Origin of the sequence: Rhodococcus sp. 05-2254-2, assembly GCF_002259095.1 — a bacterium.
Lineage (GTDB): Bacteria > Actinomycetota > Actinomycetes > Mycobacteriales > Mycobacteriaceae > Rhodococcoides.
The window spans coordinates 55,799-112,116 of the sequence record NZ_NOZJ01000008.1 but is presented as its reverse complement, the minus strand read 5'-3'; the positions used below and the strand labels follow the sequence as shown (position 1 = coordinate 112,116).

Below are 56,318 nucleotides of genomic sequence, written 5' to 3'. Positions count from 1 at the left end.
ACCGACCAACTCCGGCCAGCCGCCGTCGGTCATGCCGAGAATGCGAGGCAGCATCCCTGAATCTGCCAACAGCAATGCCATCGCCGCCGCCCCGATCAGGTGCGGCACCGTGACGGTCAACCCCGCAGCGACCAACGCGGCGCGTCCACCTGACAAGGCCGTCAGTGCCGCCGCAAGCCCGATCACCGTGGCCAACGCCGTCGACACGACGGCAATCGACAGCGTCAGCACCACCGAGCGCCACAGGTCATCGCCCAACGCGGAGTATGCGTCGACCGATAGTGCGGGGGTTCCGACCAACGGCATCAGACCCAGGCTCTGCAGCACCACGGTGCCGAGACCGCCGCCGACGACGAGAACAACCAAGACGACGGCGGGGAGCACCGCCGCCGTCCCGCGAAAGCTCTTCGTGGACGCGCTCACTGACCGGCGAGCACGCTTCGACGCCAACCCTCGTCGACCGGCGAGACCCAATCGGCCGAGAGTTCGGGATGCGCGTTGGCCGACAGCTCCTCGTAGGAGGGCAGAACAGTCGAGCTCGGCAACGCTTCGAACCGGGCGCGGGCGTCATCGGGCAGTCGGTCGATATCGAGCACGGTGAACTGCCCCCACACGTCCGGCGTCGCCTTCTCGAGTTGTTGCTCGGGCGACAAAGCAAGATTGGCGACCACCTGTGCCGCAGCCGACTTCCCCGACGTCGACGGAATGGCAAGGAAACTCGCATTCCCGACGGTTCCCTCGTCGAGAGTCAGGACGCGGGTCTCCGGTGGGAAGGTGCCGTCGGCGACGAGTTTCGGGAGGGTTGCGGGGCCGTACGTCATGGTCATGTCGACCTGGCCACCGGCGTAGAGGGCGTCGAGCTCGGAGGAGGACTGCGGATACGTCGTTCCCTCGCGCCACAGTGACGGGGCGAGCTCGTTCAACTGATCGAACAACGCCGGGGCAAGGCGGTCGTAGGAGTCCTGGTCGAATTGAGCGGGAACCTCGTCGACGCCGCCGGAGGCATTGATCAAGGCTTCACGCACGAACACCGAGCCGATGAAGTCCGGGGGAGCGGGGTAGGTGAAGCGGCCCGGGTTCGCGCGAGCCCAGTCGAGCACGCCGTCGAATGTCGTCGGCGGATCAGGGATGGCTGCCGCGTTGTAGACGAGGGTGAATTGAGCTTTGTGCCAGGGTGATTCGCAGTTCTCTACTGGGGTACCGAAGTCGTCTAGCAACAGCGGATCCTCAGGATCGGTCAGTTCCATGTTCGGCAAATTCTGCGTCCAACCGCACAGCCACGCGCCTGCCTGCTTACCGGTGCCGAAGTTCGCGCCGTTGACCCACACCAGGTCCACTTCGCCGTCGGTGACCCCGGCCTGCCGCTCGGACAGGATGCGGTTGACGGCGTCGGTGGTCGATTCCACCGGTACGCGGCGCAGCGTGACACCTTCGGCAGCGGCCGCGGGGGTGAGCACGTCGTCGACGTAGGCATTGCCCTGCTCGTCGCCGCCGTACATCCACAGCGACACGGTCTGCCCCTGTGCCTGCTGTTCGATCTGGCTCCACGACTGCTCCTCGGCAAGCGGAGCTTCGGAGTCCGGGGCAGCGCAGGAGGTCAGCAGCAGCCCTGCGCTCGCCGCAATCGTCACTGCGCACCGTACTGAACGAATCACCATGGGCCCTCCAGATCACCGAAGCAGCCGTCGTCGACGCTGCCCTCACCACCGTAATCGGTCGAATGAGACAACCGCTGAACACGCGGGCACACGGGTCTTGTGCACAATGGATCCTGACCGCCGGACGAGAGGCACATACCGTGACGCAGGACCGCCCGACGCGTAGTCGCCGCGGCACGACCCTGAAATTGCTCGCGGCTGCCGTGGTCGTCATCGCTCTGGTGATCGTGCTCGGCACCGTCGACCTACCCGATCCGTCGTTCATCCGTGACCGAGTCGCATCGGCCGGGCCGTGGGGCATCGCGCTGTTCGTGGTGCTCTATGCCGTCCTGTCGGCCACTCCGTTCCCCGCCAGCACGTTGACCATCGCGTCGGGACTGCTGTTCGGGTTGGCGGTGGGCGCAACCGTCGTGGTGTTCGCCGCCACGATGGGGGCGTATCTCGGGTACTGGGGAGCTCGGGCCCTGGGACGCGGCCAGGTGGCCCGCACCGAATGGGACAGGCTCCGCCGGCTCGACGCCATGCTCGGACGGCGCGGATTGCTGTCGGTGTTGCTCGTGCGACTGGTGCCGCTGCCGTTCTCCTTGGTGAACTACGCGGCCGGAGTCAGCGCGGTGGGTCAGCGTGATTACGTGGTGGGGACGATGGTCGGCATCGTGCCCGCGACCGTCGCCTACACCGCCCTCGGGGCCTACGGAACGTCTCCACTCTCGTGGCCGTTCGCCATCGCATTGCTCGCGGTGCTGGCTATCGCGGCCGGTTCGGCGCTGTTGGCACGCCGTCTGGGACTCACCGGCGCTGCCGAATGATCGACAGCTTCCTGCGTCGCCACCTCGAAAGCCCGCTCGATCGCTGTGCCCGCGCCCTCGACCGCCCCGCGATCACACCCGACCGGATCACCGCCGCCGGGCTGGTGCTTGGCCTCGGTAGTGCACTGGCAGCCGGCCTGCAGTTCTGGTTGCTCGCTTTGTTCTTGTGGATCGTCTCCCGGATCGCCGACGGCCTGGACGGGCCTCTGGCGCGCAGGCGGGCGACAACAGCCGGGGCAGGCGGATTCTTCGACATCACCGCCGATTTTGTGGTCTACGGCACGACGGTGGTGGGCGTCGCGGTGGGTGCCTCGGCCGGATACGACGCCCCGTGGTGGCCGTTCCTGCTTGTGCTGCTGGCGTATTACATCAACGGCACCGCGTTTCTTGCGTTCTCCTCGATCGCCGAGCGCACCGGTCGCACCATCGACGACGGCCGTTCGCTGTCGTTCCTCGGAGGGTTGGCCGAGGGAGCCGAAACCATTGCAGTACACAGTCTGTGGCTGCTGGTGCCCGGCATCTCGTGGCAGATTGCGGTGGTCTGGGCGGCCGTGGTCGCGGTGAGCTCCACCCAACGGATCATCGCCGGGTATCGCGCTCTTTCCTGACGATCCACCTGCCGCGCACCTTCGCCAGTGCGGCCGTCGCTCGGGAGATCACCGGAGAACCCAACTGCACCTTCACGTCTGCTATCGCCGCGTTCCACGGCCCGTCGTTGTACGTCGGATACGGGTGCGTGGCTCCGGCGAGATCGCGGGTACGCAGCCCCTGCTCGATGGCGATGATCAGCTCCCCGATCGTCTCGCCCGCTCTCGGTCCCACCACACAGGCCCCGACGATGCGACGCTTGGCATCGAGCACCAGCGTCGTCGATCCGTTCGTCGCTTTCTCGGTGACGGCTCTGTCGACGTGATGGTGGTCCAAAGTCTGCAGCCGTAGTCCGCGACTGCAAGCGGTCCGCACATCGATTCCGGCCGAGGCGATCTCGGGATCGGTGAACGTCACCCGCGGAGTTCCCGTCGTACTCACTTTTCGGTTCAGACCGAGTGCCGCATTGCTCGCAGCCAGACTGCCGTGCACACCGGCAGTGTGCGTGAACTGCGGATGACCGGTGAGATCTCCGGCCGCCCAGATGCGGGGATTGGTGGTCCGCAGATGCTCGTCGACCTGAACGAATCCGTTGTCGTCCAATTCCACACCGGCCGTGTCCAAGCCGAGCGACGCGGTTCGCGGAGTCCGTCCGGTGGCGATGAGCACTCGATCGAATTGAATCTCGACACCCGTATCGGTCACGGCCGAACTTTTGTCGATGCGTACGACGGTGGTGGAGGTCAGGACGCGCACGCCCTCGTCGGTCAACGCGTGCGTCAGGATCGACGACGCCTCGGGGTGCTCGCGAGGCAGGATCGTGGCCGACCGCCCAACCAGAGTCACGTCCGACCCGAGACGCGAGAACGCTTGCGCCATTTCGCAACCCACCGACCCGGCTCCGACGATCAGCAGTCGCTCCGGCAAGTCCTCGAGATCCCACAGGGTGTCGCTGGTCAGGTAGTCCACGTTGTCGATGCCGTCGATCGCGGGCACCGTGGGATGCGCGCCGGTGGTCACGATCGCCTGACCGAAATGCAGAACCCGTGTACCGATTTTCACCGTGTTCGGACCCGTGAAAACAGCGTCCCCGCGGATCACCTGGACCCCCGCCTCGGTGAGTGCCTCGGGTGAATCGATCGGCGCGATCTCGGCGATCGAGCCGTGTACGTGCTGCATCACGCGTGCGAAGTCCACAATCGGTGGCTGGGTGACGATGCCGAAGCGGGACGCGGATCGAACCGTCTGTGCCGCCGAGGCCGCCGCGAGGAGCGCCTTGGACGGAACGCATCCGGTCCATAGGCAGTCGCCGCCGGTCCGTTCGCGCTCGATCAGCACGACGCGAACGCCGAAGCCGGCTGCGGTCTTCGCCGCCACGATGCCGGCGGTGCCGCCGCCCACCACGACCACGTCGGCACGGTTCTCGGGCACACTCGAAGACGAACGACGGATTCCCATACTTCCCACTATGCCCGCGCCCCGGAGAGACCCGACATGAGACGACCGACGAAATACACGATGTCGGCCCGCCTGTACGACGTGATTTCTTTCGAGTGGCCGGTGTATCGAGCCGGTCGGGAGGCAGCATTCGAGCTGCTGAATCTGCCTGCAGGCAGCCATGTTCTGGACCTCGGCTGCGGGACGGGACTGAACTTCGCCGGGTTGCAGCGGATGATCGGACCGACCGGCTCGATCACCGGAGTCGACGCCAGCTCACAGATGCTCGAACAGGCCAGGCGGCGAGCCGACCGAGCCGGGTGGGACAACGTCACGCTGGTCGCTGCTGACGCCACGGCCCTCACCAGCGCGGATCTGGGCGAGGCTGAGTTCGATGCTGCGCTGAGTACGTATGCGCTGTCGCTGATGACGCCGTGGCAGGCGGCTCTCGACTCGATGATCGCGCACACTCGCGAGGGCGGCGTCGTGGCCGTCGTCGACATGCAGCGGCCCGTGGGACGGGCGGCGGTGTGGACCCCGCTGGCGAAGCTTGCATGCCGACTCGGAGGGTCGGACATCGAGGCTCATCCGTGGACGGCGATGACGCCACTGCTGCGTGATCTGTCGACTCGCGCCGTTCGCGGCGGCCACATCCAGGTCCGCGTCGGGACTGTCGGCACGCGCCACGCCGAGCCGAATTGACGGAGGTCGCACGCCTGTCGTTGCTGTCAGTGGAGCGCCGGGCTGCTGTCACCGAGCGGGAATGCCTCGGCGACGAAGTTCTCGAAGCTACGCGGGGCTCTGCCGGTGATGCGTTCGACCACATCGGTGACGCGATCCTCGGAGCCTGCTGCGATGGCCGCGTCCAGGGCTGCCAGGATCGGCGCATATTCGCGGGGGAGGCCGCCGTCGATGTGTCGCTGTGCCAACTCGTCGACGGAGATCGATCTGTGTCGCAGAGGTTTTCCGGTGTGGGCGGCGATGATTCGGGCCGCGTCGGAGTAACTGAGCGCCTCGGGTCCGGTGATGATGTGATCGGTGTCGTGCGACTGAACGTCGAGCAGTGCGTGCACGGCGACGGCGGCGATGTCGCCCGCATCGACGAAGCCGATCCGCCCGTCCCCGGTTGCAGACACGATCTCGCCCGCAGTGACTCCTGCTGCGAGAGAGCTGCTGCCGCGGAAGTTCTGCATGAACCAGCTCGGTCGAAGGACTGCCCATTCGGGTATCTCGGTCGCCACCGCGTCGTGGATCTCGCCGAGCCCGGTCCCACCTCGTTCGAGTGCGGACGAACTCAGCGCGACGACGCGTCGAACACCCTGTTGCAGAGCGTGTTCCAGGAACGGTCGAACTAGAGGTAGCGGATCGGCCACACCGACGGGCGCTACGAGATAGACCGCTCGGACGCCGTCCAATGCGGCTGTGTGGGTACCACGATCGAGCCAGTCGAACCTGATCTGGTCTGCGGACGTGGGTGTGCGAGACGCCGCTCGATACTGCGCCCCTCGTTCGTGGAGAAGCGTGGTCACCCGGCTTCCGGTCGTTCCCGTCGCGCCGAGAACCAGGACGTCGCTCATGCGCGGTCACCCGCGAAAGCCGCCGTGACGTCGTCGACCGAACCGAGGGCTTCCGCGGCGGCGAGTGGACTCCAATAGTCCTTGTACTTGGTGATTTCGCCGTCGCGCACGGTGATGACAGCGATGTATGCGAGTTCGTACGGCTTACCTGTCGAAGGAACGACGCCGGCAGCCTCGAACTCGACCACGACTACCTCCGCGTCGGCGGTTTCATGGATCGTCGGCGACGTGATGTTCCGTATGTCGAGGATTTCGGGATACCCACGCATGTACTCGTGAATTGCAGCGCGACCCTCCACGCGGCGCGGGTATCCCGGAGCGGCGAACGGAAACACGATGACGCCGTCGACCGCCCACAGGTCGGCGAACGCAGTCATGTCATGTGCAAGCAAGTGCTGCAACGCAGTGTGGACGACGTCGGTGGGTGTCATGGATCTCCTCAAATGGACGATACGGTTACGTCTCGTCCAAAAGTACACCGGACGGTACCGTACCGTCCATTTGTTAGAGTTCGCCGTATGAGTCCACGGAAGCCGACGGGTGCTGCTGTGTTTCAGCCCGACAAGACACGTGCGATCACGGAAGCGGTGCTCGACGAATTCGCCGAACTCGGGTTCGGGCGACTTTCGATGGAAGGCGTCGCCAAGCGCGCGGGTGTCGGTAAGAGTGCGCTGTACCGGCGCTGGCCGTCCAAAGTCGACATGGTCGTGTCGGTGTTGTCCGAGTTCAGCGTCGACATTTCCCGGATTCCCGATACCGGATCGCTGTACGGAGACCTGCGCGCGACGCTCGACAACCTGATGGAGTGGATAGCAGATCCGAGATTCGCCCGGATATTTCCCGATCTGGTCGCAGAATCGGCGCGGACTCCGAGGCTCGCAGAGTTGCACAAGGAACTGATCGGAAAGCCACGGCGGGAGCGTGCGGTCAGAGTGTTCGAGCGAGCGATCGACCGCGGGGAGATGGCGGCCGGGTTCGATCTCGAGCTGGCGCTCGATCTTCTTGCCGGACCGGTTTATTGGCGCTTTACGGTGCGTGGCGTCGAGGTGGATTCGGCGTACCTCGACGCCGTCACCACCGCGCTGATCGGAGCATTGAGCAAAGCATGATCCTGAGCTCGCCCGCGTTGCCACCAGTGCACACTCTTCCCGCTATCGACGCGGAGGAATATCTATGGCAGACACAGCCGATACACCGGAGCGTTTCGTGGTGCACGAATCCGGTGCGCAACGTCGAGGAGACGACCGACTGGGTGGGTCATTCACCCGAATACCTGCAGCGTTTCCGAAACGGTCTGGAGGCGTTAAGACGGACAGGTACTGCGATCCTGTACGACTAGGCGGCACCGTCCGGTGAGTTTTCGCTCGGGCCGGGGTCCAACCGATCATGACGACACAGACGGTTTCCGTTCCCGGTGCGACCCTGACCTATGACGTGATCGGTGAGCTCGAGCCCGGGGTCACCCCGTTGTTGCTCATCGGCTCACCGATGGATGCGAGCGGGTTCGGTACGTTGGCATCGCACTTCCGCGACCGGGTGGTCGTCACCTACGACCCGAGAAATGTCGGACGTAGTCGACGAGACGACGCGACCGCGGCGGTCACCGTCGGCGAACATGCCGACGACCTGCATGCAGTGCTCACCGCCGTCGGCCACGGTCCTGTCGATGTCTTCGCCTCCAGCGGGGGCGCGGTCAATGCGCTGGTGCTCGTGAGCAGATACCCGTCCGACGTTCGGACGTTGGTTGCCCACGAACCGCCCGCCGGAGGCACTCTGCCGGACCGCGAGAACATCGCGACAGTGTGCGCACACATGGTGGCCACGTACGACGCTCACGGCCTCGGCTCGGCCATGGCCGAATTCATGTCGCTGTTGATGCATGCAGGCCCTATCGACGACGCGTTCTTCGCTCGCCCGGCACCGGACCCGGCGCAGTTCGGCCTACCGACCGAGGACGACGGAACCCGCGACGATGCCCTGATGTCCAACATGCGCGGGGGAGGCGTCGATTTCGCGCCGGATGTCGATGCATTGCGTGCTGCTCCCACCACAGTGGTGATCGGAGTAGGTGAAGAATCCGGCGGCCCAGAGGACGGTCACATCGCGGCTCGCGCAGCGTATTCGACTGCAGCGCTCCTCGGATCGGAGCCGATCGTCTTTCCCGGCGGCCACTCGGGATTCCTCGGCGGCGAATTCGGTCAGACCGGAAAACCGACCGAATTTGCCGAGAGTCTGCGAAGAGTATTGAGCTGAAGAAGATTCCGTCCTACAGAACCAGGAGCAATCATGGGCCTCATCACATTGGAGTTGTTCGCCACCCTCGACCTCGTCGCACAATCACCAGGAAGCCCCGAGGAAGATCCCGAGAACTTCCCCTTCGGTGGTTGGCAGGCTCCTCTGCTCGACGAGGTCTCCGGAGCGCAAGTCGACGCCGCATACGAGGGCACGGATGCGCTCCTGCTCGGCCGACGCACCTACGACATCTTCGCCGCCTACTGGCCGAACCAAAAAGGCTCGTTCGCAACGCTGTTCAACGCCATACCGAAATACGTGGCCTCGCGCGGCACACCCGATCTGCGGTGGGACGGTTCGACCCAACTCGGACCGAGTCTGGTGGATGCGGTGCGTGAGATCCGAGATCGGCACGACAACATCAAGGTCGTCGGAAGCCTCGATCTGGTGCAGACCCTGTTGCGCGAGAGGCTTTTCGATCGACTCGATCTGTGGGTGCATCCCATCCTTCTCGGAGTGGGAAAGAGAGTGTTCGCCGACGGCACCGTGCCCAGCAACCTGACGTTGCTCGGGCCACCGGCCGTCGACGGTAAAGGCACCGTGTACCTGCGTTACGGCCTAGATGCCGGAACCCCGGAAGTCGGCAACATGGACGACCTGCAGGGCGGCTGATCTGGCCGAGAAGTTCACTTCTTCTGGCGTCGGCTACCTCCGTGCCAGTCCTGTTGCACGCCCGCTTCGTCTTCCTGCACGCCGAGGGCCTTGAGTTGCGGAAGCTCACGCAGACTGCGCTTCATCTCGGCGAAGCCGGGGAAGCGAGCGAGTCCGATCACGTTGTCCCACAGCGGCACTGCCTCCTCGTCGCTGGGCAGTCTGCTGATCACCGGCCCGAAGAACGCGACGCCGTCCGGCGGCTCGAAGGCAATGATGGGCGTGCCGACGTCCTTGCCGGTGAGTGAGAGGGCGTGATCGGTTTCGGCCTGGATCTCCTCGTCGAGAGACGAATCATCCAGTGCTGCAGTGTGATGGGTGGGCAGCCCGAGTTCTTCGAGGATCGGCCCCAGGAATTCTGCGGTGCCGCGATGGCCGTGGCTCGTAGCGTCGTCGGGCACCACCTCGGTGTCGAAGATGTGCTTGCCGAGGGCCTCGTACAGAGGCCCGACAGCGTCCGACCCGTGCTCACGACGAATATCGGCAGCAGCCCGCAGCACTCGTAGACCTGCGGTGTGGCCGGCCTCGTACTCGGGCGGGAAGTGGGCGTCGTAGTCGATGTGCGAGTTGAGCAGTCGCAGCGAGATGAAACGCCAGTCGACGGTGTAGTCGCGCTGAGCCTGGACCTTGCGAACCCATTTGCTGGTCATCCAGGCGAACGGGCACACCGGATCGAAATAGAACTCGATATCTGCCATCGGGGCACTCTCCTTATGGGACGTAGGTATTCAGTGTTCACCCAACAGTGCCGAACGTTGTTCGGTGACGACGGCGCGGATGGCGTCGACCACCGCCGACACCTCCGGCCGTCGCAGTGTTTCGGTACGGGTCACGAGCCAGTAGGTCAGTTTCACCGCGATGGCGTTGGGCAGGACTCGTCGGAGGTCGGGGTGGCGGTCGGCCATGAAGCATGGCAACAGCCCGATGCCCGCAGATGCGCGGGTGGCCTCGACGTGGACGAAGACGTTGGTGGAGGTGACCGATTCGCGCATGGTCGGGGTGAAGTTGGGGGCCAGATCGAGATCGTCGACGTGCAGCATCGAATCGATGAAGTAGATGAACGGGTGTGCAGAGAGATCGGCCGGCACCTGCGGAGTTCCGTGGTCCTCCAGATAGTCCTCGGAGGCATAGAGGCCGAGTAGATAGTCCCCTAGCCGGATGGCCTCGGCGCGATGCACTTGCGGTTGCCCGACGACGATCTCGATGTCCAGACCCGATCGTTGCTGCGAGGCGCGCCTGGTGACCGCCACGATTTCCACGGACACGCGCGGATGAGCGCGCTGCACCCGCGCCGCGGCCGGAGCCGCGATGTAGGCGCTGAATCCGTCGGTCGCCGAAATTCGTACGACGCCTTCCAACGCGCCGACATCGCTCGAGACGAGGGTGCGCAGCGCATCCTCGACGGCCTCCGCCGCGGCCAGCGCGCCGCGGCCCAGCTGCGTCAGCTCCCAGCCACCGGCACCACGGGTTAGAACCCGGCCGCCGAGCGTGTCCTCGAGTGCGGCGATGCGTCGGGAAATGGTCGTGTGGTTGATGCCCAGGTCGTCGGCGGCGGAGCTGTAGCGACCGGTGCGACTGACAGCGAGCAGCACCAGCAGGTCATCTGCACTGGGGATCTTCGCGCCACCGAGTGTCATGTGTGCAGTTTTGCAGATCCGACCTGCGTTCATGGCTCTTGCGCCCACAAACATCTGCACCAATACTCAGAGCAACCCGCAGTTGTGTGGTCCATCACATGCATGAACGTGACGTGCTGAGTAACACAGGAGAAAACATGAGCGTCGATCAGCCGCTGACAGAACGACCAGAACCGGATCCCGATGCCACGCCCACAGGCCTGAAGAAGGTCGTCGGGGCGTCGATGGCAGGCACCATCGTCGAGTGGTACGAGTTCTTCCTCTACGGCACCGCCGCAACGCTGGTGTTCAGCAAGATCTTCTTCGCTGCCGGAACCAGTGAGCTCGACGCGATCCTCGCGGCCTTCGTCACCTACGCCGTCGGATTCGTCGCACGTCCGTTGGGCGGCATCGTCTTCGGTCACTACGGCGACAAGTACGGCCGAAAGAAGTTGCTGCAGTTCAGCCTCGTCCTCGTCGGCGGAGCCACGTTCCTCATGGGCTGCCTACCGACCTTCGAGGCGATCGGCTACTGGGCACCGGGACTGCTGGTGACCCTGCGATTCATCCAGGGCTTCGCCGTCGGCGGCGAATGGGGCGGCGCGGTTCTCCTCGTCGCAGAACACAGCCCCAACAAGTCCCGCGGATTCTGGGCCAGCTGGCCGCAGGCCGGCGTGCCCGCAGGCAACCTGCTCGCCACCGTCGCGCTGCTCGTCCTGACGACCACACTGTCCGACGAAGCCTTCCTCAGCTGGGGCTGGCGCGTCGCGTTCTGGCTCTCCGCCGTCATCGTCTTCGTCGGCTACTACATCCGCACCAAGGTCTCCGACGCCCCGATCTTCCTCGAGGCTCACAAGCAGGCAGAGGTCATCAAGGCCGCGTCGTACGGCGTCTTCGAGGTCGTGAAGCGTTACCCGCGTGGCGTGTTCACCGCGATGGGACTGCGCTTCGGTGAGAACGTCATGTACTACCTCGTCGTCACCTTCTCCATCACGTACCTGTCGGTCGAGGTGGGTACCGACACCTCCACGATCCTGTGGTGGATGCTCATCGCCCACGCGATCCACTTCTGCACGATTCCGTTGGTGGGCAAGCTCGCCGACCGCGTCGGACGTCGCCCGGTCTACTTCGCCGGAGCCGTCACCGCGGCAACGTGGGGCTTCTTCGCCTTCCCGATGATGAACAGCGGCCACAACGTCGTCATCATGCTGGCCATCATCATCGGCCTGATGTTCCACGCCTTCATGTACGCCACGCAGCCGGCCATCATGGCCGAGATGTTCCCGACGCGGATGCGGTACTCCGGTGTGTCCCTCGGCTACCAGGTCACCTCGATCGTCGCCGGTTCGCTGGCCCCGATCATCGCGGTCAAGCTGCTCGACGTCTACGGCTCGTCCGTCCCGATCGCGGTGTACTTGGCCGTGGCCTGCGCGATCACTGTCGTGGCCGTCGTCGTCGCTCGGGAGACCAAGGGACTGGCGCTCGAAAGTATCGACATCGCCGACGCCAAGAACCTGGCCACTGAGGCCGAGCTGGCGAAGGCCGGCCTGCTCGACAAGACTGCACAGCGATGAACGACCTGAACGGACGCTCCGCCCTCGTCACCGGGGGAGCGTCCGGCATCGGGGCCGCGTGTGCACGCGAGCTCGCCGGGCGCGGTGCCCGCGTCACCGTCGCCGATGTGAACGACGTCGCTGCAAAGGAATTGGCGTCGGAGATCGGCGGAGACGTCTGGTCGGTGGATCTGCTCGACACCACCGCGTTGGACGACCTCCGGCTGGACGTCGACATCCTCGTCAACAATGCGGGTATCCAAACCGTCGCACCGATCGTCGACTTCGACCCGGGCGCATTCCGCAGAATCCAGACGCTGATGGTGGAGGCACCGTTCCTGTTGGTTCGAGCTGCGTTGCCGCACATGTACTCTCGCGGCTTCGGTCGGGTGGTGAACCTGTCCTCGGTGCACGGACTGCGTGCCTCGGAATTCAAGGTCGCCTACGTCACCGCCAAACATGCACTCGAAGGACTGTCGAAAGTGACGGCCCTCGAAGGTGCCGCCCACGGTGTGACGAGCAACTGCGTCAACCCGGGATACGTCCGAACGCCTCTGGTGGAAACACAGATCGCAGACCAGGCCAAGGCGCACGGCATCCCCGAGAACGAGGTACTCGAGAAAGTCCTGCTGACCGAGGCGGCCATCAAGCGACTCGTCGAACCGGCCGAAGTCGCCTCACTGGTGGGCTGGTTGACCTCCGAAAACGCCGGCATGGTCACTGGAGCGTCATACACCATGGACGGTGGTTGGTCGGCTCGATAGTTCGGCCCCGCACGCTTCGCGCCCCCACTCTGGGATCAATGTGGGTTCCAGTCGCTCAGATAGCAACAAAGTCGCATTCATTCGGATCGGGTCGTCGCCCGCCACCGGATGAATGTGGCTTTCTTGCACTCAGACGGACTCGAACGCCCATTGATCCGGAGTTGGATGGGCACGAACCTCACCGGACGACAGAGCGGGCAGGTGAACCACCTCGCCTCGAACAGCAAAAAGCCCCCGTGACATGTCACGGGGGCTTCTCTGGCGGAGGATAGGGGATTTGAACCCCTGAGGGCGTTAACCCAACCCGCGTTCCAGGCGAGCGCCATAGGCCACTAGGCGAATCCTCCGTGGGGGAGCTTACCCGGTTACCCCCACCATCTCCCAAATCGGGAGGCGCGAAGGGTGGTGATGTGTTGTCGGACGGGAGGCGGCTACACTTCCTAACGGATCCCGCGCGGCGCGCATCCTGTGAACTCCCCCAGGGCCGGAAGGCAGCAAGGGTCAATGGGCTCTGCCGGGTGCGCGGGGTCCCCTTTATTTCAGTGACATCGACACTGTCCGGGGAACCCGTCACCGAGAGGCCGCTCCGCATGCCAGCGCAAACCCAGTTGGGTCTGATGAACCATGAGGAGCTTGCCTCCGAGCACGAGCGGCAGAGCGCGAAGTACACGCAGCTCAAAGCCGAGAAGCTCACTCTCGATCTCACTCGCGGCAAGCCGTCGCCCGAGCAGCTCGACCTGGCTGCTGACCTGCTGACGCTTCCGGGTGCGGATTACAAGGACGGCAACGGCACCGACTGCCGCAACTACGGCGGCCTCGCGGGCCTGCCGGAACTGCGTGCCATCTTCGGCGAACTGCTCGGCATCCCGGTGAAGAACTTGCTCGCCGGCAACAACGCCAGCCTCGAGATCATGCAGGATCTGGTGGTCTGGGCGCTGCTGCATGGGCTGCCCGATTCCCCTCGCGCCTGGTCGGCCGAGCCGAACGTGCGCTTCCTCTGCCCTTCGCCCGGCTACGACAGGCACTTCGCGATCACCGAGAGCTTCGGCATCGAGATGATCCCGGTTCCGATGGGACCCGACGGCCCGGACGTGCACGAGATCGCCAACCTGGTGGCGTCGGATCCGCAGATCAAGGGCATGTGGGTGGTGCCGAACTACGCGAACCCCACCGGTGCCGTCTATTCGGAGGACGTCGTTCGCGCGCTGGCCACCATGCCTGCGGCCGCACCCGATTTCCGACTGTTCTGGGACAACGCCTACGCGGTGCATCCATTGACCGAGGAATTCGCGCCGTCGTACGACGTGTTGGGCATGGCCGCCGAGGCCGGGTTCCCCAACCGCCCGTTCGTGTTCGCGTCGACCTCGAAGATCACGTTCGCCGGTGCGGGGGTCAGCTTCCTCGGCAGTTCCGAGGAGAACCTCGCCTGGTACCAGAAGCATTTCGGCAAGAAGAGCATCGGCCCGGACAAGTTGAACCAGCTGCGGCACCTGCGCTTCTTCGGCGACGCCGCCGGTGTGCGGGCCCACATGGCCAAGCATCGCGAGATCCTGGCCCCCAAGTTCGCTCTGGTGCAGCAGATCCTCGAGGACCGTCTCGGTGCGTCGAAGATCGCATCCTGGACCGAACCCAAGGGCGGCTACTTCATCAGCCTCGACGTACTCGAGGGCACGGCCGCGCGGTCGATCGCGCTGGCCAAAGAAGCCGGAATCGCTCTGACGGCCGCCGGCTCGGCCTTCCCGTACGGAAAAGATCCGGAAGACAAGAACATTCGCCTCGCCCCGAGCTTCCCGTCACTCGGTGAGTTGGAGAAATCGATGGACGGCGTCGCGACCTGCGTTCTGCTGGCCGCGACCGAGAAGCTGCTCGAAGGCTGACGCACGTGAGCGGAACCTCGTAGCAGGCTACGAGGTTCCGCTCACATGCGGCGAAGCCGCTCAGTGCCCGACGACTACCGCACCTTCGGGAGCCGAAGGCAACGGTCCGTTCTTCAGCAGCGTGGCCGACAGCACCGCGCCGAGCAGGAAGATTCCCGACGCCCACCAGAACGTGGTGGTGTAGCTGGCGATCTCCGCGTTGGCCTGCAGCAGTGCCGCGTCGGTGGCCGTCGCCATGTTCGAGCTGACGTAGCTGGTCGCTGCATTGGCGGCCACGGTGCTCAGCAGCGCCGTGCCGATCGAGCCGCCCACCTGCTGCATCGTGTTCACCGTTGCCGATGCGACACCGGAATCGTCAGGGTCGACGCCCGAGATCGCGCCCTGCATGGCCGGGGCCATGGTGGCACCGAGGCCGAGGCCCATGATGACCAGGCCGGGCAGGATGTGCGTGACGTAGCTGCTGTCGACGTCGATCTGCGTCAGCAGTGCCATGCCGATCGAGGCCACGACCAGGCCGGTCGTCATCAGGATGCGGGGTCCGAAGCGGGGCAGGATCAGCGCCGTGGACAGCGTCGCCGTGAGGATCAGCGACGCGATCATCGGCATGAACGCGAACCCGGTGGTGATGGGTGTGTACTTCAGCGTGTTCTGCAGGTAGTACGTCAGGAACAGGAACACCGCGAACATGCCTGCGCCGGTGACGAATACCGCGAGGAACGATCCCGCACGAGTGCGGTTCAGCACGATCCGCAACGGCAACAACGGATGCTCGACGCGCATCTGGATGGTCACGAACACTGCGAGCAGTACGACACCGGCGGCCAGGAATCCGAGGGTGACCGAGTTGCCCCAGCCGTCGGACTCGGCGTGAGCGAAGCCGTAGACGATGGAGAACAGTGCGGCCGAGACGGCGAGGGTGCCGGGGATGTCGAGCTTGGGGCGGACGTCGACCTTGTGCTTGGCCAGGAACAGGAACCCGCCGACGAAGGCGAGTGCGGCGAAGATCAGGTTGACGTACAGGCTCCAGCGCCAGTTGGCCCATTCGGTGAGCATGCCGCCCAGCAGCAGGCCGAGAGCGCCGCCGCCGCCGGCGATGGCACCGAAGATGCCGAATGCCTTGGCGCGTTCCTTGGTATCGGTGAAGGTGGTGGCCAACAGGGACAGGGCCGCGGGGGCGAGCAGAGCGCCGAAGACGCCCTGACCGGCGCGAGCCGCGACCAGCATGCCGAAGTTGACGGCCGCGCCGCCCACAGCCGACATCAGCGCGAAACCGACGAGCCCGATGAGGAAGGTGTTGCGTCGTCCGAAGAGGTCGCTCAGTCGTCCACCGAGCAGCAGCAGGCTGCCGAACGCGAGTGCGTACGAGGTGACGACCCAGGAGCGGTCGGCGTTGTCGAAGCCCAGGTCGAGCTGGGCGGCGGGGAGTGCGATGTTCACGATGGTCGCGTCGAGCACGACCATGAGCTGAGCCAGCCCGAGCGTCGCGAGAATCAGCCAACGATTCCGATGCGCACGTTCGTCGACCGGCGTCGTGGACGACGTCGAGTCGCCCACGTTCTCCGATGAAAGGGTGGTCATAGTGTCCTCGGTTCGACTATGCGGAGGTGTACCCTCCGGTTGTAGAGATAAGGTAGCAGCTAAGTGGAGGTATGTCCTCCGCTTATCGGGTGAAACGGACATCGAATGAGTGTGAGAGCGGACACAACGGCATCGAAGCCACTACGGGCGGATGCTGAACGCAATCGACGTCGCATCGTCGACGCGGCCCGCGAACTGTTCGCCTCACACGGCATCGACATCACGCTCGACGACGTCGCGGCGCACGCCAAGGTGGGCGTCGGCACCGTCTATCGGCGGTTCTCGTGCAAGGAAGAACTGATCGACGGCGTGTTCGAGCAGCGTCTCGAAGACATGCTCGCGACCGCCGAACGGGCGCTCGAAGCCGAGGATCCGTGGGACGGGTTGGTGCAGTTCCTCGGCGATGTGTGCGCGGGAATGGCACTCGATCGCGGTCTCGGAGACGTCGTACTCGGATCCGATCAGGGCTGCCGAGGGATCGCTCAGGTTCGCTCGCGCATCGATCCGTTCTTCGAGAAGATCGTCGAACGAGCACTGGCATCCGGTCAGCTGCGGCCCGACGTCGCCGTCAACGACTTCTATCCGGTGCTCGGCATGATCGGCGCGAGCGTCGAATTCTCCAGCACCGTCGACGCGTCGAACTGGCGACGCTATTTCACCGTGTTGCTCGACGGTCTGCGCGGCGACGGCGTTCCAAGGTCGACGCTGCCGGGGCGGCCCTTCACCAGCGACGAGGTCGATGCGGCCAAGACAGCGATGCATCGTCGTCGACGCTGATCGTGAGGACACCGAACTAGCCCTATGCGTTGTGTGACGCATCACGTAAGGTGCGTCACGATAAGTGCTACACGGGGTAGCGCTCACTTGAAGTCAAGTGATCGACGTTGGGGGTTATCAGGTGCGTTGCAAGCGCGTGTTCGGGTCGGCTGTTGCGGTAGCAGCAGTATTCATGGGGGTGACGGCACCCGCGGTGTCAGCGGCACCCTCGACGGGATCGACCGTCGAATCCGATTTCTACATTCCACCGAGCCCGCTCCCCGCAGGCTCCCCGGGTGACGTGATCCGGTCCGAGCCCTCGCATCTCGCGCTGTCGGTTCCCGGGATCGGTGGCCCGCTGCCCGGTGCTGCAACCCGAATCATGTACCGCAGCAACGATTCCAACGGCGAGGCCAATGCCGTCACGGGAACCTACATCGATCCCGCCGCGGCGTGGACCGGGCCCGGCCCGCGTCCGCTCGTCGTCCTCGCCCCGGGAACTCAGGGTCAGGGCGATCAGTGCGCGCCGTCGAAGATGCTCAACAACGTCATCACTTACACCCCGCCGCTCGGCTTCATGGTCGAGTACGAGGTGCTCGCGGCATATTCGCTGCTCTCGCAGGGCTACGGCGTGGTCATCACCGACTACGAGGGCCTCGGTACTCCGGGTGCGCACACGTACGTCAACCGCGCCTCGGAAGCTCACGCAGTGCTCGACGCGGCCCGCGCCGCACAGAACCTGCAGGGCACCAAGATCTCCGCCGACGGCCCGGTGGCCGCGTACGGCTACTCGCAGGGCGGCGGAGCAGCCGCTGCTGCAGCGGAACTCGCCGATGAGTACGCACCCGAGATGAACCTCGTCGGCACCTACGCCGGCGCACCTCCCGCGGATCTGAAGGCGACCCTCGAGCAGGTCGACGGCACCATTCTCACCGGAGTCATCGGATACACCCTCAACGGTCTGCTCAACTCCGACCCCGGTCTGCAGCCCATCATCGACGAGAACATCAACGACGCGGGCAAGGCCATGCTGAACCTGGTCGCGAATCAGTGTGTGGGAGAGACAATTCTGAACGTCGGGCTGCACCGCACCAACGAGTACACCAAGACCGGTGAGCCGCTCTCGGTGGTGCTGGACAGGCTGCCCGTCGCTCAGGAGATCCTGGCCAAGAACAAGATCGGTGAGCGGACGCCGAATGCTCCGGTGCTGATTCAGTCCGGTACGTCCGACGACATCGTTCCCCACGGACAGGCCGTCGGACTGGCCGGTGACTGGTGCGGCAAGGGTGCCACCGTGCAGCTGAGCGCCGCGCAGGTTCCGGCCATCGTGCCGGGTTCGGGTGCCGGACACCTGATTCCGGATATCCTCGGCCTCGGCGAGGCGCAGAACTGGATCAAGGACCGGTTCTACGGGGTGCCCGCGCCGTCCAACTGCTGATCTTCTCGGTACGGCCCGCGTGAGTCAGCGCGGGCCGTACATGATCACCGCGACGCCGATCAGTGCGATCGACGCTCCGGTGATGTCCCACCGATCAGGTCGGAAACCGTCGACCACCATTGCCCAGAGCAACGATCCCGCGACGAACACCCCGCCGTACGCCGCCAGAATCCGACCGAAGTTCGCGTCGGGTTGCAGCGTCGCCACGAAGCCGTAGGCACCGAGAGCGATCACCCCGGCTCCGGCCCACAGCCATCCGCGATGCTCTCGAATCCCTTGCCACACCAACCATGCTCCGCCGATCTCGAACAGAGCGGCGACGCCGAACAGCACTATCGACTTCAACACAGTCATGGCGTTCAGCGTCGCACAGCGCCATGGGAGGTGTAGAAACAAGTGTTCGGGGGTAAGGCCTACAGGCCCAGCAGGGCCGAACGGTAGGGGTTGAGTACTTCATGCGGGACAGTTACGCCGAGACATTGGATTCGCTGGCGTCGAATTTGTCCGAAATGTCGCGAATTGCCGAGAAGGCGATGGCGGACGCGACTCGATCGTTGTTGACGGCGGACATCGTTCTCGCCGAGCAGACGATCGAATACCGCGAAGAGATCGACATGCTGGCAGTCGAATGGGAGCACGGAGCCTTCGGCTTCCTGGCCCTGCAGGCCCCCGTTGCCCACGATCTACGACGCGTCGTCTCGGGCATCAACATCGTCGCCGATCTGCAACGCATGGGTGGCCTGGCCGTACACATCGCCGAACTGGTTCGCCGTCGCCACCCCGCGCACGTACTGCCGCCCGAGGTCGAGGGCGTGTTCGAGCAGATGGGTCGCGTTGCCGTCGCGCAGGCAGAGTCCACGCAACGCGTCCTGGAGACCCGTGATGCCGAACTCGCCGCCGACCTGCGAATTCAGGATCAGGAGATGGACGCGCTGCACCGCAGCCTGTTCATGTTGACCTCCGCACCCGACTGGCCGCACGGCGTGCCTGCCGCAGTGGACATCACGCTGCTCGGGCGCTTCTACGAGCGATACTCCGACCACACCGTCGAGGTCGCCAAACGAGTCATCTTCCTGGTGACCGGCGATCGCCCCACCGACGAGTCATAGCCTGCGCGAACGGCTCGAAGATGGCAGGATCGGCACGATGAAACGTGATGTCTCTGCGTACCTCGATGTCGACGTGACCGAGGCCAGCACCCTCGAGTTCCAGATCGCAATTGCACCGCATCCAGGAACCGATGTGTGGGAAGCACTCTCGTTCACACTCGACGGTCAGCCGATCGAGGCGCAGGAGATCAGCGGTGCTCACGGCACCCGCATCCACAAGATTCACGCCGGCGTCGGCAAGCTCGAGGCGTCGTACTCGGCGACCATCTACGGCAACACCGAGCCCGCTCCGGTCTCCGACTACGACCTCTCGCTGTACCTGCGGCCCAGCCGCTACGCCGAAGCCGACAAGTTCTTCGGCTTCGCGGCAACGGAATTCGGCTCGTACCCGCCGTCGGAGAAATTGCTTGCCGAGGTGTCCTCGTGGGTCGGCGCGCGGCTGAGCTACGTACCGGGCAGCAGCGACCCCATCGACGGCGCAGTCGACACCCTCCTCGCCGGTGCCGGCGTCTGCCGCGATTACACCCACCTCGTGGTGGCGCTGCTGCGCGCCGTCAACGTCCCTGCTCGCCTGGTCGCGGTGTACGCGCCGGGTTGCGATCCGATGGACTTCCACGCGGTCGCCGAAGCATTCGTCGAAGGCCAGTGGCGAGTGGTGGACGCGACCTGCCTCGCCCCGCGATCGACCCTGGTGCGCATCGCCACCGGACGCGACGCATCCGACACCGCCTTCCTCGACAACCACGGCGGATCGATCATCCTCAACAGCGCCGTCGTGGGAGCCGTCGTCGACGGACCGCTGCCCTTCGACGACATCACTCAACTGGTGTCGATCACCTGACATGTCTCGTGTGAGGTAACCGCGTCGGCTGTTCCCTAGGGCTCTCTCGCACGAGGGTTCGCCCGAAGATAGGGAACTCGCCTGATGTGTGGACGGTGCGGCGGAGCCAGAGTGGGTCCATGTACTCCACCTACGAAGTTCTGGCCGATCACGAACGCCGTGTTGCGGATTCGCTGCGAGCGTACGACCGTCGGGTGCGCAGGCGTGCACAGAACGACGGCCGGCCACGAGCGCGGCGTAGTTTGTTGGCGTGGCTCGCACTCTGATCGGACGGGACGCCGAACTTGCAGCGCTCGAACAGGTCGTCGCGGACGCTGCCAGAGGCGTACCTGCCGCGGCCGTCGTGTCCGGCGACGCCGGTGTAGGCAAAACGCGACTGCTGGCAGAATTGCGGCGCAATGCGGAAGCACGCGCAACTCGGGTACTGGTCGGGCGGTGCTTGGACCTCGGTGAGGTCGGCATTCCGTATCTCGCGTTCACCGAATTGTTCGGTCCACTCCCGCACACCACACGGACCGAGCTGTTCGATGCTGCCCTGGTTGCGCTGGCTGCAGCCGGGGCCGACCGCCCGGCGGTCCTCATCGTCGAGGATGCGCACTGGGCGGACACCTCCACCCGTGAGCTCATGACATTTCTGCTGTCGAGACTCGCGAAAACTCGTGTTGCACTGCTGATCTCGTATCGTAGTGATGATCTGCATCGCAAACACCCACTCCGACAGTCGCTCTCCGAGTGGACACGTCTGAGCTACGTCCGTCGAGTCGACCTGCCGGCTCTCGATGCCGAATCGTCGTACCGCCTCCTCGACTCGCTCCCCGCGGCAACGGATGTGGCATCCCGGGACGTCATCGTGGAGCGATCGGGTGGCAATCCGTTTTTCATCGAGGAACTCGTATCTGCCGGCCAGCGTCCGGGATCGTCGATTCCGCCCGGCCTTGCCGAGCTACTGCTGGTCCGGCTCGACGCCTTGTCGCCCACGGCGAAGTCGGTAGCCGAAACGATGGCGGTGGGTGGCCCCCGCGTCGCGCACGAGGTTTTGGCAGAGGTGACCGGTCTGGACGAGGACCGACTCGAAGACGTGATCCGCGAGATCGTCGACGCCCGGCTCGTGGAGACCGCCGACTTCTACTACGTCTTTCGGCACGCGCTCCTGGCCGAGGCCATCTACGACGACGTCCTGCCCGGCCGTCGTGCGAGGTTGCACGCTTCTTTCGTCGACACGCTCACCGAACACCGGCATCGTGGCGCTGCCGCGGACCTGGCTCGACACGCAGGATTGGCCCACGATCTGCCGAAGGCGTTCAGAGCCCACGTCGATGCGGGCCGCGAGGCGATGACGCTGGCGGCACCTGCTGAAGCCATGGCTCACCTCGCCGCCGCACTGGAAATGCGACAGCCGCAATGGGAGCCGACGGAAACGGCACTGGTGTTGGAGTACGCGGTGGCGTCGACGACAGCAGGGCAAGACCTGCGGGCGCTCTCTGTGGTCCGTGCCGAACTGGAACGGGGTGGGGATGCGTTGTCGATCCCCGATCGACTCGACTTGTTGCACGCAGAGGCGACTTCGGCTCTGGCGATCGAACGTGAGGATTCGGCCCTGGTGGCCGTCGAGCAAGCGTTGATCATCGCGGACGCGGAGGAATTCGCCCCATGGAGGGTGCACTTGACCGCTCTCGGTGCCCGGATAACCGATTCGTTGGGCAGGGAAGATCAGTCGCTCGCCTGGGCCGAGGAGTCTGTGCGTATCGCAGAGTCCCTCGGCGATCCGGGGCGGTCGGCAGATGCGCGAATTACGCTGGCACGCTTGCACGGACGCCATAATGACCCCGCGGCGTCGCGCAGGCTCCTCGTTCGTACCGCCGCACTCGCGCGAGAAAGCGGTGACATCGGGGATCTACTGCGCAGCAAGTTCAATCTCGGAATGGTCGAATTCGACGACGGCAATTTCCTGTCGGCCCAGGAATCGTTCGAGGAGGCAGTCGAGATCGCTCGTTCCACGGGCCGCCAATGGACGCCCTACGGAGTCGGGGCGCGGGTCCAGCTTGCGAACGTGCGGTACTACTCGGGTGATTGGACACTGGCCCTTGCCGACTTGGCTCGGATCGAATCGGCCGCACCACCTTTGGGTTCGGCCGAGCAGCTGTGCGCAGGATTTCAGATTCGAGCCGCGATCGGGGACGAGGAGCTCGCGGCCGACATCGAACGCGTGCGCCCCTACGAGTCTCAGGATGGCTTCATCACGATTCTGAGGAGCGCAGCTGTTGCCTATACCGCGTTGTGCAACGGGCGGTTCAGCGAAGTGATCACCTGCATAGAAGACGCTGTCGCCACCGTGGGTGCGCAATGGCACAACCCATGGTTCGGCGGGCGCATCAGACTGTCGGTGCTGGGGATGGAAGCGGCGCGCCGCGGGTCTGCCGTCATCGGTGCGCAGGCCGCATTGGACATCGGATCACGCCTGCACTCCGAGATCGAACGCACAGCGAGTTCCAGCCCGTCCTACGGCTGGGAGTCGACCGCCTGGATGCGGCGAGGCGAGGCCGAGTTGGGTCACCTGCGGCTCAATTGCGGATACGGGGACGCCGCCTCCGTAGTGGCGGCATGGCGTGCGGCCGTGGACGCGTTCGCAATTCAGCCGTTCGAGCGCGCCCGGGCGCTGCAGTCGCTCTCCGAAGCCCTCGAGGCGGCGGGTGACCGGTCGGCATCCGCACACGCGGCCGACGAGGCCATCGCGATCTACGACCGACTCGGGGCCACCGTGCGACTCGGCGATACGCGTCGCCCCGCAGGCGCGGACCTGCTGACTCGACGCGAGTGGGACGTTCTGGAACTGCTCGGCGAGGGATGCACCAACAAGCAGATCGCCGAGCGACTCGTGATCAGCGTCAAGACCGTCAGCGTGCACGTGTCGAATGTGCTGACCAAACTCGGAGCCCAGAACCGCACGGAGGCAGCGCGATTCGCGAAAGGGAAGTCGAGTGAATAGGGCGGGGCGGCGGGGCTCCGGGCTGCGAGAACGAATCGGTTTGAGCAACGCTCGTCGGCGTGGGCACGTGGCCGGTGTGGTGTAACGGGCAGATTCGCACGCGCCCGACGAACGAATCGATGCTCTTTTCGGGGTCGTCTACGCGAGGCGTCGAACCGACACTCTCTATTTCGGCGGATGTGAGTGGAGCAAGGCGTTGTACAGCCGCACTATCGCCTTGCGTACTTCGGCAGGATCGATGTAGAGGTTTTTCTCTTTCAACGCGTCCTCGAGCGCCTTGCCATCGGAAATGTTGTCGGGCACCAGGACGTGCCACTTGTATCCGCGTGGGCGCGGGCGGATGCCGGCCTCCGCGAGATACGAATTGATGTCGTCGTTTTCTTGCTGTAAATCGGCTTCGGTGAAGGGTTCGTACCAGACTTCCTCGGGCACCTTGCCAGGGTGGCCGCGTGTCACTCTTACCGGCCCGTGCGCGGTCGCGGGATGCATTGTTCGATAACATCTTCGAGGTCCTGCGATCCATGCCGTAAGTGCACCGTGCCCGTTGGGTATCACGCTGACGTACCGACCCGCCGGCAGCACGTCAGGAATCTCGTCCTCAGCGGCGGACGACGGAAAGTCACCCCAGTACTGCGCCATGTTGTACCTCTCTGCGGGTCGCCCGAAATCTACTATCAATGATCGACCCGTTGGTTACGGGTTCGGCGATCTTTTCGGAACGAAATGCGGGGAGTCGACCGTGATAGAGGCAACGACGTCGGCATTGGCAGGGTCGGCAAATGCATCCGGTGTTGTCGATCGCACGGTGCGCGTCGCTGACTCGGCTGTCAGGTCGATCTTCGACGCCGTACCGTCGGAGTCGATGCGGCGCAACATAGTTGTGCGGTCGACGCACCACCGCGTGCCGTCGACCGCCGTAGCGCGGTCTGCTCGAACAAACCGGATGTCGTCGGGTCCGTCGACGGGAGTGAGGCGTCGGGTAACTCTGTTCAACAATCGAACTCGCTGCTCGTCCGGGTAAGTTCTGATCACTCCATGGCGTCGGTTGCTGTTCATCGACGACCGTGTCCTACCCAGGAGATACAGCTGTCCCTCGTGGACTGTGGTGGTCCAGCTGCCTTCTGTGGTGTATCGCTCGATGTTCAGCTCACCCTCGGGAGAAATGGTGCACAGGTGGATATCGTGCTCGGAGGTGATCCAGAAGCCGTCGTCGATCGCGTGTATCCGACGCGACCAGCGGTCGACCGAAGGTTCGATGGTCAGCGGCAGCAGGTAGCGAGTGACGACCGGAACTGCGCCCGCCGTATCGACCTGCAGAAGAACCGGGTCCGACGAGTGCATGACCCAGATCGAATTTCCCCTGATCGTCACAGCTCCAGCTACGAACGGTCTGAGCGAAGAGGGGTTGTCGTCGAGATCGATGTCGATCAGTACACCCGACGCAACGAAGCCGCCGTCTTCGGTGTCCTTGGACGGCCACCATTCGTGTGCGACGGGAATGGCATCGATCTCAGTGAGCTGGTTGGTTCCATCGATGGTGGTCCAGCCGTTTTCTGTCGGTCGAACTTGTTGGTCGACGAGATGCATCGAGCGGATGCGACCGTGGACGCGGGGTGGCGCGTCCACGCCGAAGTCGGTGAGCATCGCGTTGAACGTTCCGGTCAGAGTGACCTCGCCATCGGTGGGCTCGTCGGTCCACCACTGGGCGCTCCAGCCGTCGCCGTAGACGAAATGAAGCCAGAGTAGACGCCCATCGCGGTGCATGCTGGGTGCTCGGCCGTAGGCGGGTCTGGCTATGGCAGTGCGTGTTTCGTCGCACGGGCTAGGTGCATCCGCTAGCGAGTAGTGCTCGAGGGCGACGTCCGCGAGATCACCGACCGATGCGCGGGAAAAGATCCATCCTGAATGACCCACCCTGCAACAAACACTCGAAGGGTGCGTGGAGACGAAGCGTTCATGCATTCCCCGACGCAGTAGGGGAGTCCGCACGACGAGGCGTGGCGGGCGTCGGGTCACCGTGTTCTGAACACTACATGCGTTGGTGGAAACGAAGTATCCACTCGAAAGGCTGCGGTTGTTGCTACGCGTACTTTCTCCCCGTCTGGCACGGAGTGAAGTCGGCACCGAATGCGTCGAACAGTGTCCGTCCCACTGCACCATTTCCCGAGTCCAGATCGTCATCCATGGTGGAGGTGCATGGCAAGATCGAGGCCATGTCTCGCACACTGCACCTCGTCGGCGATCCTGAGGCCGATGCACTGCTCGCCGAGGATCCGTTCGCACTGCTGATCGGCATGCTGCTCGACCAGCAGGTACCGATGGAATCGGCGTTCGCAGGACCGAAGAAGCTCGTCGATCGTCTCGGCGACCTGAACGTCGACACCGTCGCCGACACCGATCCCGACGAGTTCGCTGCCCTGTGCGCGCAGACCCCGGCCGTCCACCGGTTCCCGGGTTCGATGGCCAAGCGCATCCAGGGACTCGCGGCATTCCTGGTCGAGAACTACGACGGCAAGCCGCAGGAGATCTGGACTCGGGACGATCCCGACGGTGCCGAAGTACTGAAGCGTCTCAAGGCCCTCCCCGGCTACGGCGATCAGAAGGCCCGCATCTTCCTCGCTCTGCTCGGCAAGCAGATGGGCGTCACGCCCGACGGTTGGCGCAAGGCCGCCGGAGCGTACGGAGACGACGGTGCGCGTCGATCCATCGCCGACGTGGTGGACGAGAAATCGCTGCTCGAGGTACGTGAATTCAAGAAGGCAGCGAAAGCCGCAGCCAAGAACAAATAAGTCTGTCGGTGCCCGTCGATACAGTGGCCAGAACTTTCACCGGGGGGCGGAATGACCGACAGTATCGAGACCTACGAGGGCTGGCTGGCGACTCTCGACGAGGACGCACTGACCGATCTGCTGCACCGTCGGCCGGACGTGGCGACCGACCCGCCACCGCGCTCGTTCGGCTTGCTCGCGCAGTTGCTCGGTGCACCGTCTCGGGTGTCGATGCTGCCGCGTCGACTCGACAGCGGCGCGCTCGCTCTCCTCGAATTGTTCGCGCTCATGGGAGATCTGAGCCGCGCCGAGATCGGGCACTGGGCGAGTGAGGGCCCGATCAACGAGACGCCGCACATCGATGCCGCTCTCGCCACACTGACGGCCTACGGGTTGATCTGGCCGCACTCCTCACCCGGCGCAGGCACCGTCGAATACTCACCCATCGATCTGTCCGGGGTGTTCTCGCATCCGTTCGGACTTGCCCGCAGGCAACGAAAGCTGTTCCTGCACTGCGCCGTCGAGCAGGATCGGTCGGCCGTGCTGTCGATTCTCGGAATCGACCCGGCGCTCGAGCGAGGGGCGCGCGCCGACGCCGTTGCAGCCGCGATGACGCCCGAGCGCATCCGTGAACTGTTCGACGGTGGGCCGGAGGAGATGCGAGCGATGTTGTCTCGCTTCGTCGATGGCAAGCCGGTGTCACTGATCTTCGACATTCCGTCGAGCGCGGGGACCCCTGCCTTCGAGCGGGGATTGTTGTATCGACTCGACGGGCACCGCGTCGAGATGCCGCTGGAGGTGAGCATCGCCCTGCGCGGGGTCGGGTGGCGTCTGCCCATCGAAGTCACGCCGCCGACCTTCGAGACCCGCGCGCTCTCGCACGACGACGTGCGGCGCACTCGTTCCATCGCACTGCTGCAGTTCTGCGAACACACGCAGGCATTGCTGACGGCCATCGACGCCGACGGCCTGACGACGATGAAGACCGGCGGCGTCAGTGCCAAGGAACTTCGGTCGCTGACGAGCAGGTTGGGATTCGCCGACGAACACGACACCGCGTTGATGTTGATGCTGGCACGCGAAGCCGGGCTGCTGGCCGAACGCGGAAAGACCGGCGTCGCGTTGACCTCGGCCTACGAGACATGGTCGACGAGTGCCCGAGCCGAACAGGCGGCGACGCTGGTGACCGCGTGGTGGAGTTCGCCCATCACTCCCACCCACCGCGTGCCCCGTGCGTCGCAGAAGACCGTTCCCGTGCTCAAGAAGATGCTCGACGACCCCGCGGCAGCGGACCTGCGCGCGACGGCGCTGACAGCTCTGCTCCGATACGAGGACGTCGACTCGCCGGTGACGGTTCTGCAGGATGCCGAGGAGTTCGCCCGGTACCTGGACTGGCACATCCCGGTCGTCCCGACGGGCGCCGGGCCCGGCCACGTGCACGCGCTGTGGTTGGAGGCGAGTCGGCTCGGGATACTGGCCGACGGTGCGCCGACCGATCTGTGCCGCACCCTCACCGAGTTCCCCGCGGGTCGAGACGGTGACCCGAGCGAAATCCGTGCGGCTCTGGCCGCACAGTTGCAGGACATGGCCGAGTGGGTTCCGTTCTCCGTTCGGCTGTTGCCCGATTCCACGGCGGTGGTGACCGGACCACCCAGTACCGAGGTGGCGTCGATTCTCGGCGCGGCCGCGCAGCCCGAGTCGAGGGACGTCGCATCGGTCTGGCGGTTCACCCCCGCGACCATCCGAGGGTTCTTCGACACCGGTGGCACCGGCGACGAGTTGATCGATGCGTTGACCGCGATGGCCGACACCGACGTACCCCAGGCTCTGAGCTACACGATCCGGGACTGCTGGCGTACCTACGGCGCCCTGGCCGTGCGCAGAATTCCCTGCGCCATCCTCTCCGAGGACGTCGTCCTGCTGACGAACATCGAGACCGACGAGTCCCTGGCAGTGCTGCAGTTCCAGCGCCTCGCTCCCACCGTTCTGGTCAGTTCGGCCACGCCGATCGACACCATCGCAGTGCTCCGCAGGCACGGATACTCCCCGGTGCGGCACTCCGACACCGGGCAACTCCAACTCGACAGCGCACCCCGGATCCGCGCGGGGGACACCCGGCCGACGCATCGTGCCGTCCACCAGGCACGGCACCGACGCGAACCACGCGAGCTCGCGCGGCTCCTGCTGGCCGGCAGCAGCGGAACCGTCGACGAGGCACGAGTGCGGTCTGCGCTGGATTCGCACAGCCGACTGCTGCCGCGAGAGCTGGATCTGTTGACCGACGCCGCAGCGCGCGGCACACCCGTCACGATCGACTATCAGAACTCCAGGGGAGCCATCGTGCGGCATGCGATCTCGGATGCGTTGCAGGACGGCCATTGGCTGTACGCGCTGTCGGAATCGACCGGAAGCCGCGAGAGCTTCGCCGTCATGAACATCAGAGCGGTATCCGCCGCCGCACAATGACCGGCGATGCAACTGTGTCCGTGGTCGCCGGTACCCTTTCGGGCGTGGCCCTCTACCGGAAGTACCGTCCTGCGACGTTCGCCGAGGTCGTCGGTCAGGAGCACGTCACCGAGCCGATCAGCGTGGCGTTGGACAGCAACAGAATCAACCACGCCTACCTCTTCTCCGGGCCGCGCGGCTGCGGAAAGACTTCCTCGGCGCGGATCCTCGCCCGATCGCTGAACTGCGCCGAAGGTCCCACGTCGACGCCCTGCGGCGTGTGCAACTCCTGCGTCGCCCTCGCCCCCGGCGGACCCGGCAACTTCGACGTCGTCGAGATGGACGCGGCCAGCCACGGTGGCGTCGACGATGCCCGTGATCTGCGAGACAAGGCCGTGTACGCCCCGGCCGAATCGCGCTACGTCATCTTCATCATCGACGAGGCACACATGGTGACCCCGGCGGGCTTCAACGCGTTGCTCAAGGTCGTCGAGGAACCGCCCGAGCACCTCGTCTTCATCTTCGCGACCACCGAACCCGAGAAGGTTCTCCCCACCATCCGCTCGCGTACCCACCACTACCCGTTCCGGCTGCTCGCGCCGTCGACGATGCGCGTTCTGCTGGAAAAGATCTGCGGTCAGGAACAGGTCCCGGTCGAAGACGCGGTCTACCCGTTGGTCATCCGCGCCGGCGGCGGCTCGCCCCGTGACTCGCTCAGCGTCATGGATCAGCTCCTCGCCGGAGCCGGGCCGGAAGGCGTCACGTACCCGCGAGCACTGTCGCTGCTCGGCGTCACCGACGTCGCGCTCATCGACGAGGCGGTCGACGCATTGGCTGCGGGCGACGGCGGCGCACTGTTCGGCACCGTCGACAAGGTGATGGACGCCGGCCACGACCCACGCCGGTTCGCCATCGACCTCCTCGATCGCATGCGAGACCTGATCCTGATGAAGGCCGTGCCCGACGCCGGAGAACGCGGTCTGGTCGACGTGCCGGGCGACGTACTCGAGCGACTGCGTGACGAGGCCGATCTGCTCGGCTCGGCGACGCTGACTCGCTACGCCGAGATCGTGCACTCGGGACTCGGCGAGATGCGCGGTGCCACCGCCCCGCGTCTGCTGCTCGAAGTGATGTGCGCCCGCATGCTGCTGCCCTCGGCCTCCGACGCGGAATCGGCGGTGCTGCAGCGACTCGAACGCGTCGAACGTCGCTTGGACGTCACCCTTCCGGCGGGGGAGCAGGCAGCCGTCGCCCAGGCAGTTGCGGATCCGACGCGACCGCAACTGCAGCCCACCGAGGAGCCCGCCCCCTCGGGTCCGGCACCGGTGAGCAAATTCCAGCGACCGTCACAGCGCCCCCCGGCCGCAGAGGCAACAGCGCCCGCATCGGCACCGGCTCCGGTGGCGGCCGCACCCGCTGTCTCAGTCCCGGTGCCGACACCTGAGCCGGCACCGACGCCCGAGCCCGAGCCGGTTCCGACACCCGCACCAACACCGGAGCCCGAGCCGACACCTGAGCCAGCTCCGGCACCCGAGCCCGCACCAACACCCGAGCCCACACCAACACCCGAGCCTGCGCCGGCGTCAGTATCCGAGCCCGAGTCCGTCCCGGAATCCGTTCCCGTGCAACAGGATTCGGCCCCGGTTGCCCCGGCTGCGCCGACCGCCCCGACGTCACACGAGGACTTTCCGCCGGAGCCCGAGGACGATTACGGTCCCGAACCTGATCCCGTGTTCGAGTCGGAACCGGAACCCGTGGCGGCCCCTGCCTCCGCGTCGAACGAACCCGACGCAGCTGCGGTTCGAGCGGTGTGGTCCGAGGTGCGTACGAAAGTGCGGGAGCGGAGCCGGACCGTCGAGGTGATGCTGTCCGGAGCCTCGGTGCGCGTGGTCGAGAACGGCACCATCACGCTCGGGCACGACTCGGCACCGTTGGCCAAGCGTCTGGAGGAACCCCGCAACGCCGACGTCATTCGCGACGCTCTGCGTGACGTGTTCGGCGTCGAATGGTCGGTGGTATGTCTGGTCGGTGCCGCGGCACCACCGGAACAGTCATCAGCAAAAAAAGATGAACCGGCAGCGAAACCCGCGTCGCTGCCGAAGTTCTCGAGGCCGAGCCAGGCAGGGGCTCCCCGTCCCACGTCGGACGGGTTCGGATCAGCGGGCGACGGATCCTCGGCCGGCATCGGGGCGGACGACATTCCGATGCCGGAAGCCCCGGACTATCCGGACGAGCCCGAGCCGGTAGGGCCACCGCCGCCGGAGACCCCGGAGGACGAGGAAGAGTTGCTCAAGGCTGCCGCCGAGCCTGCCGATCCCACGGTTCGCCGGGACCCGGAGACAGTCGCGATGGAGCTGCTGGTGAGCGAACTGGGAGCGGTACCGCTCAAAGAGATCTGATCGACGGGTGACTCAGCCGACGGTGAGATCCTCGTTGTCGGCGAACACCAGGCGGCCACTGTCGAGTGCCACTGCCCAACGCCGTGCCACCGCCCATTCCCTCGACGTGGTGTCGGGGGTCTGCACGCCGAAATCCTCGACGATGGCTCCGGTCTCGTACGCGTCCTGACCGGACTCGTCGTCGGTGCCGGTGGTGTGAATGCGTACTTTGACGCGGGCGCCCACGGTCAGTTCGTTGTCGGTTTCCATGGAGGGTCTTCTTCCGCGCTCGGTAGATCTGATCTATCCGAGTGTCCCATGCCGACTTCGTTCAAACCTGAACTTCCGCGCCGGTCATGGAGAACGCTCGTTTCGGTCCTTATGTCGGATCGACCCGCGGCCCTACTGTGAAGTGAGCTGAGGTCTGTTGTGGCCTCGCATCGACGCGGTCGGCCAGCACGGCGACGGCGACGCCGATCGAGAATGTGGAAGGAACTGCGCGCTGTGACTACAGAGGCATTCATTTATGAAGCCATCAGGACTCCCCGAGGCAAAGGAAAGAACGGCTCCCTGCACTCGGTGAAGCCGATTTCCCTGGTGACCGGCCTGATCGACGAGCTTCGTCGACGTTTCCCCGACATGGACGAGAACCGGATCTCCGACCTCATCCTCGGAGTGGTCTCGCCCGTCGGAGACCAGGGTGCCGACATCGCCCGCACTGCCGTGCTCGCTGCGAAGATGCCCGACACTGTCGGCGGCTTCCAGCTCAACCGTTTCTGCGCGTCCGGCCTCGAGGCCGTCAACCTGGCCGCGCAGAAGGTGCGTTCGGGTTGGGACGAGCTCGTCGTCGCCGGTGGCGTCGAGTCGATGTCGCGTGTGCCGATGGGCAGTGACGGCGGCGCGTGGGCCATGGACCCCGCCACCAACTACGACACCTACTTCGCCCCGCAGGGCATCGGTGCCGACCTCATCGCCACCATCGAGGGCTTCACCCGTGAAGACGTCGACGCCTACGCCGCGCAGTCGCAGGAGCGAGCCGCAGCAGCGTGGTCCGGTGGATACTTCGCCAAGTCCGTCGTGCCGGTCACCGACCAGAACGGTCTGCTGATCCTCGATCAGGACGAGCACATGCGTCCGGGCAGCACCGTCGAATCGCTCGGCAAGCTGAACCCGGCATTCACCGGTATCGCCGCCATGGGCGGATTCGACGACGTCGCACTGCAGAAGTATCACTGGATCGAGAAGATCGATCACGTCCACACCGGCGGTAACAGCTCCGGCATCGTCGACGGCGCAGCACTCGTCCTCGTCGGCAGCGAGCAGGCCGGCAAGGATCTGAACATGGTTCCGCGGGCGCGCATCGTCGCGACGGCCACCAGCGGTGCCGACACGACCATCATGCTGACCGGGCCGACCCCGGCGTCGAAGAAGGTTCTCGCCACCGCGGGGCTGACCGTCGACGACATCGATCTCTTCGAGCTCAACGAGGCGTTCGCGTCCGTCGTGCTGCGGTTCCAGAAGGATCTGAAGATCCCGAACGAGAAGCTCAACGTCAACGGCGGAGCCATCGCTATGGGCCACCCCCTGGGCGCTACCGGCGCGATGATCACCGGCACCGTGCTCGACGAGCTCGAGCGCCGCGGCGGTCGCTACGCGTTGATCACCCTGTGCATCGGCGGCGGCATGGGCGTTGCCACCATCATCGAGCGAGTCTGAGGTAAAGGCATGAGCAACAACATGATTCAGTGGGACCAGGACGCCGACGGCATCGTCACGCTGACAATGGACGACCCCAACCAGGGCGCCAACACGATGAACCAGCTGTACAAGGATTCGATGGGTGCCACCGTCGAACGCCTCGAGGCCGAGGTCGACTCCATCACCGGTGTCGTGATCACGTCCGCCAAGAAGACGTTCTTCGCCGGCGGCGATCTGCACACCCTCATCGCAGCCAAGCCCGAGGACGCCCAGCAGGTGTTCGACGAGGTCCAGGAAGTCAAGGGGCAGCTGCGTCGCATCGAGAAGCTCGGCAAGCCGGTCGTGTCCGCCATCAACGGCGCAGCACTCGGCGGCGGACTCGAGATCGCCCTCGCGACGCATCACCGCATCGCGGCCGATGTCTCCGGCGTCCAGATCGGTCTGCCCGAGGTCTCGCTCGGACTGCTTCCCGGCGGCGGCGGCGTTGCTCGCATCACGCGACTGCTCGGCATTCAGACCGGTTTCATGACCGTCCTCGCCCAGGGCACCCGGTTCCGTCCGACGAAAGCTCTCGAGATCGGTTTGATTCACGAATTGGTCGGCAGCATCGACGAATTGGTGCCCGCCGCCAAGGCGTGGATCAAGGCCAACCCCGAGGGTGGCGTCGCACCGTGGGATGTCAAGGGCTACAAGATCCCCGGCGGAACGCCGTCGAACCCGAAGCTCGCGCAGATCCTGCCTGCATTCCCGTCCAACCTGCGCAAGCAGATCAAGGGTGCACCGATGCCGGCTCCGCGCGCGATTCTCGCTGCGGCAGTGGAAGGTGCGCAGGTCGATTTCGACAACGCGTGCACCATCGAGTCGCGGTACTTCACCGAGTTGGTCACCGGTCTGGTGTCCAAGAACATGATTCAGGCGTTCTTCTTCGACCTGCAGGCGATCAACGCCGGCAAGTCGCGCCCGGACGGCATCGAGAAGACCACGTTCACCAAGGTCGCGGTTCTCGGCGCGGGCATGATGGGCGCGGGCATCGCGTACGTGTGTGCCAAGGCCGGAATCGACGTGGTGCTCAAAGACGTTGCCCTCGAGTCGGCTCAGAAGGGCAAGGCCTACTCCGAGGCGATCGAAGCCAAGGCACTCTCGCGTGGCAAGACCACCCAGGAGAAGTCCGACGCTCTGCTGGCCCGTATCCACCCGACGGCCGACGCCAAGGACGTCGAAGGCGCAGACCTCGTCATCGAGGCCGTCTTCGAGTCGGAAGAGTTGAAGCAGAAGGTGTTCCAGGAGATCGAGGACCTCGTCGATCCGACGGCACTGCTCGGTTCCAACACCTCGACGCTGCCCATCACGAGCCTCGCTCAGGGCATCAAGCGTCAGGAAGACTTCATCGGCATCCACTTCTTCTCACCCGTGGACAAGATGCCGCTGGTGGAGATCATTCGCGGCGAGAAGACGTCGGATGCAGCCTTGGCCAAGGCATTCGACCTGGTCCAGCTCATCAAGAAGACCCCGATCGTCGTCAACGACAGTCGCGGCTTCTTCACCTCGCGTGTCATCGGCACGTTCATCAACGAGGCCATCGCGATGTTGGGCGAGGGCGTCGAGCCGTCGACCATCGAGCAGGCCGGACTGCAGGCCGGTTACCCGGCTGCGCCGCTGCAGCTCTCGGACGAGCTCACGCTCAACCTTATGCAGAAGATCCGCAAGGAGACCTACGACGCGCTCATCGCCGCGGGTCAGACTCCTCCCGAGGATCCGGCCGGTGCCGTCATCGACAAGATGGTCGACGAGTTCGAGCGTCCGTCGAAGGCCAAGGGTGCGGGCTTCTACGAGTACGAGGACGGCAAGCGCGCCGGACTGTGGCCCGGACTGCGTGATGCGTTCAAGTCGGGCTCGGCGGACATTCCGTTCGAGGACCTCAAGGAGCGCATGCTGTTCATCGAGGCCATCGAGACGCAGAAGTGCTTCGACGAGGGTGTCCTGAACACCACCGCCGACGCCAACATCGGCTCGATCTTCGGCATCGGATTCCCCGCCTGGACGGGCGGCGTGCACCAGTACGTCGTCGGCTACCCGGGTGGTCAGGCCGGATTCGTCACTCGTGCAGACGAATTGGCAAAGAAGTACGGCGATCGCTTCCAGGTTCCAGCCTCGCTGCGCTGACCCCATGTGAGCGGAACCTCGTAGCAGGCTACGAGTTTCCGCGCACATGCGCGTAGCGCTCACCCGCGGTGCGCGATCAACCTCTCGGCGCCGTCTGTGAATTGTTGCTTCATCAATTCGCAGGCGGCGTCGATGTCGTTTCGAACGAGTGCCTCGATGAGGGCCTCGTGGTTGCGTACTGTCGCTCGGCCCCAGTCGCGGTCGGTGGCGTAGAGGCGGGTGGGTGTGTAGCGGGTGGCGTTGTTGAGAAACCACGCCAGTTTCGCGGATTCGGCGAGTCGGTTGAGGACTCGGTGGAACTCGAATTCGCAGTTCTCGACGTCCTCCGGCCGACCGTTCTCGACGGCGACCGACAGTGCGGCGGTGAGCTCGGCGAGCCGGTCGAGCTCGGCCTCGGTGATCTTCGGCGCGGCGCGGCGAACCAGCTCGGCGGCGATGTGGCCCTGCAGCCAGAAGATGTCGACGATGTCGCTCGGCGTCAGGGGCGAGACCTTGTATCCGCGATGCGGGACGAGTTCGACGATGCCCTCACCCCGCAGCGTCAGCAGTGCCTCGCGAACCGGAGTGACGCTCACCCCGAGTTCGGCGGCGGTCTCGTCGAGTCGGATGAAGTCGCCTGGGCTCACCTCGCCGGACATGACGAGGTGCCGGACGTGGTTGGCCACCTCCTCCGACAGCTGCGGCCGTCGGCGCAGAACCGATGCTCGACGCTTGTCCACCATTCCGAAAGCCAATCACACGGCGGGCTTCGTGCGAAGGAGGACCTTCGCGACCGGTTCGACGACTCGGGCCGCGATGGGCCCCAGGATGGCCATCAGCAGTACGTATGCCGTGGCCAGAGCAGCCAGCTCGCCCTCGACGGCTCCCGCGGCCACGGCCAGCCCGGCGATGACGATGGAGAACTCGCCGCGGGCCACGAGGGCCGCACCGGCGCGCAGTCGGCCCGGTCGCCCTATTCCTTGACGCCTGGCCGCCCACCAGCCCGTCGCGATCTTGGTCGCTGCGGTGGCGACCGCCAGGACGATAGCCCAGCCGAGCACCGGCGGGATGGTTGCCGGATCGGTGGCGAGACCGAACACGACGAAGAACATCGCTGCGAACAGATCCCGGAGGGGTTCGAGAACGCGGGTGGCGTTGGCGGCCGTCGAGCCGGAGATCGCGATACCGAGCAGGAATGCGCCGACGGCGGCCGAGACCTGCAGTTCCGACGCGATTCCGGCCACCAGCAGGGCAGCGCCGAGGACGTTGAGGAGCATGACCTCACGGTCCTTGCTGTCGAGCAGCGAGGAGACCGAGCTGCCGTAGCGCAGAGCGATGACCAGGACGATCGTGACCACCAGCAGGGAGATCCCGAGAGCTTCGAGCCCGCCGAGGAAACTGGCACCCATCAGGACCGTGGTGAGGATCGGCAGGTAGACGGCCATCGCGAGGTCCTCGAACACCAGGATGGAGAGCACGATGGGGGTTTCTCGGTTGCCGAGCCGGCCGAGGTCGGTGAGGACCTTGGCGATGATGCCCGAGGACGAGATGTAGGTGACACCGCCCATCACCAGTGCTCCGACGCCGCCCCAGCCGAGTATCAGTGCCACCACTGCGCCCGGAGTGAAGTTCAGAGCGATGTCGACCAGGCCCGCCAGCCAGGATCGGCGCAGTCCGGTGACGAGTTCGGTGGCGGTGTACTCGAGTCCGAGCAGGAGCAGCAGCAGGATGACGCCGATTTCGCTGGCGATCTCACTGAATTCGTCGATGCCGGCGAGGCTGACGATTCCGCCGTTGCCGAAGGCGAGACCGGCGAGAAGATAGAACGGAATGGGGGAGACCCCGAACTTGCCTGCCACGCGGGCGAGTAGGCCGAGGACGAAGAACACCGCTCCCAGTTCGGTCAGAGCGAGTGCAGTCTCGGCCACCGGGTCAGACCCGACGATTGTCAGGCATTGCCGAGGATCTTGGCAGCTGCGTCCAAACCGTCGGCGGTTCCGACGGCGACCAGCAGATCGCCCGAGACGAGGGTGAAGCCGGGAGTGGGTGACGGTTGTACTTGGCCCGCGCGCATCACTGCGACGATCGAGACGCCGGTCTTGGTGCGCATCCCGGTATCGCCGAGGGGGCGGCCGTCGAAACGCGAGCCCTTCCTGACGGGGAGCTGGCGGGTGTTGATGCCGGGGAGGTCGCGATGCTGTTCCCCGAGCTGAGCGATGAGTTGCGGCGACCCGAGCAGATTGCCCAGAGCCGCCGCTTCCTCATTGCTCAACGTGATGGATTCCTGCGTCGCATCGGGGTCGTCCTTGCGCGAGACGATCAACTCGTTCGCGCCGTCCTTGCGGGTGATGACGCCTATGCGACGCCCGGAAGCGAGGGCGAAATCCTTCCGCACCCCGATTCCCGGCAGCAGGGTCACTTCGACGTTCATGGTCGAAATGCTAGCCCTGCAGGCAACGCATTATCGCCGGATCGGGTGTGAGCCCGACCCAGGTCGATCAGGATGCGACGGCAGCCAGGAGGGCTTCGCGCTGGTTTGCACCGAGGCCACCGATACGGCGGGTATCGGCGATGGACAGCTGCTCGAGCAGCTGTGCGGCGCGCACGGAACCAACACCCGGCAGGGCCTTGATCAGGGCGGACACCTTGGTCTTCTTGACGATCTCGTCGTTCTCCGCCTTGGCGAGAACGTCAGCGACGCTGAGTTCGCCGGACTTGACGGATGCGAGCAGCTTCGACCGCGCAGTGCGTGCCTCGGCCGCCTTGGCCAGCGCCGCGGTGCGCTGTTCCGGTGTCAATACTGGTAAAGCCATGGCCTGTTCTCCTCGATTGTGGTGACCCGTCGCTCGTTGACAGGTCTCGACCCTCTTGCATCGTGCCTGGTGGCTCTCCCAATCTAACCGAACAACACGACTGTCATTCCGGTCGAGCCACCGAACCTTCCCAGCCAGGCTACGTCCTATCCGATTCGGGGTGTGCCCCGACCAGCACTTCGGCCCCGTGTCGGCTCGCGAAGGGCGTCGTGTACCGGGCATGTTCGACGCCTCCCTGCCCGCCTTTCAGGCAGGTGCCGGCGAGTAGGTCTTCCGGAGTGCGACCTTGACCACCTTGCCGCTCGCGTTGCGCGGGAGGGCGTCGACGACGACCAGATCCTTGGGGTGTTTGAACCGCGCGAGATGGTCGCCGAGCCACACGAGAAGCTCGTCGAGTGTCAGGTCCGGGGTGCCGGGCGAATCGTGCAGTGCGACCACCGCGACGGGCACCTCACCCCATCTGTCGTCGGGGCGGCCGATCACCGCGGCCTCGAGAATTCGGGGGTGGGAGAACAGGACGTTCTCGACTTCGGCGCAGTAGATGTTCTCGCCGCCGGAGATGATCATGTCCTTCTTGCGGTCGACGACGAACACGAAGCCTTCCTCGTCCTGGCGTACGAGGTCGCCGGAGTGGAACCAGCCGCCGTGGAATGCGTCCGCCGTCGCGTCCGGGTTCTCCCAGTAGCCCTGCATCAATGTGGGCCCTCGATAGACGATTTCGCCGATCTCGCCCTGCGCCACGTCGTTCATCTCGTCGTCGACGACGCGCGCGGCGATGGTCGGGATGACGCGTCCGACGGAGCCGAGTTTGCGGACGGCGTCGACGCCGTCGAGCACGCAGGTGATGGGCGACATCTCCGTCTGCCCGAAGACCGCGACGTTGAGCGCTCCCGGGAACGTTGTCGACATCGCGCGCAGGACGGTGTCGGAGGCCGGGGCGGCACCCCAGGAAATGACCCGCAGGGCAAGTTCTCTCGGGTTCGCGGCCTGCTCCGCGCACATCGCCTGCCATTGCACGGGGACGAGGAAGAGATTGGTGACACCCTCGGCGGCGAGTACGTCGAGCAGGGTGCCCGGATCGAACGCACCGACCGGGTGGACGACGGTGGGAATGCCGAGCAGCAGGCTCGGCGCGAGACTGCCGAGTGCGGCGATGTGGAACATCGGTGAGGCGCAGAAACCGACCTCGTCGGTGGCGCTCATCTGCAGTGCCCGGATGCAGGTGAAGGCCTGGGCCTGCATGTTCGCGTGCGTGAGGACCGCGCCCTTGGGTCTTCCGGTGGTACCCGAGGTGTACATGATCAAGGCCGGGGCGTCGTCCGGAACGTCGACGGTGTCCGCCGGTTCAGCCGCGGACAGCAGCGCCTCGTAGTCGTCCCCGACGGTGATGATTCCGTTCAGTGAATCACTCTGCGCCACAACTGCTTCGGCCAGCGGAGTGAGCGTGTCGTCGGTGATCACCAGGGTGGAGCCACTGTTCTGCGCGAGAAAGGCCACCTCGGGCGGAGTCATCCGGAAGTTCACCGGCACCGCCAGAGCCCCGAGCGCGTTGATTGCCAGCACCGCCTCGAGGTACTCGGGTCGGTTGAGCATCACGATCAACACCCGGTCGCCGAATCCGATTCCGCGGCTCTGCAGAACGCCTGCGCATCTCGACACGCGGTCGTCGAGTTCGCGCCACGAGATCGATCGCCCCTGGAATCGGAGCGCCACGGCGTCGGGCTGCATGAGGGCGTGCCGTCGAACGTGGTTGTTCCAGTTGTTTCGGTTGGACAACCGGGGTTCGTTCGGGTGAGCGGCCATCGCCGGTTCCTCTCGTCAGCGGTAAGAGCAGGGGATCGAATGTGATGCAGCCTACAGATCGGGCACTGCTTTGTCCGGAGCTTCGTCGACTGCATTTCTGCAGCTCAGCCCTGCAATAAGTTTGCGATCATTCGCATCGATGCCGCTACTATGGGGAATCGAGACGACCGGCGGTGCAAGGGCAGGCGATGAACGAGACAGGTACGACGGCGCAGCGGCGTCGGCCACGGAATCGAAAGGCGCAGATTCTGGTGGCCGCGGCCGAGGCCTTCAGCGAGCGCGGCTATCACCCCGTCGGAATCGAGGACATCGCCGCCACCGTCGGCATTTCCGGGCCTGCGCTGTACCGGCACTTTCCCACCAAGTACTCCTTGTTCGTCCACACCGTCACGCGGATGACCGACTCGTTGGTCGCGGCAACCGATCCGGCCGTCATCGATGTGGAGGATCCGCAGGCTCGGATCGACGCGGTCATCGGTGCCATCATCGCCACCACCCTCGACAATCGGCGCACCGGTGGGTTGTATCGATGGGAGGGGCGCTATCTCGTCGGTTCGGACCGTGAGTACTTACGCCGAGCGCTGCGAACGGTGCACGAGCGGGTGACGGTCCCGCTGCGACAGCTTCGCCCCGATCTGTCCGAATCCGATGCAGCGCTGCTGGCCACCGCGGCAATCAGTGTGGTCGCCAGCATCACCGCGCATCGATCGGCGTTGTCGGCCAAGCAGATCGAGGAGTCGATGCTCGCTGCCGCACGGTCGGTTCTGTGGACCGAACTTCCGCAGCAGGGCAGCGCATCTCCTCACCGCGAATCCGTGCTCGAGCATGCATCGAAACGCGAAGAGCTGCTGCATCATTCGATCAGGCTGTTCTACCTGCACGGCTACCACGAGGTGGGCCTGGACGACATCGGCGCAGCGGCGTCGATCACTGCCTCCAGTGTGTACCGCTATTTCCCCAGCAAGGCCGAACTGCTCGAGGCTGCGTTGCACCGTGCCAACGACCAGCTCACCGACACCCTCGCCGGTGCGCTCGAGCAATCGAGCTCCCCGGTCGACGCGGTGCGGACGTTCGCCAGGCTGTACACCGAATTGACCTTCAGGCAGGGCGAACTCGTGGCCGTGTACTTCGCCGAGATCGGAAATCTGCCGGCCGATCGGCGGACGACGCTGCGCAGAATTCAGCGCCACAACATCGACGGCTGGGCGCAACTACTGCGGGAAGCACGGCCGAACACGAGCGTGGTGGTCTCGAAATTTCTGATCCACGCCGCTCTCGGGTTGGTCTTCGACGTCGGTCGCACGGTGCGGTTCGAGCGCTCCGACCGAACCATGGCCCGTGTGCAGCAGACGATGACAGCGGTACTGCTGGGGTGATCGCCGCCGGACTCAGGCAGGCGTGGCCACGGCGGTGTACGGGCAGGCACCAGCTCCCAGATCCCGAGGGCGGTAGCCGACGGGATAACCGGGGTAGGTCTTGTTCGACGCGTCGGCGGTGGCCCGCGAGTGAGTCCGCTTGGGCAGGAACCGCTCCACCCGGGCTCGGGCACGCAGAGCCCGTACGGCGGCCCGCTCGATCGTCGCCGAGCCGGACGGGAAGCCGAAGGCACCCGCCATCCTGTCGTCCAGCAATGCGAAGACTGCCTGTTTCACGGCGGGGGTGAGCGCGGCGGGGTACCACGAGCAGTACAGCTCGAGGGTGTACGTGCCGATCCGTCGGTTGTCCTCGCTGAAGCGGAACGTGCGCTCCTCGTAGTCGAGCTTGAACTGCGCGAGCTCGGTGTACGAGGAGGGAATGTTCTTGATTCCCATCCGCTTTCCCACTTCGCAGTAGAAGTGGAACGTTGCGAGTCGTTCCTTCGGATGCAGGCGACGCCATCCGTAGGTGTCGATCCACTCGATCGGCTCGTAGATGAACGTCGTCAACACGTAGAGCATGTCGTCGTTCGAGATGTCGAACTGCCCGTGCATCCGGTTGACCATCCGAAGCGATTCGCGGCCCCGCTCGGAGTCGTATCCGTGCTCGAGCAATTCGGCCATCAGCAGCGCGGTGTCGTCGTAGCGCTTCTGCGGCCTGTTCTCGAATTCGCCGGTCCTGACCAACAGAGCCGAGATGGTCGGCACACAGTAGGTACGGAACAACGCGAATTCCAGTGCACGCTGGTAGTCCCACGGAAACTCGTAGCCGGCGGTGATGCGGTGGATCGTGTGGCAATCCCGTACCGGGTCGAGTTCCTCGATGCGGCGGAGCCAGCCGAAGCGCCCCTTCTTCGGCCTGATGTCCATGGTCAGCCCCGTCCGTGACGAAGCTTGAGCGCCAGCACGGACAGCTTCATGTTTCGCGCTTTGCGCTTCATCGTCAGCAGATTGACCGGAGCTGCAAAACTCTGCACGGTCATCGATTTCACGGTGCTGAACTCACGGAGGCCGTCGGCACCGTGGATGCGGCCGAATCCCGAGTCGCCCGTGCCGCCGAACGGCAGCGCCGGAACACCGGCGAAGCCGAGCACCGAATTGACCGTCACGACACCACAATCGAGCTTCTCGGCGGCGCGTCTGCCCACCGCTCCGTCCTGGGTGAACACCGATGCGCCGAGTCCGTACTTGGACGCGTTGGCGCGTTCGATGGCCTCGTCCAGATCGCGCACCTTGTTGACCACCACGGTCGGACCGAAGGTCTCCTCGGTGATCGCCGTCGAATCCTCGGGTACGTCGGTGAGAACCACCGGGTCGATGTACGGACCGTGCAACGAGTCGAGTCCGCCGACGACCGCCTTGCCGCCCTTGGCCAGAGCGTCCTCGATCTGGCCGCGCACGATGTCGCTCTGCTTACCCAGCGTCATGGGACCGTACGACGAGGTCTTCGTTCCGCCGGGCTTCAGTGCCCTCACCGCGGCGGTGAACTCGCCGACGAATCGGTCGTACACCGGAGCCGCGACGTAGATGCGTTCGACGCCCGCGCAGGTCTGCCCGGCGTTGCCCATCGCGCCGAACGTCGCGAATTCCACTGCGGCAGTGATGTCCGCGTCTGCGTCGACGAGCATCGCGTCCTTGCCGCCGCACTCGGCGACGAGTGGGGTCAGCGACTTCGCGCAGGTGGCCATGACCTTCTTGGCCGTGGCGGTGGATCCGGTGAACGCGATCTTGTCGACACCGGATTCGACGAGGGCGGTGCCGGTGGATCCGTCGCCGGTGATCGTCTGGAACACCGGGTGCGGAGCGGCAAGCGACTGCCACTTCTCGGCCAACCAGGTCCCGACGCCAGGCGTCAGTTCGCTCGGTTTGAACACGACGGTGTTGCCTGCCGCGAGGGCGTACGCGATCGAACCCATCGGTGTGTAGAGCGGGTAGTTCCAGGGGCCGATCACTCCGACGACACCGAACGGGCGGTACCCGACGTAGGCCTTCTGGTTCACGGCGAGCAGGCCCGATCCGACCTTGCGCTGCCGCAGGATCTTCTCGGCGTTGCGGGCCGCCCAGTCGAGGTGTTCGACGCCGAGCATGACCTCGAGCAGAGAGTCCTCGTCCGGCTTGCCGGTTTCGGCGGCGATGACGGTAGCGAGGCTCGCGGCGTCCTTGGCGATGGCGGACTTGAATTCGAGCAGCCACCTTTTGCGTCCGACAAAACCCTGCACGTCCCACCAGCGCGCGGCCGACCGGGCGCGAGCGACGGCGACGTCGACCTCTGCGGTGCCCGCGATCGGATACGTGGCGAGCGCGACACCTGTTCTGGGGTCGAGGCTTTCGAAGGTGCTCTCGTTCGTTCGTTCGATCTGGTCTGTCACGGGCTCTATCCTCCAGCAGATCGCATCACATATATTTGATGTGATTCAATGTTGTCCAGGACACACTATGCGTCCGATTCGGTTGCTACAACCCCCGCCGCCTCGATGTGCAGGAGCCGATTCATGAGTATCGATCTCACCCAGGAACAGACCGCGTTCGCCCAGGCTGTCGCGTCCTTCTGCGCCAAGGAGGCCGGCACCCGCGCCCAGCGGGACGCGCTCACCGAGCACGGGAAGCACACCCACAATCAGGCGCTCTACGACAAGATGGCCGAGCTGGGCTGGTTGGGTGCGATCATCTCCGAGGAGCATGGCGGGGCGGGCGGCAGCACCGTCGACCTGTGCATTCTGCTCGAAGAATCTGCCAAGGCCATGGCTCCCATCGGCGGCATCGGACCCACCCTGATCACCGGCGCGGCCTACGAGAAATTCGGCACACCCACACAGAAGGAGACCGTTCTCGGCGGCATCGTCGCCGGGCGGAGCTATTCGATCTCGATGTCCGAGCCCGAGGCCGGCTCGGACGTCGGCAACCTCAGCTGCCGCGCCGAGAAGACCGACACCGGCTGGCTGATCAACGGCCAGAAGACCTGGTGCTCCAACGCGCACTTCGCCGATCGGATCCTGCTCGTCGCACGCACCGGCAGGAGCGGAGCCGGCGGAGCGACCCAGGGAGGCAGAGAGGGTGGGAAGCACGAAGGCCTGACGATGTTCGACGTTCCGGCCGATGTCGAGGGCCTGAACATCGTCGGCATCGACACGATGGGCGGCAAGGAAGTCAACGACCTGTACTTCACCGACTGCGCGCTGCCCGAGGACGCGGTGGTCGGGGTGGAAGGGCAGGGATGGTCTCAGCTGATGACCGGTCTGAACATCGAGCGCCTCATTCTCGCGGCGATGATGCTCGGTACGGCGCAACGAGCATTCGACGACACACTCGACTTCATCACCCAGCGACAGCAATTCGGACGGCCCGTCGGAACGTTCCAGGCACTACGACATCGGATCGCCGATCTGGCCACCGAGATCGAGTGCGGCCGGCTGCTGGTCTACCACGTGGCTCGGTTGGTCGACGAGAACCCGACGAAGCTCTTCCCGCGCGAGGCGTCGATGGCCAAGCTCAAGCTCACCGAGACCGCCAAGAAGGTGGCGCTCGAAGGCATGCAGATGATGGGTGGCTACGGCTACGCCACCGAGTTCGACATGGAAAAGCATGTCAGGACCACTCTCGTGTCCTCGATCTACGGCGGTACCAACGAGATTCAGCGCGACATCATCGGCAAGACGTACGGACTGTAGATCATCGTGTTGCGTCGTCGCCCACAGCTCGCGGAGGATGTCGCCGCCAGTATTCGCCAGCAGATCGTCACGGGTGCGCTCGAGCCAGGGGCATTCGTGCGAATCGACGAGACGGCGGCGGAGTTGGGCGTCAGTGCCACTCCGGTACGGGAAGCACTCGTTTCGCTGCGCGGCGAAGGGCTCGTCGAGCAGGTGCCTCGACGCGGCTACCGCGTCGGTGAGCTCTCGCGCCAGGATGTGGACGACATCTTCTGGCTGCAGGGGACCATCGCCGGCACACTCGCCGGTCGGGCCGCTCGCAGCATCACACCCGAGCATCTGGATCGGCTGACCGCACTCAACGACGGCCTCCGTGACGCCGTGGCCCGCTCGGATACCGAATCGGTTGAGTACTACGAGTTCGAGTTCCATCGATTCGTGAACAAGATCGCAGGAGGAACCAAATTGGCGTGGTTCCTCCTCGGTGCGGTCAGATACACGCCGCGGTTGTACGCGACCGACAAGCGATGGGGTGAAGATGCAGTGCGCAGTCACGAAGAACTGATCGAGGCCTTTGCGCGACGCGATGTCGAGGCCGCCGACGACGTGATGCGTCGACAGTTCCGGCAGTGGGACATCGGTGCGGAATCGACGCCGTCGTGACCGGCGATCCGGATTTTCTGCGCAAGTCCATGACCGGGCTCGAGTTACCTTGGAACCCGGTCGAGCAGAGACGGTTTGCGCTGTTGCTGCGCAGCGCGTCCCTGCTCAACCGGGTGTTGCCGCCCGTCGTGCGAGCATTTCCGTTCAACATCCTGCTGCGCGATGTCGAGCGTCGGATGCGTTCGGGTCGAGCACTGGTCTAGTACGAGCCTCAGCTCAGGTGATGCGGCTGCGGGTGCGACTTGTGCCCCTCGTCCGAACCCTCGTTGTCCTGATGACCGTTCGAGGTTCCCTGCACACCCGTCCCCGCCGGAACCATCGAGATGATCACCGACTTCGAGGTGGGGCAGTTGCTCTGCAGCGCAGTCGAATCCAACGGGATCAACGGATTGGTCTCGGGATAGTACGCAGCAGCCGATCCCCGCGGGGTGTCGTACTCGACGATGCGGAACGACGGCGCGCAGCGATCCACGTCGTCGTCGTCCCACTTGGTGACGAGATCGACCATGTCACCGTTGCGGAAACCGAGGGCCGAGATGTCCTCGCGGTGCACGAAGATGACGCGTCGGCCGTTCTCGATCCCACGGTACCGATCGCTGAGGCCGTAGATCGTGGTGTTGAACTGATCGTGGCTACGCAGCGTCTGCAGGATCAGATGGCCCGGCGGAACCTGCAGCACATCGATCGGTGACACCGCGAATTCGCCTCGGCCACTCTTGGTCTCGAAGGTCCGGCTGTCGCGGGGCGGGTGCGGAAGCACGAAGCCGCCGGGGCGTCGAACATTGACCTCGTAACCCTCGCAACCGGCGACGACGCGGGAGATGTGCTTGCGGATGTTGCGGTAGTCGTCGCGGAAGCCTCTCCAATCGAGACCGTAGCGGTCGCCGAGTGTCGCCTCTGCGATGCCGCTGACGATCGCGACCTCGGAACGAAGGAACTCGCTCGCGGGCTTCAACGGTCCGCGCGAGGAATGCACCGAGCACGTGGAGTCCTCGACCGAGATCCATTGCTCACCACTGGCTTGCACGTCCTTCTCGGTGCGGCCCAGGGTCGGCAGGATGATCGACGTCTCACCGCACACGAGGTGCGAGCGGTTGATCTTGGTGGAGATCTGCACCGTCATCCGCATCTTGCGCAGCGCCTCGAAGGTGACGTCACTGTCCGGTGTCGCCTGGACGAAGTTGCCGCCGAGTCCGAGGAAGAAATGCGCCTTGCCGTCGCGCATGGCCCGGATGGAATCGACGGTGTCCAAGCCGTGCTCGCGCGGCGGCTCGAAGTCGAACTCCGCCGCCATCGCGTCGAGGAACTTCACCGGAGGGCGTTCCCAGATACCCATCGTGCGGTCGCCCTGCACGTTCGAGTGGCCGCGCACCGGTAGCAGTCCGGCACCTGCTCGGCCGATGTTGCCCTGTGCGAACGCGAGATTGGTGACTTCCTTGATGGTCGCGACGGCATTGCGGTGCTGCGTCAGACCCATGGCCCAGCAGTAGACCGTGGCCTTGGAGTCGCGCAACATCTCGGCTGCCTCGGTGATCTGCGCAACCGACAATCCGGTCACCTCGGTGACGAGATCCCAGTCGACCTCGGCGACATGCGCCTTCCATGCGTCGAAGCCGACGGTGTAGTTGTCGAGGAACTCGTGATCGAGTGCATCCCACTTCACCAGCAGTGAGCCGATGGCCTGGAAGAGTGCGAGGTCGCCGTTGAGCTTGATCGGCAGGTGCAGATCCGACAGGTCCGTTCCCGGGCCAACCATGCCGCGCGGGGTCTGCGGGTTCTTGAAGTTGAGCAGACCCGCTTCGCGAAGTGGGTTGATGGACAGAATCTTTGCGCCGTTCTGCTTGGCCATCTCGAGGGCCGAGAGCATACGGGGATGATTGGTTCCGGGATTCTGACCGGCGAGGATGATCAGCTCGGCAGTGTGGACGTCGTCGAGCGTGACGCTGGCCTTGCCGATGCCGATGGACTCCTGCAGCGCGATGGACGTCGACTCGTGACACATGTTGGAACAGTCGGGCATGTTGTTCGTGCCGAACGCCCGGGCGAAGAGCTGATAGGTGAACGCGGACTCGTTCGAGGCGCGACCCGAGGTGTAGAAGATGGCCTCGTCGGGACTCGCGAGAGACTTCAGTTCGTCGCCGATCAGGCGGAAAGCGTCGTCCCACTCGATGGGCTCGTAATGGCTGCCGCCGGGCAGCTTGATCATCGGGTGCGTGATCCGGCCCTGCTGGCCCAGCCAGTGCTCGGTGTGACTGTCGAGTTCGGCAATGCTGTGCTGCGCGAAGAACTCCGGCGTCGCCCGCGTCGTCGTCGCTTCCTCGGCAACGGCCTTCGCGCCGTTCTCGCAGAATTCCGCCGCGTGCCGGTGGCCCGGATCAGGGTCGGGCCACGCGCAGCTCATGCAGTCGAAACCCTCGGCCTGATTGAGCTTGAGCAGCGTCTGCGCGGTGCGCTTCGGGCCCATGTGCCCGAGCGCTCGCTTCATCGACACTGCGACGGCGACGGGGCCTGCCGCGTGGGTCTTCGGCTTTTCGATGTCGAGCTCGGCCTCGTCGACGTCGCTGTCGGTGCGTCTCATGCGGGTCCCTTCGTTGCGTTACCCCCGCACTCGACCATAGCCGTTGGCTCAGCCGGCGAGGAGCTTGGTCACCAGATCCACGTACTGCTGCTTCGCCGAATCCTGGCTCGTACCTTCGAGCTTCGCCCAGGCATCGAACTTCGCTCGGTTCACCATGTCCAGTCGTCCGGGCCGCTTACCCGACGCGTCACCGATCGAACCCTGCTTGTAGAGCGAGTACAGGCTCAGTAGGTCGTCGTTGCTCGGCTTGGACGTGAGCTTCTTGACGTCTACCTGCGCGTCGGCGAACGACTGGTCGAGATCGGACATGAAGAACTCCTTCGGTTAGAGGTGGTGTCATCCTCGCACGGAGGCCTCGGAGATCAGCCGAATGCAGTGCGCCACGAGGGCTTCGCGGGTGACGGTGAGCGTGCCGTCGAGATAGCCGATGAACAGGGCCGTCAACGCCCCGACGGTTCCGACGGCGATCAGCTGTCGATCGTCGGTGTCGGGCAGTTGGGAGTGCACCAGCTCGACGAAGCCGGGCAGGAGATCGAGACCGCGTCGGCTCAGTGCCGGTTCGGCCAACGGCGCGATGAGCAGCACCCGTCCCGTTCGCGGTTCGTCGATGATGAGTTCGACGAATGCGCGCACCGGCGCGGCGATGGTGTCCTCGGCAGTGCTCGCCTGCATCACGGCGTCGAGCAAAGCGCCCTGCGCTCTGGTGCCGACCCACGCGTACACCGCGCGGACGAAGGCGTCGCGGTCGGCGAAGCTCTCGTAGAAGTACCGCTCGGTCAGGCCGGCGGTACGGCAGACGGCCCGCACGTTGACGGCCGGACCGTCCGGCGAGCCGAGGAGCTCGACCCCGGCCGCGAGCAACGCGTCGTAGCGCTTGGATCTGCGTTCCTCCAACTGTTGACTACGCATGTTGTCAACCCTAGTCTGACAACATGCGTAGTCAGCCCGATCGACCCGTCCCGCTCGCTCCGGATTCGCTCACCTGGAAGTATTTCGGAGACTGGCGCGGGATGCTGCAGGGCGTCTGGGCAGGGTCGATGCAGAACATGCACCCAGGGCTCGGAGCCGGGGTGGAGCAACACTCCACGTTCTTCGACGAGCGCTGGCAGCGGCTGTACCGGTCCCTTTACCCCATCGGTGGGGTCGTGTTCGACGGCGATCGGGCCGAGGAGACCGCACTGCAGGTCCGCGGCTATCACACGAACATCAAAGGGATCGACTCCAAGGGCCGCAAGTACCACGCGCTCGATCCCGACACGTTCTACTGGGCGCACGCCACCTTCTTCATGGGCACGGTGCTCACCGCAGACCACTTCATGGGCGGGCTGACCGAGGCTCAGAAGGTGCAGCTGTTCGACGAGCACGTGCAGTGGTATCGCCTCTACGGCATGAGCATGCGGTCGGTGCCTGCCACCTGGCCGGAGTTCCAGCAGTACTGGGATCACATGTGCCGACACGTGTTGGAGGACAACATGGCCGCCCGCGGGGTGTTGGACCTGTCGAAGCTGGGACCACCGCCTTATGCGGCCTGGCTGCCCGAGCCGCTCTGGGCCGTGTTCCGGCGTCCGGTGGCGAAGTTGTTCGTCTGGATCACCGTCGGGCTCTACGACGAGCCGGTACGCACGCTCCTCGGCTACAGCTGGTCCGAGCGGGACGAGAAGCGCCTGGCGCTGTTCGGCAAGGCAGTGAACTTCGTGTTCGGGTTGGTGCCACCACGACGGCGACTGCACCCGAGAGGCCGCGCCGGATGGGATCGTGTCAAGGGCCGAACCCCGAGAACGGCACCGTTGGTGCACACACCGGCCCGCAATCTGCCGCCCGTGGAACGGCGATCGGACCCCTCGCACTACAGCCCCAAGGTGTAGATCGGCGCGCTCGGGGTACAACGCCGGTATGCACAGTGTCAGAACCGGAAGCGGAACCCCGATCGTCCTCGTCCACGGGCTCGGGTCCTCTCACGGAAACTGGGACCCGATCGTCCCCGCCCTCGCCAAACATCGTGAGGTCATCGCCCTCGACCTGCCCGGGTTCGGAAAGACTCCGCCGCTGCCCGAGGTCTCCATCGCGTCGTTGACCGACGCGTTGCGGGAATTTCTCGACAACGAAGGTCTCTCCGACGCCGATCTCGTCGGAAGCTCGATGGGTGCGCGCATGGTCGTCGAACTGGCCCGCCGCGGTCACCGAGGCTCGATGGTGGCGCTCGATCCCGGCGGGTTCTGGAACGACCGGCAGGTCAAGATCTTCGGAGCCACGATCACCGCGTCGTTGGCACTGATGAAGAACGTGCAGCCGCTCGTGCCGTTCCTGGCCGGTAACCCGGTCACCAGAACTGCTGCACTGGCGCAGTTCTCGGCCGCGCCCTGGAAACTTCCGAGTGGGCTGGTCGAGCAGGAGCTGAGGGGTTTCTCCACCAAGACATCACCTTCGCTCGACGCCGCACGCAAGGCGCTGATCCACGGGCCGAAGCAACAGGGTTCCCCGAAAGGTTCCCTGCAGGGCTCGCTGCTCATCGGCTGGGGCCGTCAGGACAAGGTCACCACACCCAGCCAGGCCACAGTGGCGTTGGAGCGATTCCCCGACGCCACCCTGCACTGGTTCGACAAATGCGGACACTTCCCGCACTGGGATCAGCCGACCGAGACCGCGCGAGTCATCCTGCGGGGAACGGGTCGCTGACGCTCCCATGTGCGCGGAACCTCGTAGCAGGAGTCGAGTTTTCGCTCACAAGCGTCAGCCGTTCCACCAAGGCCGCAGGGGGACGTCGGCCTGTCCCTTCGGTCCGAGTTTGACGGCCAGAACCTGGTGCAGCTGAACCACATTGCGCTCGAAGCCGAGCCGGGACCCGGCCATGTACAGGCCCCAGACACGGGCTGTTCCTTCACCGGCTTCGGCGACGCAGGCGTCCCAGTTCTCGACGAGGTTCCGGCACCAGCCGGCCAGCGTCAGCGCGTAGTGCTCGCGCAGGTTCTCCTCGTGCCGAACCTCGAGTCCGACGTCCTGGATCTCGGTGATGATGCGGCCCGAGCCGGTGAGTTCGCCGTCGGGGAAGACGTACCGGTCGATGAAGCTGCCGGCCTTGGCGTGTGCGCGATTGTCCGGCCGGGTGATCGAGTGGTTGAGGAGCCGGCCGCCGTCGCGCAGCTTGGACTGGATGAACGTGAAGTACGACGGGTAGTTGTGCACGCCGATGTGCTCGGTCAGCCCGATGGAGGAGATGGCGTCGAAGTTGGTCTCGGGCACGTCGCGATAGTCCGAGAAGCGCACCTCGGCCAACTCTGACAGGCCCTCGTCGGCGATGGCCTGCTGTGCCCACGACGCCTGCTCCTGGGAGAGCGTCACACCGATCACCTTCACTCCGCGGCGGGCGGCGTAGCGCACCATCGAGCCCCAACCGCAGCCGATGTCGAGCAGGCGATCACCCGGTTGCAGGCCGAGCTTGTCGAACACCAAGCGATACTTGTTCTCCTGTGCGGCTTCCAGCGACTGATCGGCGCTCTCGAACGCCGCGCAGGTGTACGTCATGGAGGGGCCGAGCACCTTCTCGTAGAAGGCATTGGACACGTCGTAGTGATGGTGGATCGCTTCGGCATCGCGAGTCTTGGAGTGGCGCAGACCTTCTGCGATGCGACGCCACCGCGGAATCGCTTCCTGGGGTGGGGGAGCGATGGGCCGCAACACATCCCAGCCGAGCGAACGGGCGATCGATGTCAGCGTCATCGCCGAGGGGCGACGGAAGTGCAGCTCGTCGCCCATCAGCGCCAGCAGCTCGTAGGGGTCGCCCGGATGGACTCCCGTTGCTTCGAGATCGCCCGAGACGTACGCGCGCGCCATGCCGAGATCGCCGGGAGCGGTTGCCAGATAAGTGGTTCCGCGGGGGCTCTTGAGGTTGAGGCCGATTCTCGCGTCCTCGGGTCCTGCGGTGCTGCCGTCGTAGGCGGTGAAGCGCAGTGGGATGTTGCCGTCGGAGATCAGTTCGAGAATCTCGGAGATCTTGAGCTTCTGGGCACCGTTCACCGTGCGATTGCCGGAGTCCTTGAACGTCGTCATCTGCGTTGCACCGCCTTCGAGTACAAATCCAACAATCGGGATTCGGGATCGTATTTCTTCTTCAACACTTCGTATCGATCGCCGCCGTACAGAACGGCGAATTCATGTTCGGTGTAATAAGCGTCCGAGTACAGCGATTTATGCCCGTCGAACTCGGTGACCTTCTTCTCGATGGCGCGGTTCGCGGCACCCTCTGGTTCGCCTGCAACGATCGGGACCGAAGACCAGAAGCCGATGTTGACGTAGGTGCGTTTCGGTTCGAGTGGATACAGCGGCCACGGCCTGGCCGGATTCGCGCCCGGTGCTGCGGGCTCACGAAGACGCAACGGGCACAACCACAACGGCTCGATCGGGATGTTGTCGAGGAACCACGCCACGAAGCCTGCGGTGTGCTCGATCGGAACCTCGACATCCTGCACGACGCGTTCGCGCGGCGGATTTCCTTTGCGTTTCTCGAGTCGGTCGCCGATGTCGTACTTACGATCGAGGCCGATCAGTTTCCAGTAGAAGCTACTGCGCCGGTACTTGCGCGGCCAGAACCGTCGGATTCTCGGGTTCTGTGTTCCGAACGCTCGGGAGCACCAGAACCAATCGGTGTCCCAGCGCCACAGGTAGTCGTGAATGGTGAGGCGGTCGGTCTTGGGTGTATCCGACGCGTGCTGGATCGATCGGTAGAAGATGTCGGCACCGGTGTAGTCGCTGACCGGTCCCGGTTCGTCGGTCTGGACGCCGAGGGTGAGGTAGCTTTCGTCGGCGCTGAACACCACACCGTCGAGGTACTGGACCTCGATGCCGTCGTACTCGCGCTCGTCGACGATGCGGTCCATCGTGGACTGCAAGGTGTCGAGATCGTGAAATCGCAGGTGGCGCAACGCGACATACGGCAACACGGGTTCGAGCTGGATCTTCAGCCGAGTGGAGTAGCCGAGGGTTCCGTACGAGTTGGGAAAGCCCCAGTAGAGATCCGCGTGTTCGCCCTCCGGTGTTGCGGTGACGATCTCGCCGCTGCCGGTGAGGACATCGATCTCGAGCACCGATTCGTGGGGGAGTCCGCTACGAAACGACGTGGACTCGATGCCGAGTCCGGTGACGGCTCCGCCGAGGGTGATCGTCTTGAGCTGCGGGACGACGAGGGGTGCCAGGCCGTAGGGAAGCGTCGCGTCGACCAGGTCCTCGTAGGTGCACATTCCGGCGACATCTGCTGTGCGCGAGGCGGGATCGACGGTGATGACCTTGCTCAGGCCCGACACGTCGAGCCCCGGTGTGGTGGTGGTCGTCCTGGCCCGGAACAGGTTGGACGTCTTCTTCGCCAGACGCACCGTCGCATCGGCGGGAATTGCGCGATAGCTGCGAAGCAGCTGCTCGACACCCGACCGGTGCGCTGCGTAACCGCTCTCCCTCGGTTCTGGCCGTCGTCCGAGAAGAGCATTCACTGAAGCCACACTCAGACGCTATATCTCGTACCGCGTGGTATCCACCGGCATCGGCGTCCCACCGGTGAAACTTCACGCAACTGTTGCCGAATCTCCGCGGAGAATCGGAGTAAATCGGACAAATGGTTGCGTCATGCATGTGTTTTGCGGGATGAGATTTATGTGTGTGAAGCACATCACACACGGTCCGGCGGGATGCCTGCCGCGCGTGCGCGGCGAGGCAGTATGGACGAACATCCCGTTCGCTATCGAAGGAGAACGTTTCCGTGGCTCAGGTCAGTGCATCCAGTTCCGCCACCATCGCCACCACACCGGATCGAGTGCTCGCTGCGCTCGCCGACTACGAGACGGTGCGCCCACGCATCCTCCCCGAGCAGTACCGCGACTACGAGGTGGTCCAGGGCGGGCAAGGAGACGGAACCGTGGCCACGTGGACCCTGCAGGCCACCGAGAAGCGAGTGCGCAACGTCGCCGCGACCGTCACCGTCGCCGGATCGACCATCACCGAACGCGACGCCAATTCCTCCATGGTCACCACCTGGTCGGTCGCCCCGGACGGCGCGGGCACCACGGTCACCACGACGACGGAGTGGAAGGGCGCAGGCGGCATCGGCGGATTCTTCGAGAAGACCTTCGCACCGCTGGGACTGAAGAAGATCCAGGCCGCGACGCTGGAGAACCTGCGCCGCGAGTTGATCTAGGCCTGCTCGAAGTCGGGGGCCTCGATGAGCTCGAGTGTTCCGACGACCACGGTGCGCATCGACCACAGGAACATCCCGTCGGGTCCACGGTCGACCGTGTCGTAGGCCCCCGGCAGTGTGTCCAGGTCGGTGCGCGCCGCGATCGCGTCGTCGTATTCACGATCGCGTCGAGCAGAGTTGTAGACCATCTCGGCCAAGGCCAGCGCATGCTCGCAGACGGTGATGACAGCCCACGTCGCCTGCTTCGGAGTGAGGTCGTATCGAGTTCGATAGCGCGTCTGCACCGAGTCGGCCATACGGATGGCGTCGATCGAGCTGGGAGTAAGGCCGATCAGATACTCCGCGATACCCGGGTTGGAGTGAACCAGCTCGCGCATCGCGGAAGCGAGGGCCAGCAACGCGTCGTGCATCGATTCGTCGTCACCGGGAAGCGGCGGCGACCACCTGCGCAGAATCTCCTCCGCCACGAGGGCCTTGAGTGAACAAAGATCGTCGATGTTGTTGTAGATCGCGACGATCGACACGCCCAGGCTTTCGGCCACCGACTTGACCGACACCTTCGGCAGCGTCAGCGCAATACCCGCCTCGGCCATGGTCTGAGGCGTCACCCGACGCTTGCGAGGGGAGGGGCTCGCAGGCTGATCCATTCCGCAAGACTACGTGCGCTCAGTACTGACAGATGTTCAGGCGCGGGGCTCTAGAATCGCATCGTGTCCTTCTCTTCCGCACTACCCGCGACCGACAGGGATCGGACGCTGGTCGAACTGGCCAGGCAGACAATCGATTCGTCGACGGATGCGGGACCTGATGAGGACGGCATCCACACGATGGGTGCGGCGGTGAGAGTGGCGGACGGCCGAACCTTCGCCGGGGTGAATCTCTATCACTTCACCGGTGGCCCGTGCGCAGAGACAGTCGCGCTTGCCGCGGCTCGGGCGGCCGGTGCGACCGAGCCGACGCACATCGTGGCGGTCGGCAACCACGGGCGCGGGGTGAAGAGCCCGTGCGGTAAGGATCGTCAGATCTTCGCCGACCTCTATCCCCTGATGCGCGTCATCATCGATTTGCCCGACGGCCTCGTCAGCGTTCTTGCCGGCGAACTGCTCCCCGCCGGATACGACCATCGCGCGGAGCAACGCTGATCCTCGTTACCGAGGGCGAACCGTGCGGCATCGCCGGAAGGCACTGCGCTGAGTGTCCACCATTCGTCACCGCAGGCGCGATCCCGTGTCTGCCGCGAAATTGTGGACACTCAGGTCGGTAGGTCGATTCGACGCGCAGTGAATCACAGCGATCCAAGGTGCGGCTACGCTGGTGTTCGCTTCGACCCACGCGAGAGGACGACACAGTGCAACCCGGTGAACAGCCCGACATGGCATCGATCCTGCAGCAGGCCCAGCAGATGCAGCAGCAGCTGATGGCGGCGCAGGCCGAGATCGCGGAAACCGAAGTGACCGGCCAGGCGGGCGGTGGCCTCGTGGTCGCCACCGTCAAGGGAACCGGTGAGGTGGTCGGACTGACCATCGACCCCAAGGTCGTAGACCCGAGCGACGTCGAGACTCTGCAGGACCTGGTGATCGGCGCGATCGCCGATGCGTCTCGCGCGGCTCAGGCCGTCGCGAGCGAGAAGATGGGCCCCCTCGCTGGTGGTCTCGGAGGCATGCCCGGCCTTCCCGGGTTCTGAGCGGTGTACGAAGGTCCCGTACAGGATCTGATCGACGAACTCGGCAAGTTTCCCGGAGTCGGTCCGAAGAGCGCTCAGCGCATAGCTTTTCACCTCCTGGGCGTCGAACCTCCCGAGGTGGATCGGCTCATGCGCGCGCTGCAGCGCATTCGCGACGGTGTGCAGTTCTGCATCGTCTGCGGCACGGTCTCGGACAAGGAACTATGTCGAATCTGCGCGGACTCACGTCGTGACAGATCGATGATCTGCGTCGTCGAAGAGCCCAAAGATGTCCAGGCCGTGGAACGTACACGAGAGTTCAAGGGCCGCTACCACGTACTCGGCGGAGCGCTCGACCCACTGAACGGAGTGGGGCCGGATCAGCTCCGAATCCGAGAGTTGTTGACCCGCGTCGGAACCCAGGACGACGGCGTCGACGTCACCGAAGTCATCATCGCCACCGACCCCAACACCGAGGGCGAAGCCACTGCCACGTATCTGGTCCGCATGATGCGTGACTTCCCCGGCCTGGCCATCACTCGCCTCGCCTCTGGCCTGCCCATGGGCGGAGACCTCGAATTCGCTGATGAGTTG

At 64.9% G+C, this 56,318-nt stretch carries 55 protein-coding genes, 1 tRNA gene and 1 other RNA gene (2 of these 57 running past the window's edge); 31 read left to right on the top strand and 26 right to left on the bottom strand.

What is annotated here, in order from left to right; genetic code table 11:
• Positions 1-423: the 5' portion of an ABC transporter permease gene (locus CH283_RS10605; RefSeq protein ID WP_094638755.1), read on the bottom strand. Its footprint begins 417 nt before the window's first position; only the first 423 of its 840 coding nucleotides appear in the window; its start codon is at positions 421-423; its stop codon lies off the left edge, out of view.
• Positions 420-1,631 carry an ABC transporter substrate-binding protein gene (locus CH283_RS10600; RefSeq protein ID WP_255183173.1) on the bottom strand — a complete coding sequence of 404 codons (1,212 nt, stop codon included), beginning with the start codon at positions 1,629-1,631 and terminating at the stop codon, positions 420-422. Before CH283_RS10600 ends, CH283_RS10605 begins: the two co-directional genes overlap by 4 nt.
• 167 nt (positions 1,632-1,798) lie before the next feature.
• On the opposite strand from CH283_RS10600, the gene CH283_RS10595 reads away from it, so the two are divergent.
• Both CH283_RS10595 and CH283_RS10590 read left to right on the top strand, forming a co-directional pair.
• Positions 1,799-2,467, top strand: a complete 669-nt coding sequence (locus CH283_RS10595) for a TVP38/TMEM64 family protein (protein ID WP_231893872.1) — start codon at positions 1,799-1,801, stop codon at positions 2,465-2,467.
• The gene (locus tag CH283_RS10590; RefSeq protein WP_094638753.1) at positions 2,464-3,075 is read left to right on the top strand and encodes a CDP-alcohol phosphatidyltransferase family protein; all 612 of its coding nucleotides are present in this window, start codon (positions 2,464-2,466) and stop codon (positions 3,073-3,075) included. Before CH283_RS10595 ends, CH283_RS10590 begins: the two co-directional genes overlap by 4 nt.
• On the opposite strand, the gene CH283_RS10585 is transcribed toward CH283_RS10590, so the two are convergent.
• Complete coding sequence (locus CH283_RS10585) at positions 3,047-4,486, bottom strand: dihydrolipoyl dehydrogenase family protein (protein ID WP_255183172.1); 1,440 nt, start codon at positions 4,484-4,486, stop codon at positions 3,047-3,049. The two genes, CH283_RS10590 and CH283_RS10585, sit on opposite strands and share 29 nt — an antisense overlap.
• 63 nt (positions 4,487-4,549) lie before the next feature.
• On the opposite strand from CH283_RS10585, the gene CH283_RS10580 reads away from it, so the two are divergent.
• Positions 4,550-5,194 (top strand): class I SAM-dependent methyltransferase, encoded by a 645-nt coding sequence (locus tag CH283_RS10580; RefSeq protein ID WP_094638751.1) that lies wholly within the window; start codon positions 4,550-4,552, stop codon positions 5,192-5,194.
• Positions 5,195-5,220: 26 nt separating this feature from the next.
• On the opposite strand, the gene CH283_RS10575 is transcribed toward CH283_RS10580, so the two are convergent.
• Together CH283_RS10575 and CH283_RS10570 are read right to left on the bottom strand one after the other, a co-directional pair.
• On the bottom strand, positions 5,221-6,069 hold the full coding sequence (locus CH283_RS10575; RefSeq protein WP_094638750.1) for an NAD(P)H-binding protein: 849 nt from the start codon (positions 6,067-6,069) through the stop codon (positions 5,221-5,223).
• A complete protein-coding gene (locus CH283_RS10570; protein WP_094638749.1) occupies positions 6,066-6,500 on the bottom strand; it encodes a nuclear transport factor 2 family protein in 435 nt (144 codons plus the stop codon). The genes CH283_RS10575 and CH283_RS10570 overlap by 4 nt, the downstream gene beginning before the upstream one ends.
• An 87-nt stretch (positions 6,501-6,587) precedes the next feature.
• On the opposite strand from CH283_RS10570, the gene CH283_RS10565 reads away from it, so the two are divergent.
• The 3 genes from CH283_RS10565 to CH283_RS10550 all read left to right on the top strand — a co-directional run bounded on the left by CH283_RS10565 (position 6,588) and on the right by CH283_RS10550 (position 8,973).
• Entirely contained in the window at positions 6,588-7,178 is a 591-nt protein-coding gene (locus CH283_RS10565; protein ID WP_094638748.1) for a TetR/AcrR family transcriptional regulator, read from the top strand.
• A gap of 277 nt (positions 7,179-7,455) precedes the next feature.
• Positions 7,456-8,322, top strand: a complete 867-nt coding sequence (locus CH283_RS10555) for an alpha/beta fold hydrolase (RefSeq protein ID WP_094638747.1) — start codon at positions 7,456-7,458, stop codon at positions 8,320-8,322.
• A gap of 33 nt (positions 8,323-8,355) precedes the next feature.
• A complete protein-coding gene (locus CH283_RS10550) occupies positions 8,356-8,973 on the top strand; it encodes a dihydrofolate reductase family protein (protein WP_094638746.1) in 618 nt (205 codons plus the stop codon).
• Positions 8,974-8,987: 14 nt separating this feature from the next.
• Here the strand turns inward: CH283_RS10550 and CH283_RS10545 are convergent, their stop codons facing one another.
• A complete protein-coding gene (locus CH283_RS10545) occupies positions 8,988-9,710 on the bottom strand; it encodes a mycothiol-dependent nitroreductase Rv2466c family protein (RefSeq protein ID WP_094638745.1) in 723 nt (240 codons plus the stop codon).
• Positions 9,711-9,740: 30 nt separating this feature from the next.
• Positions 9,741-10,649 carry a LysR family transcriptional regulator gene (locus CH283_RS10540; protein ID WP_094638744.1) on the bottom strand — a complete coding sequence of 303 codons (909 nt, stop codon included), beginning with the start codon at positions 10,647-10,649 and terminating at the stop codon, positions 9,741-9,743.
• Between the two features lie 137 nt (positions 10,650-10,786).
• On the opposite strand from CH283_RS10540, the gene CH283_RS10535 reads away from it, so the two are divergent.
• The gene (locus CH283_RS10535; protein ID WP_068050444.1) at positions 10,787-12,202 is read left to right on the top strand and encodes an MFS transporter; all 1,416 of its coding nucleotides are present in this window, start codon (positions 10,787-10,789) and stop codon (positions 12,200-12,202) included.
• The gene (locus CH283_RS10530; protein ID WP_068050445.1) at positions 12,199-12,945 is read left to right on the top strand and encodes a 3-hydroxybutyrate dehydrogenase; all 747 of its coding nucleotides are present in this window, start codon (positions 12,199-12,201) and stop codon (positions 12,943-12,945) included. The genes CH283_RS10535 and CH283_RS10530 overlap by 4 nt, the downstream gene beginning before the upstream one ends.
• A gap of 259 nt (positions 12,946-13,204) precedes the next feature.
• On the opposite strand, the gene CH283_RS10525 is transcribed toward CH283_RS10530, so the two are convergent.
• Positions 13,205-13,292: transfer RNA gene (locus tag CH283_RS10525), tRNA-Ser, on the bottom strand.
• A gap of 95 nt (positions 13,293-13,387) precedes the next feature.
• Here CH283_RS10525 and ffs point away from each other — a divergent pair.
• An RNA gene (ffs, locus tag CH283_RS10520) (signal recognition particle sRNA small type) lies at positions 13,388-13,482 on the top strand.
• A gap of 53 nt (positions 13,483-13,535) precedes the next feature.
• Positions 13,536-14,822, top strand: coding sequence for an aminotransferase class I/II-fold pyridoxal phosphate-dependent enzyme (locus tag CH283_RS10515; RefSeq protein WP_094638959.1), 1,287 nt, complete (start codon positions 13,536-13,538; stop codon positions 14,820-14,822).
• Positions 14,823-14,882: 60 nt separating this feature from the next.
• Here CH283_RS10515 and CH283_RS10510 read toward each other — a convergent pair whose 3' ends face one another.
• Positions 14,883-16,400, bottom strand: a complete 1,518-nt coding sequence (locus CH283_RS10510; protein ID WP_094638743.1) for a DHA2 family efflux MFS transporter permease subunit — start codon at positions 16,398-16,400, stop codon at positions 14,883-14,885.
• A gap of 105 nt (positions 16,401-16,505) precedes the next feature.
• On the opposite strand from CH283_RS10510, the gene CH283_RS10505 reads away from it, so the two are divergent.
• Both CH283_RS10505 and CH283_RS10500 read left to right on the top strand, forming a co-directional pair.
• The gene (locus CH283_RS10505) at positions 16,506-17,177 is read left to right on the top strand and encodes a TetR/AcrR family transcriptional regulator (protein ID WP_068050447.1); all 672 of its coding nucleotides are present in this window, start codon (positions 16,506-16,508) and stop codon (positions 17,175-17,177) included.
• A 172-nt stretch (positions 17,178-17,349) separates the two neighbouring features.
• Positions 17,350-18,594: a lipase family protein gene (locus CH283_RS10500; RefSeq protein ID WP_094638958.1), complete on the top strand. Its 1,245-nt coding sequence runs from the start codon at positions 17,350-17,352 to the stop codon at positions 18,592-18,594.
• Between the two features lie 24 nt (positions 18,595-18,618).
• Here CH283_RS10500 and CH283_RS10495 read toward each other — a convergent pair whose 3' ends face one another.
• Positions 18,619-18,948: a YnfA family protein gene (locus tag CH283_RS10495; protein ID WP_068050448.1), complete on the bottom strand. Its 330-nt coding sequence runs from the start codon at positions 18,946-18,948 to the stop codon at positions 18,619-18,621.
• 101 nt (positions 18,949-19,049) lie between these two features.
• Here CH283_RS10495 and phoU point away from each other — a divergent pair, with 101 nt between their 5' ends.
• The 4 genes from phoU to CH283_RS10480 all read left to right on the top strand — a co-directional run bounded on the left by phoU (position 19,050) and on the right by CH283_RS10480 (position 23,530).
• Entirely contained in the window at positions 19,050-19,703 is a 654-nt protein-coding gene (gene phoU, locus CH283_RS10490; RefSeq protein ID WP_068050449.1) for a phosphate signaling complex protein PhoU, read from the top strand.
• A gap of 37 nt (positions 19,704-19,740) precedes the next feature.
• Complete coding sequence (locus CH283_RS10485) at positions 19,741-20,544, top strand: transglutaminase-like domain-containing protein (protein WP_068050450.1); 804 nt, start codon at positions 19,741-19,743, stop codon at positions 20,542-20,544.
• 119 nt (positions 20,545-20,663) lie between these two features.
• Positions 20,664-20,810 (top strand): hypothetical protein, encoded by a 147-nt coding sequence (locus tag CH283_RS28265; RefSeq protein WP_176460212.1) that lies wholly within the window; start codon positions 20,664-20,666, stop codon positions 20,808-20,810.
• Positions 20,795-23,530 carry a helix-turn-helix transcriptional regulator gene (locus CH283_RS10480; protein WP_094638742.1) on the top strand — a complete coding sequence of 912 codons (2,736 nt, stop codon included), beginning with the start codon at positions 20,795-20,797 and terminating at the stop codon, positions 23,528-23,530. The genes CH283_RS28265 and CH283_RS10480 overlap by 16 nt, the downstream gene beginning before the upstream one ends.
• A gap of 165 nt (positions 23,531-23,695) precedes the next feature.
• Here the strand turns inward: CH283_RS10480 and CH283_RS28735 are convergent, their stop codons facing one another.
• Together CH283_RS28735 and CH283_RS10470 are read right to left on the bottom strand one after the other, a co-directional pair.
• On the bottom strand, positions 23,696-24,169 hold the full coding sequence (locus CH283_RS28735; protein WP_143537511.1) for a DUF5956 family protein: 474 nt from the start codon (positions 24,167-24,169) through the stop codon (positions 23,696-23,698).
• Between the two features lie 54 nt (positions 24,170-24,223).
• Positions 24,224-25,294 carry a hypothetical protein gene (locus CH283_RS10470; protein WP_255183171.1) on the bottom strand — a complete coding sequence of 357 codons (1,071 nt, stop codon included), beginning with the start codon at positions 25,292-25,294 and terminating at the stop codon, positions 24,224-24,226.
• A gap of 449 nt (positions 25,295-25,743) precedes the next feature.
• Here CH283_RS10470 and CH283_RS10465 point away from each other — a divergent pair, with 449 nt between their 5' ends.
• From CH283_RS10465 to CH283_RS10455, 3 genes are read left to right on the top strand one after another with little or no spacing between them, the layout of a single operon-like run.
• A complete protein-coding gene (locus CH283_RS10465; protein WP_094638957.1) occupies positions 25,744-26,319 on the top strand; it encodes an HhH-GPD-type base excision DNA repair protein in 576 nt (191 codons plus the stop codon).
• 51 nt (positions 26,320-26,370) lie between these two features.
• The gene (locus CH283_RS10460; protein ID WP_094638740.1) at positions 26,371-28,764 is read left to right on the top strand and encodes a helicase-associated domain-containing protein; all 2,394 of its coding nucleotides are present in this window, start codon (positions 26,371-26,373) and stop codon (positions 28,762-28,764) included.
• A 44-nt stretch (positions 28,765-28,808) separates the two neighbouring features.
• Positions 28,809-31,142, top strand: coding sequence for a DNA polymerase III subunit gamma and tau (locus tag CH283_RS10455; protein ID WP_094638956.1), 2,334 nt, complete (start codon positions 28,809-28,811; stop codon positions 31,140-31,142).
• 12 nt (positions 31,143-31,154) lie between these two features.
• On the opposite strand, the gene CH283_RS10450 is transcribed toward CH283_RS10455, so the two are convergent.
• Entirely contained in the window at positions 31,155-31,391 is a 237-nt protein-coding gene (locus CH283_RS10450; RefSeq protein ID WP_068050455.1) for a hypothetical protein, read from the bottom strand.
• 234 nt (positions 31,392-31,625) lie between these two features.
• Between CH283_RS10450 and CH283_RS10445 the strand changes: the two genes are divergently transcribed.
• Positions 31,626-32,837 carry an acetyl-CoA C-acetyltransferase gene (locus CH283_RS10445; protein WP_068050463.1) on the top strand — a complete coding sequence of 404 codons (1,212 nt, stop codon included), beginning with the start codon at positions 31,626-31,628 and terminating at the stop codon, positions 32,835-32,837.
• Between the two features lie 9 nt (positions 32,838-32,846).
• Positions 32,847-34,982 carry a 3-hydroxyacyl-CoA dehydrogenase NAD-binding domain-containing protein gene (locus tag CH283_RS10440; RefSeq protein ID WP_094638739.1) on the top strand — a complete coding sequence of 712 codons (2,136 nt, stop codon included), beginning with the start codon at positions 32,847-32,849 and terminating at the stop codon, positions 34,980-34,982.
• A gap of 59 nt (positions 34,983-35,041) precedes the next feature.
• On the opposite strand, the gene CH283_RS10435 is transcribed toward CH283_RS10440, so the two are convergent.
• The 5 genes from CH283_RS10435 to fadD5 all read right to left on the bottom strand — a co-directional run bounded on the left by CH283_RS10435 (position 35,042) and on the right by fadD5 (position 39,577).
• Positions 35,042-35,704 carry a GntR family transcriptional regulator gene (locus CH283_RS10435; protein ID WP_068050457.1) on the bottom strand — a complete coding sequence of 221 codons (663 nt, stop codon included), beginning with the start codon at positions 35,702-35,704 and terminating at the stop codon, positions 35,042-35,044.
• A 12-nt stretch (positions 35,705-35,716) separates the two neighbouring features.
• Complete coding sequence (locus tag CH283_RS10430; protein ID WP_094638738.1) at positions 35,717-36,889, bottom strand: cation:proton antiporter; 1,173 nt, start codon at positions 36,887-36,889, stop codon at positions 35,717-35,719.
• Between the two features lie 20 nt (positions 36,890-36,909).
• Positions 36,910-37,392, bottom strand: a complete 483-nt coding sequence (locus CH283_RS10425) for a cation:proton antiporter regulatory subunit (protein WP_094638737.1) — start codon at positions 37,390-37,392, stop codon at positions 36,910-36,912.
• Between the two features lie 67 nt (positions 37,393-37,459).
• On the bottom strand, positions 37,460-37,774 hold the full coding sequence (gene mihF, locus CH283_RS10420; RefSeq protein ID WP_008712632.1) for an integration host factor, actinobacterial type: 315 nt from the start codon (positions 37,772-37,774) through the stop codon (positions 37,460-37,462).
• Between the two features lie 246 nt (positions 37,775-38,020).
• Positions 38,021-39,577 carry a fatty-acid--CoA ligase FadD5 gene (gene fadD5 / locus CH283_RS10415; protein ID WP_094638736.1) on the bottom strand — a complete coding sequence of 519 codons (1,557 nt, stop codon included), beginning with the start codon at positions 39,575-39,577 and terminating at the stop codon, positions 38,021-38,023.
• A gap of 188 nt (positions 39,578-39,765) precedes the next feature.
• Between fadD5 and CH283_RS10410 the strand changes: the two genes are divergently transcribed.
• A complete protein-coding gene (locus CH283_RS10410) occupies positions 39,766-40,953 on the top strand; it encodes a TetR/AcrR family transcriptional regulator (RefSeq protein ID WP_068050467.1) in 1,188 nt (395 codons plus the stop codon).
• A 12-nt stretch (positions 40,954-40,965) separates the two neighbouring features.
• Here the strand turns inward: CH283_RS10410 and CH283_RS10405 are convergent, their stop codons facing one another.
• Both CH283_RS10405 and CH283_RS10400 read right to left on the bottom strand, forming a co-directional pair.
• Complete coding sequence (locus CH283_RS10405; protein ID WP_068050468.1) at positions 40,966-41,862, bottom strand: oxygenase MpaB family protein; 897 nt, start codon at positions 41,860-41,862, stop codon at positions 40,966-40,968.
• Positions 41,863-41,864: 2 nt separating this feature from the next.
• Positions 41,865-43,382, bottom strand: coding sequence for an aldehyde dehydrogenase family protein (locus CH283_RS10400; protein WP_373455129.1), 1,518 nt, complete (start codon positions 43,380-43,382; stop codon positions 41,865-41,867).
• 102 nt (positions 43,383-43,484) lie between these two features.
• Between CH283_RS10400 and CH283_RS10395 the strand changes: the two genes are divergently transcribed.
• Genes CH283_RS10395 through CH283_RS10385 form a run of 3 tightly spaced genes read left to right on the top strand, consistent with a single transcriptional unit; the run spans position 43,485 to position 45,505 of the window.
• A complete protein-coding gene (locus tag CH283_RS10395) occupies positions 43,485-44,660 on the top strand; it encodes an acyl-CoA dehydrogenase family protein (protein ID WP_094638735.1) in 1,176 nt (391 codons plus the stop codon).
• Positions 44,661-44,666: 6 nt separating this feature from the next.
• A complete protein-coding gene (locus tag CH283_RS10390) occupies positions 44,667-45,302 on the top strand; it encodes a GntR family transcriptional regulator (RefSeq protein ID WP_255183170.1) in 636 nt (211 codons plus the stop codon).
• Positions 45,299-45,505 carry a hypothetical protein gene (locus CH283_RS10385; RefSeq protein ID WP_094638733.1) on the top strand — a complete coding sequence of 69 codons (207 nt, stop codon included), beginning with the start codon at positions 45,299-45,301 and terminating at the stop codon, positions 45,503-45,505. Before CH283_RS10390 ends, CH283_RS10385 begins: the two co-directional genes overlap by 4 nt.
• 8 nt (positions 45,506-45,513) lie before the next feature.
• Here the strand turns inward: CH283_RS10385 and CH283_RS10380 are convergent, their stop codons facing one another.
• The 3 genes from CH283_RS10380 to CH283_RS10370 are packed head-to-tail and all read right to left on the bottom strand — an operon-like array spanning position 45,514 to position 48,789.
• Entirely contained in the window at positions 45,514-47,880 is a 2,367-nt protein-coding gene (locus CH283_RS10380; protein ID WP_094638732.1) for an FdhF/YdeP family oxidoreductase, read from the bottom strand.
• 48 nt (positions 47,881-47,928) lie between these two features.
• Positions 47,929-48,189, bottom strand: coding sequence for an acyl-CoA-binding protein (locus CH283_RS10375; protein WP_032379982.1), 261 nt, complete (start codon positions 48,187-48,189; stop codon positions 47,929-47,931).
• A gap of 27 nt (positions 48,190-48,216) precedes the next feature.
• A complete protein-coding gene (locus CH283_RS10370) occupies positions 48,217-48,789 on the bottom strand; it encodes a TetR/AcrR family transcriptional regulator (protein ID WP_094638731.1) in 573 nt (190 codons plus the stop codon).
• A gap of 23 nt (positions 48,790-48,812) precedes the next feature.
• On the opposite strand from CH283_RS10370, the gene CH283_RS10365 reads away from it, so the two are divergent.
• Positions 48,813-49,745, top strand: a complete 933-nt coding sequence (locus tag CH283_RS10365; protein ID WP_094638730.1) for an oxygenase MpaB family protein — start codon at positions 48,813-48,815, stop codon at positions 49,743-49,745.
• A 28-nt stretch (positions 49,746-49,773) separates the two neighbouring features.
• On the top strand, positions 49,774-50,556 hold the full coding sequence (locus tag CH283_RS10360) for an alpha/beta fold hydrolase (protein WP_094638729.1): 783 nt from the start codon (positions 49,774-49,776) through the stop codon (positions 50,554-50,556).
• A 54-nt stretch (positions 50,557-50,610) separates the two neighbouring features.
• On the opposite strand, the gene CH283_RS10355 is transcribed toward CH283_RS10360, so the two are convergent.
• A complete protein-coding gene (locus CH283_RS10355) occupies positions 50,611-51,927 on the bottom strand; it encodes a class I SAM-dependent methyltransferase (RefSeq protein ID WP_094638728.1) in 1,317 nt (438 codons plus the stop codon).
• A complete protein-coding gene (locus tag CH283_RS10350; RefSeq protein ID WP_176460211.1) occupies positions 51,924-53,369 on the bottom strand; it encodes an FAD-binding oxidoreductase in 1,446 nt (481 codons plus the stop codon). Before CH283_RS10350 ends, CH283_RS10355 begins: the two co-directional genes overlap by 4 nt.
• A 257-nt stretch (positions 53,370-53,626) precedes the next feature.
• Between CH283_RS10350 and CH283_RS10345 the strand changes: the two genes are divergently transcribed.
• Positions 53,627-54,061 carry an SRPBCC family protein gene (locus CH283_RS10345; RefSeq protein WP_068050479.1) on the top strand — a complete coding sequence of 145 codons (435 nt, stop codon included), beginning with the start codon at positions 53,627-53,629 and terminating at the stop codon, positions 54,059-54,061.
• On the opposite strand, the gene CH283_RS10340 is transcribed toward CH283_RS10345, so the two are convergent.
• Entirely contained in the window at positions 54,058-54,708 is a 651-nt protein-coding gene (locus tag CH283_RS10340; protein WP_141215222.1) for a hypothetical protein, read from the bottom strand. The genes CH283_RS10345 and CH283_RS10340 overlap by 4 nt on opposite strands.
• Positions 54,709-54,771: 63 nt before the next feature.
• On the opposite strand from CH283_RS10340, the gene CH283_RS10335 reads away from it, so the two are divergent.
• The 3 genes from CH283_RS10335 to recR form a co-directional block, all read left to right on the top strand.
• Positions 54,772-55,203, top strand: coding sequence for a hypothetical protein (locus CH283_RS10335; RefSeq protein WP_217901103.1), 432 nt, complete (start codon positions 54,772-54,774; stop codon positions 55,201-55,203).
• A 206-nt stretch (positions 55,204-55,409) separates the two neighbouring features.
• Complete coding sequence (locus CH283_RS10330) at positions 55,410-55,745, top strand: YbaB/EbfC family nucleoid-associated protein (RefSeq protein ID WP_094638725.1); 336 nt, start codon at positions 55,410-55,412, stop codon at positions 55,743-55,745.
• 3 nt (positions 55,746-55,748) lie between these two features.
• A protein-coding gene (gene recR / locus CH283_RS10325) for a recombination mediator RecR (RefSeq protein ID WP_032379989.1) crosses the window boundary here: on the top strand, positions 55,749-56,318 show its 5' portion. 39 nt of this gene lie beyond the right edge of the window; 570 of the gene's 609 nt are visible here — the first part of the coding sequence; the start codon lies at positions 55,749-55,751; the stop codon falls past the right edge of the window.

Excerpts from the sequence above, each read along its gene's own strand:
- CH283_RS10375 (WP_032379982.1), bottom strand. The coding sequence starts at position 48,189 with ATGTCCGATCTCGACCAGTCGTTCGCCGACGCGCAGGTAGACGTCAAG.
- CH283_RS10510 (WP_094638743.1), bottom strand. The coding sequence starts at position 16,400 with ATGACCACCCTTTCATCGGAGAACGTGGGCGACTCGACGTCGTCCACG.
- CH283_RS10340 (WP_141215222.1), bottom strand. The coding sequence starts at position 54,708 with ATGGATCAGCCTGCGAGCCCCTCCCCTCGCAAGCGTCGGGTGACGCCT.
- CH283_RS10530 (WP_068050445.1), top strand. The coding sequence starts at position 12,199 with ATGAACGACCTGAACGGACGCTCCGCCCTCGTCACCGGGGGAGCGTCC.
- CH283_RS10365 (WP_094638730.1), top strand. The coding sequence starts at position 48,813 with ATGCGTAGTCAGCCCGATCGACCCGTCCCGCTCGCTCCGGATTCGCTC.
- CH283_RS10495 (WP_068050448.1), bottom strand. The coding sequence starts at position 18,948 with ATGACTGTGTTGAAGTCGATAGTGCTGTTCGGCGTCGCCGCTCTGTTC.
- CH283_RS10440 (WP_094638739.1), top strand. The coding sequence starts at position 32,847 with ATGAGCAACAACATGATTCAGTGGGACCAGGACGCCGACGGCATCGTC.
- CH283_RS28735 (WP_143537511.1), bottom strand. The coding sequence starts at position 24,169 with ATGGCGCAGTACTGGGGTGACTTTCCGTCGTCCGCCGCTGAGGACGAG.
- CH283_RS10505 (WP_068050447.1), top strand. The coding sequence starts at position 16,506 with ATGAGTGTGAGAGCGGACACAACGGCATCGAAGCCACTACGGGCGGAT.
- CH283_RS10435 (WP_068050457.1), bottom strand. The coding sequence starts at position 35,704 with ATGGTGGACAAGCGTCGAGCATCGGTTCTGCGCCGACGGCCGCAGCTG.
- CH283_RS10575 (WP_094638750.1), bottom strand. The coding sequence starts at position 6,069 with ATGAGCGACGTCCTGGTTCTCGGCGCGACGGGAACGACCGGAAGCCGG.
- CH283_RS10555 (WP_094638747.1), top strand. The coding sequence starts at position 7,456 with ATGACGACACAGACGGTTTCCGTTCCCGGTGCGACCCTGACCTATGAC.
- CH283_RS10565 (WP_094638748.1), top strand. The coding sequence starts at position 6,588 with ATGAGTCCACGGAAGCCGACGGGTGCTGCTGTGTTTCAGCCCGACAAG.
- CH283_RS10460 (WP_094638740.1), top strand. The coding sequence starts at position 26,371 with ATGACCGACAGTATCGAGACCTACGAGGGCTGGCTGGCGACTCTCGAC.
- CH283_RS10370 (WP_094638731.1), bottom strand. The coding sequence starts at position 48,789 with ATGCGTAGTCAACAGTTGGAGGAACGCAGATCCAAGCGCTACGACGCG.
- CH283_RS10515 (WP_094638959.1), top strand. The coding sequence starts at position 13,536 with ATGCCAGCGCAAACCCAGTTGGGTCTGATGAACCATGAGGAGCTTGCC.
- phoU (WP_068050449.1), top strand. The coding sequence starts at position 19,050 with ATGCGGGACAGTTACGCCGAGACATTGGATTCGCTGGCGTCGAATTTG.
- CH283_RS10590 (WP_094638753.1), top strand. The coding sequence starts at position 2,464 with ATGATCGACAGCTTCCTGCGTCGCCACCTCGAAAGCCCGCTCGATCGC.
- CH283_RS10450 (WP_068050455.1), bottom strand. The coding sequence starts at position 31,391 with ATGGAAACCGACAACGAACTGACCGTGGGCGCCCGCGTCAAAGTACGC.
- CH283_RS10425 (WP_094638737.1), bottom strand. The coding sequence starts at position 37,392 with ATGAACGTCGAAGTGACCCTGCTGCCGGGAATCGGGGTGCGGAAGGAT.
- CH283_RS10570 (WP_094638749.1), bottom strand. The coding sequence starts at position 6,500 with ATGACACCCACCGACGTCGTCCACACTGCGTTGCAGCACTTGCTTGCA.
- CH283_RS10540 (WP_094638744.1), bottom strand. The coding sequence starts at position 10,649 with ATGACACTCGGTGGCGCGAAGATCCCCAGTGCAGATGACCTGCTGGTG.
- CH283_RS10380 (WP_094638732.1), bottom strand. The coding sequence starts at position 47,880 with ATGAGACGCACCGACAGCGACGTCGACGAGGCCGAGCTCGACATCGAA.
- fadD5 (WP_094638736.1), bottom strand. The coding sequence starts at position 39,577 with ATGGCCGCTCACCCGAACGAACCCCGGTTGTCCAACCGAAACAACTGG.
- CH283_RS10465 (WP_094638957.1), top strand. The coding sequence starts at position 25,744 with ATGTCTCGCACACTGCACCTCGTCGGCGATCCTGAGGCCGATGCACTG.
- CH283_RS10470 (WP_255183171.1), bottom strand. The coding sequence starts at position 25,294 with ATGCACCGCGATGGGCGTCTACTCTGGCTTCATTTCGTCTACGGCGAC.
- CH283_RS28265 (WP_176460212.1), top strand. The coding sequence starts at position 20,664 with ATGTACTCCACCTACGAAGTTCTGGCCGATCACGAACGCCGTGTTGCG.
- mihF (WP_008712632.1), bottom strand. The coding sequence starts at position 37,774 with ATGGCTTTACCAGTATTGACACCGGAACAGCGCACCGCGGCGCTGGCC.
- CH283_RS10410 (WP_068050467.1), top strand. The coding sequence starts at position 39,766 with ATGAACGAGACAGGTACGACGGCGCAGCGGCGTCGGCCACGGAATCGA.
- CH283_RS10550 (WP_094638746.1), top strand. The coding sequence starts at position 8,356 with ATGGGCCTCATCACATTGGAGTTGTTCGCCACCCTCGACCTCGTCGCA.
- CH283_RS10535 (WP_068050444.1), top strand. The coding sequence starts at position 10,787 with ATGAGCGTCGATCAGCCGCTGACAGAACGACCAGAACCGGATCCCGAT.
- CH283_RS10355 (WP_094638728.1), bottom strand. The coding sequence starts at position 51,927 with ATGACGACGTTCAAGGACTCCGGCAATCGCACGGTGAACGGTGCCCAG.
- CH283_RS10405 (WP_068050468.1), bottom strand. The coding sequence starts at position 41,862 with ATGGACATCAGGCCGAAGAAGGGGCGCTTCGGCTGGCTCCGCCGCATC.
- CH283_RS10580 (WP_094638751.1), top strand. The coding sequence starts at position 4,550 with ATGAGACGACCGACGAAATACACGATGTCGGCCCGCCTGTACGACGTG.
- CH283_RS10500 (WP_094638958.1), top strand. The coding sequence starts at position 17,350 with ATGGGGGTGACGGCACCCGCGGTGTCAGCGGCACCCTCGACGGGATCG.
- CH283_RS10485 (WP_068050450.1), top strand. The coding sequence starts at position 19,741 with ATGAAACGTGATGTCTCTGCGTACCTCGATGTCGACGTGACCGAGGCC.
- CH283_RS10360 (WP_094638729.1), top strand. The coding sequence starts at position 49,774 with ATGCACAGTGTCAGAACCGGAAGCGGAACCCCGATCGTCCTCGTCCAC.
- CH283_RS10395 (WP_094638735.1), top strand. The coding sequence starts at position 43,485 with ATGAGTATCGATCTCACCCAGGAACAGACCGCGTTCGCCCAGGCTGTC.
- CH283_RS10545 (WP_094638745.1), bottom strand. The coding sequence starts at position 9,710 with ATGGCAGATATCGAGTTCTATTTCGATCCGGTGTGCCCGTTCGCCTGG.